Origin of the sequence: Streptomyces sp. NPDC060000 (assembly GCF_042737375.1) — a bacterium.
Taxonomy (GTDB): domain Bacteria; phylum Actinomycetota; class Actinomycetes; order Streptomycetales; family Streptomycetaceae; genus Streptomyces.
In genome coordinates, this window is the sequence record NZ_JBHWUU010000001.1 from 1 (window position 1) to 56,838 (window position 56,838).

Here is a 56,838-nt window from a genome sequence, read left to right on the forward strand (position 1 = left end):
GTTCAGCACGTGGTGCGCGCTGTGCGCGCACCACGTGCTGTGCGTGTCAGAGACAGAGCAGCACGCTGGTGGCGCTGACACAGGACAGCAGGCTCACGGTGCTGTTGCCGCCGCCCCCGGTGTGCTCGTCGGATTCCATCGTCTGCAGGTCGAGCAGGGCCATGGTGTGTCCTTTCATCGGTTGGATGTCACGTCCCGTGGGGACGGGTTGTGTCACGACTCCGTCGGTTGCCGCGGAGCCGCGTCATGAGGGCCGCCGGGGCGGCGGCGGGAGGAACGGCAGGTGCGCGGTGGCGCCCACGCCGTCCGGGTCGAGGGCGGCGGCCAGGGCGAGCAGGCACCCCGCCGTTCCGGTGCCGAGGTCCATGGACAGCCGCATCATCTGGTGTCCGGGGAAGGCGAGTTGGCCCTGGTAGGGCATCGCGAACCAGCCCAGTGCGGCGATCTGCTCGTCCAGCCGGGCCCGGGTCGCGCCCGGCGTGGTGGTGCGGGCGAGGTGCAGGATCATCCCGGCGCGGCCCTGGAAGAGACCGGGCTGCGCGTAGAAGCGGGAGGTGGCGGCGGTGAGGATGCCGACGCGGGCCCGCTCGAACTCCGCTCCGCCGTCCGGGACATGGGTGGCGTGGTCGTCGAGCACCGCTCCCACCCCCACGCTGCCGTCCCCGAGATACGGCAGGGTCCGCCACTTCTCGTCGACCTCCACCGCACCTCCCTCGCGCTCCACGCAGGCCGCCAGGTCCCGGTGCAGGGCGACGCCCGCCGCCTCGAGCAACCGGCGGTCGCCGGTCTCCTCGTACTGCCTGAGCAGGAACAGGGCGGGTCCGCTCGCGCCCCGCAGCAGCCCGGCCCGGCGTCGGCGGGACCCGTCCGGCACCGGTTCGGCGAGTCGTCGTACGACGATGTCGGCGGCCTCGGCGGCCCGCTCGCGCAGCTCCGGCTCGCCCGTCCCGCGCGCCAGGTCGCCGAGGACGAGCCCCAGTCCGGCCAGCCCGCCGTGCAGGTCGGAGGAGAGGTTCTGCCACCGCTCGCGCAGGATGCCGTCGACCAGGTCCAGCGCCCGCTGCCGGTGACCGAGCAGGTCCAGCACGTGGGCGACGCCGGCGAGGCCGTCGTACAGGCCGAGGGGGGTGCCCGTAGGGGCCGGGGCGGTGTGGTCGAGGAGCCAGCGCTCACCGTCCTCGTACCGTTCCGCGCCGGTCGCCCTCAGCGCGTACAGCACGCCGGCAGCGCCGTGCGCCAGCCCGAGACCGCCGCCGTCGGAGAACTGGGCGACGTCCCCGGGGAAGAGCCGGTCGTCGCGCTCAGGAGTCGCCGACGCGAGGATCGCCTTGACCATCGAGTCACGGCTGTGCGGCCAGTCACCGGGCTCCACCCGGAAGGCCGGCGCCGACGGCACCCGCGCGGCGACCCGTACCGGCGCGTTCGGCCCGCCCCCGTCCGGCGTCGGGACCCCTTCGGAGGCGTCCCGGGTGATCTCGGCGACCGCTTCGTCCAGGAACTTCTCCGGTACGTCCGGGAACTGCTCGGTGATCACCTCGGCGAGATGTGCCGCCTTGCCCCGGTCCACCACGAACAGCGTGGTGACGGGCAGGAACAGCGCGAGGCGCAAGCAGGCCAGTGCGTACCGGTCGACATCGGCGCCCCGGCGGTCGGGCGGTGCGAAGAACCCGGGGTGCGCCACGATCTGGCGGCCGTTCTCCCCGGCCGGGGCCGCCGCCTCGAAGTCGATCAGGTACACCGACTCCCCGTCCGGCGTCACCATGATGTTGAAGACGTGCAGGTCGTTGAAGACGATCCCGCGCGCGTGCACCTTCTCCACCGCCCGCTCCACCGACCGGTGGATCCGCACCGCCCACTCCGTGTACGCGGTGACGGCCCGCGGATCGGGGTCGGGACAAAGCAGAGGGTGCCGCTCGGCGAAGAACGAGTTGAGCGGACGTCCCTCGACGAGGTCCATGACCAGGAAACGGTGGTCGCCCAGGGTGAACCAGTCACGCACCTCGGGCACCACCCCGGTGCCCGACACCGCCTCGAGCGCCCGCTTCTCCCGCTCCAGCCGGGTGATCGCGTCCGCCCCGTCCGCGGCCAGCCCCGCGTGCGGCCGGCCCTCCTTCAGGACCACCTTGCGACCGTCCCGGGTGTCGGTGCCCGCGTAGACCCCGCCGCCGTTGGAGAAGTGCAGCGCCTTCTCGATGCGGTAGGGCAGCTCGCCCACCGTCGTCGTGTTGCGGGCCGCCAGGTGCGGCTCCAGGAACGCGGGCAGCGTCACCCACTCCGGCACCTGGAAGGAGGGCGCCCGCCGGTCCGGGACCAGGGCTCCCTCGCCGTCGCGCACCGCCAGCACCAGCGAGCCCCGGTCGTCGACGACGTACCGGCGCGCGAACGCGCCGTGGCGGACGTAGAGCGGACCGTCGGACCAGCGCAGGTCGGTCAGGATGTACGGACCCTCGAAGCCCTCCAGCAGCGCGCCCAACTCGCGCAGCACCGTGTGCAGCTGCTCCTCGTCGGACGGGTAGAGCGTGACGAACTTGCCGCTGGTGTCGCGGCCCGCGTACTTGGTGTTGCGCAGATGCAGCAGGTGCGGACCCGGCACGAACTTGAACGGGACGCGGCGCGGGACGCAGTAGTCCCACACGATCGCCGCCGTCCGGTCCGCGTTCGCCCGGGTGGCCGAGGCGTGGATCTTCCAGCCCTGGGCCGGACCGGCCGCCGGGGACCCGTCCGCGTCGAGCGGTGTCAGGGTCAGCCAGTCGCCGGTCCGCGCCGACGTCCAGCCCCTGGGGACCGGGCGGCGCGCCGTGTCGAACAGCGGAGCGGGCCCGTCGCCGGTCAGCCGGTCGGGTGTCTCGTAGAAGTGCGCGTCCGCCAGCGCGTACACCTCGTAGCGCTTGTCCATGCGTCCCCTTCCGTGTCCCGGCTTCCGTGGCCCGGCCAAGAGACTCGCAAGCGGAGAGGGCCGCGGACAGTCACGCCTGTCACGAGATCCCTGTGCGGTACGCACGCGTAAAGACATGTTCGATCTGTTTCGAGCACGGGCCGCCGCCGGTTCGCTCCCCTCGCGGCCCCGCCAAACGGCCACAGGGGCTGCGCCCGGGAACCTTTGGCGCTGTAATGGCGGACGTGGTCAGTGAGGGTGCCGCAGAGCGCAGAACGGGACACCCGCGCGCCGAAATCGCGCTCAAGACGATCACGGCCGATCCCGCCTCACCCGAACGGGTGCGACGCACTTTGGAACAGGCACTCGTCTTCGCGGGCGCGGCCCTCGCCGCGCTCTACACGCCCGGGGACGGCGATCTGCTCCGCCTCGTCGAGTCGGCGGGAGTCCCGAGGACCTTCTACGGGCTGCGCGAGAGCTACCCGCTCGACGGCCACTCACCGGCCGCCACCGCCCACCGTGCCGGGCGGCCGGTGTGGCTGGGCCCGGCGGAGCTCGCCGACTGCGCGGAATCGCGGCGGATGCCCACCAGGGACGTCCACCTGGCCGCCCTGCCCGTGCGCGACGGCACGGGCGGCTGCCTGCTCGCCGTGAGCGAGCGCCCCGGCGGCTTCGGCGCCGACGACCGCACCTGTCTGGAGCTGGTCGCCGAGGCCGTCACGTTCCCCGCGCCGGCCGTCCCCGCCGAGGACGAGGAACTGCGCCCCAACGCCTTCAGCCTGGCCATGGACACCGGCCGCGTCGAGGTCGGCGACGAGATCCTGGAACTGTTCGGGATGAGCCGGGCCGACTTCGACGGGCGGGTGGAGACGCTGCTCGGGCTCACCGTCCCCGAGGACCTGCCCTCGCTGATGTCCGTAGTCGAGGCCGACCACATGTCGATCGGCGAGCGTGAGCTGGAGTTCCGGGTGCTCCAGCCCACCGGGCCGCCGCGGTGGCTCAGGCTCCGCGGCCGGCTGCTGCCCGGCGACGGCCGCCCGGCACGGCTCGTCGGCACCGTCACCGACGCCTCCTCCCTGCGCGGCGAGGTCACCGACGTCTCCCGCGTCCAGCGGCTGGCCGCCGCCCTCGCGACCGCCGGCACCGTCAGCGACGTGGGCCAGGCGGTCGTCGCCGCCCTGCGCAAGCCGCTGCGGGCCGACCGGATCGCGCTCGCCGAACTGGAGAACGAACGGCTCGTGGTCACCGTCCTCGACCCGCCCGAACCCGACTCCTGGCCCGAGCTGTGGCAGCTGGAGTGGCGCGCCGAGTGGCCCGACGCGCCCGTGCGCGCCATGCCCACCCTCGCCGCCGCCCTGCGCGAGGGACGGGCCCGGATCTGGCCCGCCGGCACCGCCCTGGAACCGGCCCTCGCCGAGGTCGGCCCCGGCGGCCTCGCCGTCCTGCCGCTGTCCGCCGGGGGCCGGATGGCCGGCGCCTGCCTCATCGGCTGGGACGAGCCGCACGAATTCGGCCCCGACGAACGCGCCCTGCTCACCGCCTCCGCCGGTCTCGCCGGGCAGGCCCTGACGCGCGCCCGCGCCTTCGACGCCGAGCACGAACTCGTCGGCATGCTCCAGCGCCAGCTGCTCCCGCGCCGTCTGCCGGAACTCCCCGGCGCCGTCGCCGTCGCCCGCTATCTTCCGGCCACCGCCGGCCTCGAGCTGGGCGGCGACTGGTACGACGTGATCCCGCTCTCCGAGCACCATGTCGCCCTCGTCATCGGCGACGTCCAGGGACACAGCGCCGGCGCCGCCACCCTCATGGGCCAGATGCGCACGGCACTGCGCGCCTACGCGACGGAGGGACACCCGCCGGACGTCGTGGTCTCGCACGCCAACCGGCTCCTGATGGAGATGGAGACCGACCTCTTCGCCACCTGCTGCTATGTCGACGTCGACATGGAGGAGGGCACCGCCTGGTGCGTACGGGCCGGGCATCCGCCGCCCGTCCTGCGGTACCCGGACGGGTCGACCGACATCGCCTTGACGGACGGCGGCCCGCCCCTCGGCGTCGTGACCCGGGCCGAGTTCCCGATGACCCCGCTGCGTCTGCTGCCCGGCACCGTGATCGCCCTGACCACGGACGGACTCGTGGAGTCCGCCGACCTGGACATCGACACCGGCCTGGACCGCCTCGCCCATGAACTGGCCGTCTCCGACCCCGCCCACCTCGGCCTCGTCGCCGACGCCCTGCTCGGCAACGCCCACCGCGGCGACGACGTCGCCCTGCTCCTGATGCGCTACGACGGCATGGCCGTCAAACCCCTGCGCGAGGGCTGGACGGTGTGGCGGGTGCCCGAGGCGGCCCGGCAGGCCCGCCGCTTCACCCGGCGCACCCTGCGCACCTGGGGCGTGTCGGCGCAGGCCATGGACGCCGCCCTGCTCGTCGTCTCCGAACTGGTGACCAACGCCCTGGTGCACACCGACGGCCGGGTCCGCCTCGACCTCACCCTGGTCAACCACCGGCTGCGCGTCGCCGTGACCGACGCCTCGCCCCGCAGCCCCGTCAAGCCGACCAGCCTGGGCTGGGAGGCCACCGGCGGTCGCGGCCTCCTCCTCGTGGAAGCCGTGTCCGACGCCTGGGGGACGGTGCCGGTCAGCGGCGGCAAGCAGGTGTGGAGCGAGCTGGCGCAGGCGAACTGAGCCGCCGGGCCGCCACGTGTTCCGGAGTACGGACGGGGTACCCGCCGCCCATGGACACCTTCGCCTCCGTCTTCGTCGCGGCCTCCGGAAGGTCCGCGCTGGCCACCTTCGCCTTCATCGCCGTCGGGATCGTTCTCGTCGGCGGTCTGATCTGGGCCTTCCGGTTCGGCATCAAGGTCCGCAGTCGCGAGTCCGCGCCCCCGGCGCCGCACGAACAGCCCCACAGGCCCGGCGCCGCCCCGGCCCATGAGACCCACCGGACCCGCGAACCGAACGAGATGCCGCGGTCGACGGACGGCGAACGCCTCACCCCGCACGAGCTGCGGCCCACCGGCAGCCGGGACAGCGCCGACCAGCGCCGCCCCCGCTGGGACGAGGGGTCCGGCGGCTCGTTCGGCAGCGGCGGCCAGGGTGCCGGCTGACCAGGGGCGAGAGCCTTGTGACCAAGAAGGGTGATGAACCGTCGTGACCGCGCACATCGAGGAGAAACCGGCGACCCGCCGGGCCGAGACCGGCTGGGCCAGGGCCCGTCGGCTCCGCCGCGGAATGGCCGCGCTGCGCACCTGTGTGCCGGCCGTCGTCGTACCCGGCGTGCTGGCCGGGATGCAGACCGGCCCGGAATGGAACATTGTCAGGGGTGAGGACTGACCGGCACACAGTGCGCATGAGCGGATGAATCGGTCGCGGCCGGGCGACCGGGGCTGGAGTGACCCCGATGAAGGCTCTCGTGCTGTCCGGCGGCGCCGGGACCCGCCTTCGGCCGATCACCCACACCTCGGCCAAACAACTCGTACCGGTGGCCAACAAGGCCGTGCTCTTCTACGGCCTGGAGTCCATCGCCGCCGCCGGCGTCACCGAGGCCGGGGTGATCGTCGGGGACACGGCCGAGGAGATCCGCGAGGCCGTCGGCGACGGCTCCCGCTTCGGCCTCGACATCACCTACATCCCGCAGGACAGACCCCTCGGCCTCGCCCACGCCGTGATCGTCGCCCGTGACTTCCTCGGCGAGGACGACTTCGTGATGTACCTCGGCGACAACTTCATCGTCGGCGGCATCACCGACCTCGTCGAGGAGTTCCGCAGGACCCGCCCCGACGCCCAGATCCTGCTCACCCGGGTCCCCGACCCCCGCGCCTTCGGCGTCGCCGAACTCGACCCCGCAGGACAGGTCGTCGGCCTCGAGGAGAAGCCCGCGCACCCCAAGAGCGACCTCGCGCTGGTCGGCGTCTACCTCTTCACGCCCGCGATCCACGACGCCGTACGCGCCATCGGGCCGTCCCGGCGCGGCGAGCTGGAGATCACCGACGCCGTCCAGCGACTGATCGACAGCGGCGCCCGGGTGCGCTCCACGATCATCAAGGGCTACTGGAAGGACACCGGGAACGTCGTCGACATGCTGGAGGTCAACCGGACCGTGCTGGAGGGCGTCGAGCGCCGGATCGACGGCGAGGTCGACGAGTCGTCCGAGACGGTCGGCCGGGTTGTCGTGGAGGCGGGCGCCCGCGTGGTGAACTCACGACTCGTCGGACCCGTCCTCCTGGGCGCCGGCAGCGAGGTCCGCGACTCCTACGTCGGCCCCTTCACCTCCGTCGGCGAGAACTGCCGGATCACCGACAGCGAGCTGGAGTTCTCCATCGTGCTGCGCGACTCCTCCATCGACGGGGTGGGCCGCATCGAGAACTCCCTGATCGGCCGGCACGTCGAGGTCACCCCGGCGGCCGGTGTGTCCCGCGCCCACCGGCTGGTTCTCGGCGACCACAGCAAGGTACAGATCCACGCATGAACCTCCTCGTCACCGGGGCCGCCGGATTCATCGGCTCGGCGTACGTGCGCGGCCTGCTGGCCCGCGACCCGGCCGTGCGCGTCACCGTCCTGGACCAGCTCACCTACGCGGGCAGCCGCGCCAACCTGCCGGCCGGCCATCCCCGCCTGGAGTTCACCCACGGCGACATCTGCGACGCCGGCCTCGTCGGCAAGCTGACGGCCGCCGCCGACCAGGTCGTCCACTTCGCCGCCGAGTCCCACGTCGACCGCTCCATCGACGGCGCGGGCACCTTCGTCCGCACCAACGTCCTCGGCACCCAGACGCTGCTGGACGCGGCCCTGCGGCACGGCGTCGGTCCCTTCGTGCACGTCTCCACCGACGAGGTGTACGGCTCCATCGAGACCGGTGCCTGGACCGAGGACCAGCCGCTGCGCCCCAACTCCCCGTACGCCGCCTCCAAGGCGTCCTCCGACCTGATCGCCCTCTCCTACCACCGCACCCACGGCCTGGACGTCCGCGTCACCCGCTGCTCCAACAACTACGGCCCGTACCAGTTCCCCGAGAAGGTGATCCCGCTCTTCGTCACGAACCTCCTGGACGGCGAGCAGGTCCCGCTCTACGGCGACGGGCGCAACGTCCGCGACTGGCTGCACGTCGAGGACCACTGCCAGGGCGTCGACCTCGTCCGCGCGAAGGGCCGTCCGGGTGAGGTGTACAACCTCGGCGGCGGTACCCAGCTGAGCAACCGCGAGCTGACCGCTCTGCTGCTCGACGCCTGCGGGGCCGGCTGGGACCGGGTCGCGTACGTCGAGGACCGCAAGGGCCACGACCTGCGCTACTGCGTCGACTGGACGAAGGCCCGCACCGAGCTCGGCTACCGGCCCCGCCACGACTTCGCCGCCGGTCTCGCCGGGACGGTCGCCTGGTACCGGGACCACCGCGACTGGTGGGAACCCCGCAAACGCAAGGCGCGGACGACATGAGATGGCTGATCACGGGCGCGGGCGGCATGCTCGGCCACGACACCGTGGAGGAGCTGGCCCGACGCGGCGAGGACGTGACCGGCCTCGACCGCGGCGCTCTGGACGTCACCCGGCCCGAGTCCGTGGCCCGGGCGTTCGCCGCGCACCGGCCCGATCTGGTCGTCAACTGCGCCGCCTACACGGCCGTCGACGACGCCGAGACCGACGAGGCCCGCGCGCTGCTGGTCAACGGCGAGGGGCCCCGTCTGCTGGCCGCCGCCTGCGCCGGGCACGGCGCCCGCCTGGTCCACGTCTCCACCGACTACGTCTTCGACGGCGAGGCCCGTACCCCCTACCGGGAGGACCGGCCGCCGTCCCCCCGCACCGCCTACGGCCGCACCAAACTGGCCGGCGAGCGGGCCGTCCGCGCCGTGCTCCCCGACGCGTCGGTGATCGTGCGCACCGCCTGGCTCTACGGCGTCCACGGCCGCAGCTTCGTCCGCGCGATGCTCGACCTGGAGGCCCGCCGCGACACCCTCGACGTCGTCGACGACCAGCGCGGCCAGCCCACCTGGAGCGCGGACGTCGCCGTCCGCGTCGCCGACCTGGGACCGGGGGTCGGCCGAGGCGCGACGGGCGTCTTCCACGCCACCGCGGCCGGCGAGGCCACCTGGTACGACCTCGCCCGCGAGGTGTTCCGCTCCATCGGCGCCGACCCGGACCGGGTACGCCCCACCACCGGCGACGCCTTCCCCCGCCCCGCGCCCCGGCCGGCCTACAGCGTCCTCGCGCACGGCCGCTGGCGGGAGGCGGGCCTGTCACCGCCACGGGACTGGCGCGCCGCCCTGCACGAAGCACTTCCGCTGATCCGCGAGACGTCCTGCGGCCCGGTGTCACCCGAGGAGTTCGAGGAGTCCCTTCGTGAAACGCCATGAGTTCCTGCGGGAACTGCACAAGGTCACCGCCAACCGCAACTACCTGGAGATCGGCGTCAACGACGGCCGCAGCCTGCGGCTGTCCCGGGTGCCGAGCATCGCGGTCGACCCCGCGTTCAAGGTGACCTCGGAGCTGCGCTGCGACGTCCACCTGGTGAAGGCCACCAGCGACGACTTCTTCGCCCGCCGCAATCCCCTCGCCCATCTGAAGGGCGGCCGCCACCCGCTGCGCAACCTCGCCCGGGGGCGCCACCCCCTCGGCCACTGGCGCCGCACCACCCTCGACCTGTCGTTCATCGACGGCATGCACCTGTTCGAGTACGCGCTGCGCGACTTCATGAACGTCGAGCGGCACTCCGACTGGTCGAGCGTGATCGTCCTGGACGACATGCTGCCCCGCGGCGTCGACGAGGCCGCCCGCGACCGGCACACCACCGCCTGGACCGGCGACGTCTACAAGCTCATCGAGATCCTGTCCCGCCACCGCCCCGATCTGGTGATCGTTCCCGTCGACACCCAGCCGACCGGCCAGCTCGTCGTCTTCGGCGCGAACCCCCGCGACCCCGTGCTGCGCGAGAAGTACCACGAGATCGTCGCCGAGTACGACGTCCCCGACCCGCAGAAGGTCCCCGAGGCGGTCCTGGAGCGGGTGCGCGCGGTGCCGCCGCAGGTCCTGCTGCGGGCCGGCTTCTGGAAGCCCCTCGTACGGGCCCGCAACCGGGGTCTCGACCGCTCCCGGGGCTGGGAGCCGCTGCGCGGAGCACTGGAGCGGGCGGCCGTCAGCCGCTGAGCCGCAGCTCCCGGTGGTGGTCCCGGCAGGAGGCGTAAGAAGGCAGCAGCCCCGGCACCTCGTGGAAACCGCCCCGCCCGTCGGGGCAGACCTCGGGCTCCACGACCCAGGCCCCCTCGGTGCCCGGTGGCCGCACGGCGTCACCTTCTCCGGGGCGTGATGCTCTGGAGTGCCCGGTACAGCGCCCGTCGCACCCTGCGGGCCAGTCGTCGCCCGCCGCCGGGCTGGGGCGCCGGCACCACGAGGACGCCGTCCGCGTCGACGTGCAGGGCGAACGGCAGTGGATGGAAGCGTGCCCCCTCCGCGTCCGGGGTGAGACACACCGTCGTCAGCCAGGTCCTGCCGGTCAGGTCCCCGACCGGCAGGACGGCCGCCAGCCGGCCGCCCGGCGAGAGCGTCCCGAAGATCTCGTGGGAGTCGCCGGACCTGGCCCCCGTCAGCCGCACCAGCACATCGGCGGCCTCGGGCACGTGCAGCGGCAGGACCACGTGGAGCCGGTCCTCGACGACGGTGACGTCCCCGGCCGCCACCCGGCCCAGGCCCAGCCGCTGGCCCGCGTGACCGACGTCCAGCGCGAGACTCGCGTACCGGTCGGTCCAGTACGGCAGCACCACGCGCCCCGCGACGACCCCGGCGGGCGGGACGGGACGGCCGTGACGGGGCGCCGGGCCGAGCCGCAGCTCCTTCGTCCAGCCGCCCAGGCCGACGCGCACGAACACGTCCCACAGCCCCTCGCCCGCCGGCCCGCCGCTGAGCGCGGTGGACGGATCGACGGTGGCGGTCGCCCGCAGCACGAGCCGTACCTGACCGGCGTCACCGGCCGGAACCGTCTCCCGGACCACGTCGACCGGCTGGAAGTACTGCGCCGCACCGACCCGCTCGCGCAGCAGCAGGTCGGGCACGGTCCGGTCGAACCGGCCCACGGTGTCCGTGCCCAGCCATCGCACCGCCTCGGCCACGTCCCGCGGCGGCCACTGCGGGGAGCCCCCGGCGGACGGGAACGTCATCGGCCCGCCGTCGTGCGTCAGCTCGGCGGCGAAGGCGATCCGCAGCGCGCCGCCCTGCCATGCGACGTCCTCCGGGTCGACGGCGAGCGCGACGCCCGCCTCCCACTCCGCGAACGCCACGACGTCGTCGTAGCGCCCCTCGGCGGCCAGCGCGGCGACGACCCGCTGGGTGGGCTGGAGCGGCGCCGCCACCCCGGGCCCGAACCGCTCGACCACGACCCCGTGGATCTCCTCGAACAGCTCCCTGCGGTAGTCCTCGGGCAGGCCGAGGAAACGCCGGCCGCGCAGCCGCTCGACCATTTCCACGCGCAGCCACCGCCGGAACAGCTTGTCGCGCAGCGGACCCGGCTCGGTGTACCGCTCGACGACGTCGAGGGCCTCCCGGAGGTTCTTGAAGTAGCCCACCGGGTCGAACCGCCGGAAGCCCGCGTTCGCGGCGTCGTGCCGTCTGACGTGGTAGTAGCAGACGTAGTCGCTGAGCACCGAGACGTTGCCGGCGCGCAGATAGGCCTCGGTGACGAAGACATGGTCCTCCAGACGCCGCCGGCCCTCGGGAAAGCGCAGTCCCGTACGGTCCAGGAACGCCCGGCGGACCATCTTGTGCGGAGTGAGACTGTCGATCAGCGGCGCGTTGCCGACGGTGGCGTGCGGGCGGTTCACGCGGAACAGCTCCACCGGCACGGAGCGCCCCTTGCCGGCCATCTTCCCCACGACGACATCGGCGTCGTGGGTGACCCCGTAGGCGTACATGCGCTCCAGGGCCTCGTCGCCGAGATGGTCGTCGTTGTCGACGAACATGACGTACTCGCCCCGGGAGAGGTCGATACCGACGTTGCGGGGCTTGCCCGCCCAGCCGGAGTTCTCCTGGTGGACGACCCGGATCCGGGGGTCCTCCGCGGCGACCGCGTCGAGGCGGGCGGGGGTGGCGTCGGTGGAGCCGTCGTCGACGAAGATCACCTCGTACTCGTCCGGCGGGAGCGACTGCCTCAGCAGCGAGGCGAGGCAGTCCTCGATGTAGGGACCGGGGTTGTAGACGGGGACGATGACGCTGACCTTGACCGGCATCGGGCTCCTGGCCCCCTTGCTGGATCGCTCTGCCGTGCGCGGGGCGGCGGGTGCGCGTGGCCCGATGCTAACCCCGCCGCCGACGCCCCACCTGTCCTGATTCGCCCGGGTCGGGGATTTTGTAGTCTGGCGCGGTGCGTCTCCTGATGATGGCCGACACCCACCTCCCCAAGCGCGCCAAGGCGCTGCCCGCACCGCTGCTCGACGAGCTCCCGCACGCGGACGTGGTGATCCATGCGGGGGACTGGGTCGACACGGACACCCTCGATCTGCTGGAGAGCCGCAGCCGCCGGGTCATCGGCGTGTACGGCAACAACGACGGGCCGGATCTGCGCGCCCGGCTGCCCGAAGTCGCGTTCGCCGAACTGGGCGGACTGCGGTTCGGGGTCGTCCACGAGACGGGCTCCGCCCAGGGCCGGGAGGCCCGCTGCGCCGCCCGCTTCCCGGACCTGGACGTCCTGGTCTTCGGGCACAGCCACATCCCCTGGGACACGACGGGCCCGAGCGGCCCGCGCCTGCTCAACCCGGGCTCCCCGACCGACCGCCGCCGCGAGCCCCACTGCACCTACCTGACGGCCACCGCGGCCGACGGCCGCCTCACGGACGTGGTCCTGCACCGGCTGCCACCGCGCTGAGCGGACGAAGGGCTGCGCGGACAGAGAACCGGGCCGCTCCCGGCCATGACGGTCGGAGGCGGCCCGGAACTTGCGAGTGTGCGTTGCTTCAACGGGCCTCCTTCCTTCGCGAGACGAAGGACAGAGGACATGCATGCCTGTCCGTTAAGGGCACGTACCCGATTCGCACCTGTTTAACACACTGAACGCACTTTCTTACGAGCCGCGGGCAGACGGGGGGAGACGGGGGCGAGACGGGCGAGACGGGGGCGAGACAGGGGGCAGGCCTCACCTCGCGCGGTGGATCGCTCCGGCTGTCGCGGTCAGCGGAACGCCGCTGCCGCCCCAGCGCAGCGCGACGATCTCGGCGGCCACCGCCACGGCGACCTCCTCGGGCGTACGGGCCCCCAGGTCCAGCCCGACCGGTGAGCGCAGCCGGGACAGTTCACCGTCCGTGAGCCCGGCCTCGACGAGTCGCGCCCGGCGCTCGTCGTGGGTGCGGCGGCTGCCCATCGCCCCGATGTACGCGGCGGGCCCGCGCAGCGCCACCTCAAGCAGCGGCACGTCGAACTTCGGGTCGTGGGTCAGCACACAGATCGCGGTGCGCCCGTCGGTGTCGGTGCCGCGCAGATACCGGTGCGGCCACTCCACCACCACCTCGACGCCCGGCGGGAAGCGGCGGGGGGTGGCGAACACCCGCCGGGCGTCGCACACGGTGACCCGGTAACCCAGGAAGTCGCCGATCCGGGCGACGGCGGCCGCGTAGTCGATCGCGCCGAACACCAGCATGCGCGGCGGCGGCGCGAAGGAGTGCAGGAACACCGTGACGGAGTCCTCCCGCCGCCGGCCGCGGGGCCCGTAGTGCCGTACGCCGGTGACGCCGAGGGCGAGTTCGCCGCGCGCGTCGGCCGTGACCGCGGCGTCCAGGCCGTCCGTGCCCAGCGTGCCCGAGGTCCGCTCCGGCCACACGGCGAGAGCGGCCCCGCGGGGCGCGGGACCGTCGGTGACCAGGGCGACGGTGACCGGCTCGCCCGCCGCGACCGACTCCGCGACCGCGCCGAAGGACGGGTCCAGGCGGGGCGTGACGGGACGGACCAGCAACGTGATCTCGCCGCCGCAGGTCAGCCCGACGGCGAACGCGTCCTCGTCGCTGTAGCCGAAGGTCTCCAGCCGGGCCGTGCCGTCGGCCACGACCTCCCGGGCCAGCTCGAACACCGCGCCCTCGACGCAGCCCCCGGACACACTGCCCACGACCTCGCCGTCCGGCCCCACCGCCATCGCCGCGCCCGGATCGCGCGGCGCGCTGCGGCTGACGGCGACCACGGTGGCGAGCCCGAACGGCACACCGGCCGCGTACCACCCGTTCAGCACCGGGAGAATCTCACGCACGATCGGCCCCTTCCGGCCGCGACGACCGAATCGGCCGTTTCCCTGCACGGTAATCCGCGGCTGGTTGCCCCGCCGGTCCGCCCGCGCGGGGTACCTGGTGAACCGGCGGGGCCGGATTGCCAACTGGGCTGGCAGGGAATGAACTTACTCACGGGTCAGAAGGTATTGACGGTGTCCGGAAATCACCGGACTGTAGTGGACATGCCGAATATCCGGGCTCGTCTGCTCGCTGTTCTGGTAGTCCTCTGCGGACTCTGTGGCTTCCTGACGGTGGCGGGCTCCCCGGCCGCCACCGCCGCGACCACCCTCCCCGACTCCCTCCCCTTCGACGGCACGGCGCTCACCGTGTCGGGCGGCCGCTTCCTCGACGCCGGCGGCCGCGAGGTCGTGCTGCGCGGCTACAACGTCTCCGGCGAGACCAAGCTCGCGGAGAACAAGGGCCTGCCCTTCGCCTCCGTCGCCGACGCCAGGAAGTCCGCGACGGCGCTGCGCGCCCTCGGCGGCGGCAACTCCGTGCGCTTCCTGCTCTCCTGGGCCTACGCCGAACCGGTGCGCGGCCAGGTCGACACCACCTACCTGGCCGCGGCCACCGAACAGCTGCGCGCCTTCCTCGACGCCGGCATCCGCGTCTACCCCGACTTCCACCAGGACCTCTACTCCCGCCACCTGTTCAACTCGGGCAGCTGGTACACCGGTGACGGCGCTCCCAAGTGGGCGGTGGACCTGGGCGGTTACCCGAGCGAGTCCTGCGGCATCTGCTTGCTCTGGGGGCAGAACATCACCCAGAACGGCGCGGTCAAGGCCGCCCAGTACGACTTCTGGCACAACAACTACGGCCTCCAGGACTACTTCCTGGCCACCGCCCAGAGGACCATGGCGTACCTCAAGACGAACCTCACCACCGAGGAGTTCGCGGGCGTCCTGGGCTTCGACCCCTACAACGAGCCCTATGCCGGCACCTACGACTCCGGCCAGACCAGCCGTACCTGGGAACGCGACCTGCTGTGGCCCTTCTACGTGAGGTTCCGGGCCCGGATGGACGCGGCCGGCTGGACCGACAAGCCCGCCTTCGTCGAGCCGAACCTCTTCTGGAACGGCAACGTGAGCAAGGAGGAGGGCGGACTCCTCGACGCGGGCACGCTCGGCTCCCGCTATGTCTTCAACACCCACTTCTACGACCAGAAGGCCATCTCCGGCGTCCTGATGTGGGGCAACGCGGAGGACGGCCAGTACGTGACCGACTTCGGCACGGTCCGCGACCGCGCCTCCGCGGCCGGGACGACGGCGATCGTCAGCGAGTTCGGCCACCCGCTGAACGGCTCCACCGCCGGCAAGGCGCCGACCGTCCTGAAGGCGATGTACCAGTCCCTCGACTCCCGTGTGAAGGGCGCCGACTGGTGGACCACCCCGGCGGCTTCGGGGCCGGTCCTGTCCGGCTCGCAGTGGCAGTGGGACATCTACAACGGCCGCCACCACGAGCTGATGAACGACAACGCCGGCAAGGTGCGCACCACCGGTGACGCCTGGAACGACGAGGATCTCTCCGCCGTACGCCTGGACGACAGCGGCACCGTGACGCTCCGTCAGGACGCCCGGCTGCTCGACCGGATCTACCCGAGCGCCACCTCCGGCACCACCGTCGCCTTCACCTACGAGGACCGCTCCCGCGACGGCTCCACCACGCTCACCTGGAATCCGGTCCCCAGCTCCCTGCCGAACACGAAACAGCTCGTCGGTTCCGGCCAGTACGGACTGCTGGTGTGGCGCTCGAACGGCGGCACGGCGCCCACCGAACTGCATCTGCCGGCCTCCTTCCCGACCGCCACGACGACGGTCGTCTCCGACCTCGGCACGGTGTACGCCCCGCCCGCGTACACGACGACCACGAAGATCGCCGCGGCCGCCGAACCGGGCGGCACGGGCAGCCGGCGCCTGCTGCTCAGCGCGCCGGACTCGGGCACCGTGCACTACGCCCTGGTGACCAACGGGTCGACCGCGCCGTCCGCGACCCTGCTGGCCGCCGCCCGTACGGAACTGTCGACGTGGGTGGCCCAGAAAGTGGGGTGACCGCGCCGGGCACGACGACGGGGTGGGTGGCGGTCATCGCCACCCACCCCTGCTGTACCGGGGAGCCGTCAGCTGCCGGTTCCGGTCCAGTTCGCCGCCACATGGCCGAGCCGCACCCGCTGCGGATGGTCGCCCACGGGTACCGACACCACCTTCCGCCCGGTGGCGAAGTCGATCGCCGTGACCTGGTCGGCGCCGCTCTCGGAGATGACGCAGTCCTTGCCGTCGCCGCTGACCGTGGCCCAGTAGGGCTTGGAGGCGGTGACCAGCGGGCCCTCCTGGAGGGTGGCGCGGTCGACGACCGTCGCGTAGTCGTCCATCGTGCCCGCGACGCACAGCTTGGTTCCGTCGGGACTCATCGAGAGTCCGTGGTGGCGCGAGTCGTTGACGAACGTGGTGCGGTCGTCGCTGGTCGCCGGGTTCTTCGGCAGGGTCTTCGTCCGGGTGATGCGGTCCGTGGCGAGGTCGTACTCGAAGAAGCCGTTGAAGTACGAGACCTGGAAGTACAGCTTGGACTCGTCAGGGGAGAAGACGGCCGGGCGCACGGCGTCCGAGAAGTCCGTGAGACCGATCGCGTCCAGCCGCTGCCGCATGTCGATGATCTTGACCTGCTGGTAGGTGTTCGCGTCGACGACGGTGATGCGCCGGTCGCCCTTCGTGAAGTCCTGCCACGGGGCGTCCTGCGAGGTGTTCACGTCGCCGATCGCCATGTTGTAGATGTACTTGCCGTCCTTGGTGAAGATGTTCTCGTGCGGCTTGTCGCCGGTCTTGAACGAGCCCAGCTGCTTGCCGGTGTTGATGTTCAGGACGTGCACGGTGTTCGAGATCGAGGCGGAGACCGCGACCCGGGTGCCGTCGGGCGAGACGGCCATGTGGTCGGAGCGGTAACCGGACACCGGGAAACGCCAGTTGATGTTCCCGGTGGCCAGGTTGATGGAGACGACGTCGGCGAAACTGGGCCGCGAGACGACCACCGAGGCGCCGTCCGGCGTGGTGTACATGTCGTCGACGAACTGGTCGTGGCCCTCGCCGACACCGTTGCGGATGGCCTGGAAGTAGATCCACTTGATCGGATCGGCGTTGATCTCCGCCATCCGGGCGTCCTTGTCGGGGATCACGTTGATCCGGCCGACCTTGGCGAAGTCACCGCTGGACTTGATGACGTCCGCCGTGCCCTCCCAGTTGTTGCCGACGAAGAGCACCTCGCGCAGCGCGGCGGCGTTCGAGGCGCCGGAGGCAGCGGTGGCGGCGGTCGCGGGGGCGGTGACGGTCAGGACGAGGGCGGCGGCTACGGAGCAAAGGTGCCTGGTTCTGAAGGCAGGCATGGCTGCTCTCTCCTCTGGGGGCGAAAGGTGTGGGGGCAGGGCGGAAGAACCCGCCCAAATCTGAACACGGGTGCATTCAGAATTGACTTACTGGAAAGTAAGGAAGGGGTGCCCTTCGCCACAAGACCCCGTACGCGACAAACTTGACGGCGGGGGAGCACGGAACGACGAGGGAGGGTCAGTGGCGGGCAGGCTCAGGGCGCCGACCGGCCGGTACGGCGGCAAGACCGCCGAGCAGCGGCAGGCCGAGCGGCGCGGGAGATTCCTGGAGGCGGCGTTGCGGCTGTTCGGGGACGCCCCCGGCTACCGCGGCACCACGGTCGCGTCGCTCAGTGAGGCGGCCGGACTGTCGACCCGGCAGTTCTACGAGGAGTTCCGCACCCTCGAGGACCTCCTGGCCGCGCTGCACCTCCAGGTCAACGACTGGGCCGAGGAAGCGGTCCTGGCCGCCTTCGCCACCGCGGGGGACGTGCCGCTCGTCGAGCGGGTCACCGCGATCTTCCGCGCCTACGCGGCCAATGTGACCGCCGACCCGCGCCGCATCCGGATCACCTTCGTGGAGATCGTCGGCGTCAGCCCCCGGCTGGAGGAGCAGCGGCTGGCCCGCCGCGCCCGCTGGGTCGACCTCATCTGCGCCGAGGCGACGGCGGCCGCCGCCCGGGGCGAGGCGGCCCCCCGTGACTACCGCCTCGCGGCGACGGCCTTCATCGGCAGTGTCAACGGCCTTCTCCACGACTGGAGTTCGGGATGGGTCGACGCCACCCTGGACGAGGTGGTCGACGAACTGGTCCGGCAACTGCTGGGCATCCTGCGACCGGCCGGGTGGGCACCCGAGGCCGCTCAGGACCTGCCCTAGCCGCTCCTGCCGGGCCCGGGCCGCCCGGGTGACAGCCGGTGCACGGCCTCCACCACCCGCCCCACCCCGTCCTCCCCGCGCACCCGCGCCCCCAGGGCCCGGGCCCGCTCGCGGTGTCCGGGGTCCCGGGTGGCCCGCAGCAGCGCCTCGGTCAGGGTGTCGGCGGTCAGCCGTCGCAGCGGCACCGAAGCCGGTGCCACGCCGAGGCCCACCAGCCGGTCCGCCCAGAAGGTCTCGTCGAACTGGATCGGTACCGGTACGGCGGGGACCCCGGCCCGGAGGCCCGCCGCCGTCGTGCCCGCCCCGCAGTGATGGACCACCGCGGCCGTCTCGGGGAACAGCAGCGAGTGCGGGACGTCGTCGACGGTCAGCATGTCCTCGCCGTCGGCCGCGAGGCCGGCCCAGCCGCGCTGGATCACCCCGCGCAGTCCTGCGCGCCGCAGGGCCCGGACGATCTCGGCGCTCAGCAGCCGCGGGTCGGGCACCGTCGCGCTGCCCAGGCCGACGAAGACCGGTGGCGGCCCGGCGTCGAGGAACGCCCGCAGAGCGGAGGGGAGTTGAGTCTCCCGGTCGTACGGCCACCAGTAGCCGGTGACGTCCAGTTCCGCCCGCCAGTCCCGGGGCCGGGGCACCACCAGCGGGCTGAAGCCGTGCAGGACCGGCCAGCCGTGCCGGTGCCGGGCCCGCAGGCCGGGACGGCGCACGGCGGGCAGCCCCAGCCGGGCCCGTACCGCCGGCACGACCGGCGCGAAGATCTGTTCCACGGCCATCCCGACACCGTGTCCGGCGAGCCGGTTGCCGACCGCTCCCCATGAGCCGCCGCCCAGCATCGGCGGTGCGAACTCCGCAGTGGGGGCGACGGGTTGGAGGTAGAGGCCGAGGCTGGGCAGGGCCAGTCCCTCGGCGATGACGTGCCCCAGGGGTGCCACCGAGGCGGACAGCAGCAGGATGTCGCCGGCCTGCGCGGCGGTCAGGAGATCGTCGGTCATCCGGCCCACCAGTGACCGCGCCATCCGGCCCATCCGCAGCAACTTGCCCGGGCCGGTGGTGCTGCGGTGCAGCCCGCGGCCCCGCTCGGACTCCAGCTCCGCCCGCGGATCCACCGGGAGCGCGTGGAACCCCACCCCCGAGCCCGCCACTAGCGGCGCGAACCGCGCATGGGTGACCAGGGTGACCTGGTGTCCCGCACGCACGAGTCCATGGCCCAGTCCCGTGAAGGGGGCGACGTCACCCCGGGATCCCGCTGTCATGATCGCCACTCGCACGACGGACAGTATGGCCGCACGGCGTCCGATCGTAGGTGAACGACCCCGGGAATGAAGCCAGTTCATTTTTGAGAGCGGTCACATCACTTCTGTCGCAGCCGTTGACTTCACTCACCCACGGCTCTACTTTCGGCGCGCAAAGCGTTCGGTTCGCCGACCCTTGTTCGATATTTCGAAGATCGATCTTTCGAAGCTGGAGCCGCCGTATGTTTCCCCCACACCCCGCGCACCCCGTCCGGCACCGGAGATCCGCCGTCGCACGGCTGCTCGCCCTGCTGCTGACGGTGACCGCCGCCCTGCTGTTCGCCCAGCCCGGCACGGCCCAGGCCGCGACCTCGCGCCAGATCGCCGTGCCCACCGCCCCGATGGGCTGGGCCTCCTGGAACAGCTTCGCCTCGAAGATCGACTACAACGTCATCAAGCAGCAGGTCGACGCGTTCGTCGCCGCGGGCCTGCCGGCGGCCGGGTACAAGTACATCAACATCGACGAGGGCTGGTGGCCGGGCACCCGCGACAGCGCGGGCGACATCACCGTCGACGAGTCCGAGTGGCCCGGCGGCATGAGCGCCATCGCCGACTACATCCACAGCAAGGGCCTCAAGGCCGGGATCTACACGGACGCGGGCAAGGACGGCTGCGGCTACTACTACCCGACCGGCCGTCCCGCCGCCCCGGGCAGCGGCAGCGAGGGCCACTACGACCAGGACATGCTCAAGTTCTCGCAGTGGGGCTTCGACTTCGTGAAGGTCGACTGGTGCGGCGGTGACGCCGAGGGCCTCGACGCGGCGACGGCGTACACCGCGATCAGCGGTGCCGTCACCAAGGCGACGGCCGCCACCGGCCGCCCGCTCACCCTCTCCATCTGCAACTGGGGCTACCAGAACACCTGGAACTGGGCCCCCGGGCTCGCCCCGATGTTCCGGACCAGCACCGACATCATCTACTACGGCAACAAGCCGTCGATGACGAACCTGCTGTCCAACTTCGACCAGGGACTGCACCCCACCGCCCAGCACACCGGCTACTACAACGACCCCGACATGCTGATGGTCGGCATGGACGGCTTCACCGCCGCCCAGAACCGCACCCACATGAACCTGTGGGCCGTCTCCGGCGCCCCGCTGCTCGCCGGCAACGACCTGACCACGATGACGGCGGAGACGGCGAACATCCTCAAGAACCCCGAGGTCGTCGCCGTCGACCAGGACGCGCGCGGCCTCCAGGGCGTCAAGGTCGCCGAGGACACCAGCGGGGCGCAGGTCTACGGCAAGGTCCTGTCCGGCAGCGGCAAGCGTGCCGTCGTCCTGCTCAACCGCACCTCCTCCGCCCAGAACATCACCGTCCGCTGGTCCGACCTGGGGCTGACCAACGCCTCCGCCACGGTCCGTGACCTGTGGGCCCGTGCCGACGTCGGCACGTACTCCACGAGCTACACCGCGAGCGTCCCGGCGGGAGGCTCGGTCATGCTCACCGTGACCGGCGGCACCGAGGCGTCGGGCAGCACCTACACCGGCACCTCGAGCTTCTCCGGCGTCGTCGCCGGGAACACCGGCCTGAAGGTCGTCGACGTCGCCTACACCAACACCGCCACCACCGCCCGTACCGCGACCCTGAAGGTCAACGGCCAGACGGCGACGACGGTCTCCTTCCCGCCGACGGGCTCCACGCAGGGCACGATCACCCTTCAGGTGGCCCTGTCGAAGGGCTCGTCCAACACACTCGCCTTCACCGGGGCCCCGGCCCTCGCCGACATCACGGTCAGGCCCCTGGCCGGCGCGAACGGCACCCTCGTCGTCGGCAAGCAGTCCGGCCGCTGTCTGGACCTGTACAACAGCACGCTCACCAACGGCACCCAGGCCGAGCTGTGGGACTGCAACGGCGGCTCCAACCAGGCCTGGACGTACACCTCCCGCAAGGAACTCGTGGTGTACGGGAACAAGTGCCTGGACGCCTACAACCTCGGCACCACCAACGGCACCAAGGTCGTGATCTGGGACTGCAACGGCCAGAACAACCAGAAGTGGAACGTCAACAGCGACGGCACGATCACCAACGTCAACGCGGGGCTCTGCCTCGACGCCAACGGGGCGGGCACGGCCAACGGCACCACGATCGTGCTCTGGACCTGCGGCACCGCCGACAACCAGAAGTGGACGCTGACCTGACCCTGCGGACCGGGGCCCGACCCTCGCGGGTCGGGCCCCCTCACCGCGGGCAGAGACACCCGAGGCCCGGTGGCGGGGAACCGGCCGGGCGTTTTCCCGTGTCTGTCGACATGTCGGACCGGTCGACGCACGGGACCAGGGGGACCATGTCGGACATCAACGAGGCCCAGTCGGTCAGGAGCAGGGGCGGACGCGTCCGGCGCGTGGTGTTCCGCCTCGGCATGGCCGCCCTGATCCTGCTGCTCGCCGGACGCACCTACCAGGAGACGGCCGTGGCGCACGCCCGGTCGCACGGATCCCTGCACACCGCCGTCGCGAGCGTGACGGAGCTGACCTCGCACACGGAGTCCGGATACGCGGGCGGCGGACAGGCCGGCGGCAGCGACGCGTACTTCAGCCACACCGACTACACCGTCCGACTCGCCGTGGGCGAAGGGCGGAAGAGGGTGGACAAGGTCGAGGACCAGGTCGGGCACGACCTCTGGGAGGGCAAGCGGGTCACGGTCGGCCTGTGGCACGGCCGGGTCGTGGAGATCGACGGCCAGGACGTGTGGCGCGGCTGGCACTTCGGGACACTGGACGTGACGCTGATCGTGCTGACCCCGTTGACGACGGCCTATCTGATCTCCCTCGCCGTGTCCGCCGCCGCCCTCCTGGCGGCCCGGGCGGGCCGGGCCCGGGCGGGCCGCGACGACCGCTTCGGGCCCTGCGCGCTCGGGTCGGTCGTCGGCACGGCGGCGCTGCTCGCGCTCCTCGTCGACGCGCTCTTCGGGCACGTCCTCCCGTACTGGCCCGCCGTTCCCGTCTGCGCCGGTACGGCGGTGGCGCTGGCCAGGCTGAGCGCGGTCATCCGGCGCCTCGGACGCATCGCCGCCGAGGGCGCCCCGGCCGACACGGGAAGCGCGTCGGCCCGGGCCTGAGATCAGCTCTGCCGCGGCGGGCCCGGTGACCCGCTCCGCCCAGGAACTCCCTCGCCCGCTCCGCTAGCCGGACGGCCACGGTCGCCTCACCCGCGGCGGATGCGGACACGGCTCAGCGAAGCCGGCCGCACCGCCTACGAACGGCAGGCGGCGCCGCAGGACGCGGGCGGGACCGTACCGCTCGCAGGGCTGTGCGCAGCAGGCGAAGGAACTCGCCGGCCTGCCGCGGACACCGGTGCCGGCAGCGCGGAGCAAGCCGGACGCGCTCACCCGAGCCCGGCCCGTACCGAGAAGGCCCAGGTCAGCCTGAGGTGACCTGGACCCCTGCGGTCTTCCCTCCTACTCGTCCCATGCCTGGATCATCGTCTGCTCGACGATCTTGCCGTCCCGTAGCGTGATCATCGACTCGGCGAGGACGCGCACGCCGTCCGTGTACCGGCAGGACTCGCTGAAGGCGGCGCGGTCGCCCTGGACGATGCACTCCTCCAGCTTGTGGGTCATGTCCCGGCTGTAGACGTCGTCGAGCATCCGGCCGATCTCGTCCCGGCCGTGCAGCACCTTGGGCCGGCTCGGCTGGGTGTTGTGGTCGATGACGTGGATTTCCGCGTCATCGGCGTAGAGCGACAGCAAGGTCGACGCGGTCTGTTCTTCTATGCCTCTGCGCAAGGTCTCGGTGTCGAAGGCGGAGCCTGCCGCGGTGCTCATGGTGACCTCCTCCGAGGGCCGCGGCCGAGGGGAGGTCGGGCCGCCCGACCCTCACCTTCGAGGCTCCTCCGCCAGGCCGGGGTCGGCAAGCGCAGGCGGTCGTCTCCGCCTGTCGGGTGAGCGCCGCCGCCCACCCGTGTCCGCGAGGGCTCCCGTGGCGTTGCTGAGGGCATGATCTCCACTCGACGCATCGCCGCTCTCGCCGCTCTCGCCGCCGGGGTCACGGGCCTCGCGGCGCCCATGGCGAACGCGGCCGACGCCCCGACCACCGGCCGACTCAACCCGATGACGGTGCTGGACTCGCTCGTCGCCGCCCCGATCCCCGCCGAGCACCGGGCGGCCCTCCCGCCGGTCTCGCGGCAGCTGGGCGAGCTCAACAAGGTGAGCCGGCTCGACCAGCTGCACGAGCTGCACCAGGTCACCGACCTCGTCGCGCCCGTCACCGGCCTGCTGCCCGGAATTCAGGGCTGAGCGACCCGTCTCTGCCCGCGGGGGCCGTCCGGACGACCGGGCGGCCCCCGCCCGCGTCCGGCCCCGTCAGCGGCAGCCGTCGGCGGTCTGCGGTTAGCCGTCGGCAGTCTGCGGTCAGCGGTTAGCCGTCGGCCGTCAGCCGTCAGCCGTCAGCCGTCCGCCGTCCGCCGTCGGCCGTCAACGGTCAGCCGTCAGCCGTCAGCCGTCAGCCGTCAGCCGTCAACGGTCAGCCGTCCGCCGTCCGCCGTCGGCCGTCAACGGTCAGCCGTCCGCCGTCCGCCGTCGGCCGTCGGCCGTCAGCCGTCCGCCGTCAGCCGTCCGCCGTCCGCCGTCAACGGTCAGACGTCAGTCGACCGTCGCGAGGAACTGTGTGGCCGCCAGCTCCGCGTAGAGCGGGTCGCCCGCCACGAGTTCGCGGTGCGTACCCACCGCGCGGACCCGGCCCGCGTCCATGACGACGATCCGGTCGGCCATCGTGACCGTCGACAACCGGTGCGCGACGACGAGGACCGTGGTGGTCCGGGCGACGTCGGCGACGGTGTCGCGCAGCGCCGCCTCGTTCACCGCGTCCAGCTGGGAGGTCGCCTCGTCGAGCAGGAGGAGCCTCGGGCGGCGCAGCAGCGCGCGGGCGATCGCCACCCGCTGCCGTTCGCCGCCGGACAGCTTCGTTCCGCGATGCCCGACCAGCGTGTCCAGCCCCTGCGGCAGCCGCCCGACCAGGTCCTCCAGGCGGGTCGTCTTCAGCACGCCCCGCACGGCGTCGTCGTCCGCCGACGGGTTCCCCAGCAGCAGGTTGTCGCGCAGCGAGCCCGACAGCACGGGCGCGTCCTGCTCGACGTAGCCGATGGAGGAGCGCAGGTGGGACAGCTCCCAGTCCGCGAGGTCGCGGCCGTCGAGGGCGATCGTGCCGGACTCGGGGTCGTAGAACCGCTCGATGAGCGAGAACACCGTGGTCTTGCCCGCGCCCGACGGTCCGACGAACGCCGTCATGCCCCGGGCCGGCACGGTGAACGTCACCCCGTGGTGGACGTACGGCAGGTCGTCGGCGTACCGGAACCGGACGTCGGCGAAGTCCAGCGAGGCGGGTTCGGTGGCGGGCGGGGGCAGCGGCTCGGGCCGGGACGCCGGCTCGGCGGGCAGCCGCAGCGCCTCCTGGATGCGGCTCAGGGCCGCCGAACCCGTCTGGTACTGGGTGATCGCGCCGACGACCTGCTGGATCGGCGACATCAGATAGAAGACGTACAGCAGGAACGCGACCAGCGTGCCGATCTGGATCGCGCCCGTCGCGACCCGCGCCCCGCCCACCGCGAGGACGGTGATGAAGGCCGTCTGCATCGCCAGGCCGGCCGTGTTGCCCGCGGCCGCCGACCACTTGGCGGCGCGCACGCTCTGCCGCCAGGACTCCTCGGCCGCCGCGTGCAGCGTCGCCTCCTCGCGCTGCTCGGCGCCCGAGGCCTTGACCGTGCGCAGCGCGCCGAGCACCCGCTCCAGCGAGGCGCCCATCACGCCCACCGCGTCCTGCGCCCGACGGCTCGCCCGGTTGATCCGCGGCACGATCACGCCCAGGACGGTCCCCGCGCAGAGGATCACGGCCAGGGTGACCCCCAGCAGCACCGGGTCGACCAGGCCCATCATCACGACCGTGGCCGCCAGGGTGAGCCCGCCGGTGCCGAGACCCACCAGCGAATCGGTGGTGACCTCGCGCAGCAGCGTCGTGTCGGAGGTGACGCGGGCCATGAGATCGCCGGGTTCGCTCCGGTCGACGGCGGTGATCCGCAGCCTCAGCAGATACGAGGACAGCGCCCGCCGCGCGCCGAGCACCACCGACTCGGCGGTGCGCCGCAGCACGTACGAACCCAGGGCGCCCACCGCCGAGTTGGCGACGACCAGGGCGGTCAGGGCGAGCAATGCGCCGGATATCGAGCGGTCGTGGCCGAGGTCGTCTATCAACTTCCGCGCCACCAGGGGCAGCAGCAGCCCGGTGGCGCCGGTGACGAGCGACAGCACCGCACCCACGAGGAGGGACCGGCCGTGTGGCCGTACGTAGTCGAGCAACAGCCGCCACGGGGGGCGGCCGCCGGCGGTCTCTGCGATGGTCACGGGGCTCCTCGGAAGGGTCGGGTCGCAGGCCTCAGGCTACGTCGGCCGCCGCGCGGTGTGGCCCGGGTGGGGCGGGTTCAGGACGGCCGTCGGCCCTGCCGCCCGTGCCCCTACCGATCAGTCACGCGTAGGGTCGGCAGCGGGACGGACGACCGCCGAGGAAAGGGGCAGCACCATGCCGCAGGAAGTGCGTGGAGTGATCGCGCCGGGTAAGAACGAGCCGGTACGGGTGGAGACGATCGTGATCCCCGATCCCGGGCCCGGCGAGGCCGTGGTGCAGGTACAGGCCTGCGGGGTCTGTCATACCGACCTGCACTACAAGCAGGGCGGGATCAACGACGAGTTCCCCTTCCTGCTCGGTCACGAGGCGGCGGGTGTCGTGGAGGCCGTCGGCGAGGGCGTCACGGACGTCGCACCCGGCGACTTCGTGATCCTGAACTGGCGCGCGGTGTGCGGTCAGTGCCGGGCCTGTCTGCGGGGCAGGCCCTGGTACTGCTTCGACACGCACAACGCGAAGCAGCGGATGACCCTGACCGACGGCACCGAGCTGTCTCCGGCGCTGGGTATCGGGGCGTTCGCGGAGAAGACGCTGGTGGCGGCCGGACAGTGCACGAAGGTCGACCGGTCGGTGTCGGCCGCGGTCGCGGGGCTGCTGGGCTGCGGTGTGATGGCGGGGATCGGGGCGGCGATCAACACGGGCAACGTCGGCCGTGGCGACACGGTCGCCGTCATCGGCTGCGGGGGCGTCGGCGACGCGGCGGTGGCCGGGGCGAACCTGGCGGGCGCGGCGAAGATCATCGCCGTCGACATCGACGACCGCAAACTCCGGACCGCCAGGAAGATGGGCGCCACGCACACGGTCAACTCCAAGGAGACCGACGCGGTCGAGGCGATCCGTGAGCTGACCGGCGGGTTCGGCGCCGACGTCGTGATCGAGGCGGTCGGCCGCCCGGAGACCTACAAGCAGGCGTTCTACGCCCGCGATCTCGCCGGCACGGTCGTCCTCGTCGGTGTCCCGACCCCGGAGATGAAGCTCGACCTTCCGCTCCTGGACGTCTTCGGGCGTGGCGGTGCGCTGAAGTCGTCCTGGTACGGGGACTGTCTGCCGTCCCGCGACTTCCCGATGCTGATCGACCTGCATCTGCAGGGCCGCCTGGACCTGGGGGCGTTCGTGAGCGAGACCATCCAACTGGACGAGGTGGAGAAGGCCTTCGAGCGGATGCACCACGGGGACGTGCTGCGTTCGGTGGTGGTGCTGTGATGGCCGCGCGCATCGAACGCCTGGTCACCTCCGGCCAGTTCAGCCTCGACGGCGGCACCTGGGACGTCGACAACAACGTGTGGATCGTCGGCGACGACCACGAGGTGATCGTCATCGACGCCGCGCACGACGCCGATGCCATCCTGGCCGCCGTGGGCGAGCGCCGGCTCACGGCCATCGTGTGCACCCACGCCCACAACGACCACGTCTCCGCCGCGCCGGCCCTCGCCGACGCGACCGGCGCCACGATCTGGCTGCACCCCGACGACCTGCCGCTGTGGAGGCTCACCCACCCGGACCGCGAGCCCGACGCCCACCTGGCCGACGGCCAGGTCATCGAGACCGCCGGTACGGACCTGACCGTCCTGCACACCCCCGGGCACGCGCCCGGCGCGGTCTGCCTCCACGATCCCGGACTCGGCGTGCTCTTCACCGGCGACACCCTCTTCCAGGGCGGCCCGGGCGCCACCGGCCGCTCCTACTCCCACTTCCCGACGATCATCACCTCCATCCGGGACCGGCTGCTCGCCCTGCCACCCGAGACGAAGGTGCTGACCGGTCACGGCGACGGGACGACCATCGGCGCGGAGGCGCCCCACCTGGACGAGTGGATCGCCCGGGGGCACTGAGCGGGAGCGCCCGCCCGCACCCGACCGGGTGACCGGGCGGGCAAAAGACGACAGGAGGTGTCCGGCTTCCGCGCGATGCTCGTCGATGCCATCGATCCTCGATGACGACAACGACGCAACACACGCAGGAGGTCGGACATGTCCGGTCCGCTGGAAGGCAGGGTCGCCCTGGTCGCCGGGGCGACACGGGGTGCGGGACGCGGCATCGCCGTGGAACTGGGGGCGGCCGGCGCCACCGTCTATGTCACGGGACGCACCACCCGCACCCGGCGGTCCGAGTGCGAGCGCCCCGAGACGATCGAGGACACCGCCGACCTGGTCACCGAGGCGGGCGGCCACGGCATCGCCGTGCCCACCGACCACCTCGACCCGGGCCAGGTCCGGGCCCTGGTCGACCGGGTCGCGGACGAGCAGGACCGCCTCGACGTCCTCGTCAACGACATCTGGGGCGCCGAGCACCTCTTCGAGTGGGACACCCCCGTCTGGGAGCACGACCTGGACAACGGGCTGCGCCTGCTCCGGCTCGCCGTCGAGACCCACGCGATCACCAGCCACCACGCGCTGCCGCTGCTGCTGCGCCGGCCCGGCGGACTGGTCGTCGAGATGACCGACGGCACCACCGAGTACAACCGTGACACCTATCGCGTGAACCTCTTCTACGACCTCGCCAAGAACTCCGTCCTGCGCATGGCCTTCGCGCTGGGCCACGAACTCGCGCCGCGCGGCGCCACCGCCGTCGCGCTCACCCCCGGCTGGCTGCGCTCGGAGCTGATGCTCGAACAGTTCGGCGTTCGCGAGGACAACTGGCGCGACGCCCTCGGCCGCGTCCCCCACTTCGCCATCTCGGAGACGCCCCGCTACGTCGGCAGGGCGGTCGCCGCCCTGGCAGCCGACCCCGACGTGGCCCGGTTCAACGGGCGGTCCCTGTCCAGCGGGGGACTCGCCCCGGTGTACGGCTTCACCGACCTCGACGGCAGCCGCCCCGACGCCTGGCGCTACATGGTCGAGGTACAGGACCCGGGGAAGGCGGCGGACACCACGGGCTACCGCTGAGCACTCACGCCGGGGACCCGGGGGGCGTCGGCCAGCGCGCCGAGTGACCCGGCGGCAGCTGCAGATCCTCGCGCACGGCCCTGTAGTAGCCCTCGCGGCCGGCGCGCTGCCGCTCGAGCAGCGCCTGCCAGGCCTGCGGGTCGTGCGTCCCGGCCCGCAGGAACCGCTCCATGTCCATCACCACGACCACCCACACCCGGGCCCGCTCCACCGTGTCCCGGCTGCCCAGCATGATCAGCGCCTCCCCGGCCGGGTCCCGCCCGTCGGTGGCCCGGGCCAGCAGCGGCTCGGCCTCCTGCGGGGACAGCGGATGGGGATGCGGGTCGTTGCCGAGGTGCGCGGCGACCCGGTAGGTCAGATTCACCGACGCCTTCAACGTCCGCGCATACTCGGTGTACACCGACAGTCGCCGCTCCTCCCAGCGGGCCGCCCGCTCGCGCCGGAACCGGGCCCGGTCGCTGCGCACGACCGCGACATACGAGCCGAGGGCGCCGACGACGACACCGAGAAGGGCGGGGAGTTGCTGCAGAAACGCGGTCATACCCGCACGGTCTCCGTCCTGTTGACCTGCATGTTGACGTGCCTGTTGACGTGGTAGCGGCCCTCGACGGCCCTGTGGATCTTTCCACTTGTGGGCGCTCCCGGCGATGAACTTCCTGCTCGGCCTCCTCACCCCGGTCCGCACCCGCCGCGAACTCCCGCAGCGGCGAGGCGGTCCGGTGGCGCCGCTCAGCCGGAAAGTGCCGAAGTGAGCGCCTGGAGCACCCGCTCCCCGTCGGCCCGTGTGGTGCGCCAGTTGCTGAACGCGGCCCGCAGCGCCGGTACCCCGCCGTACACCGTCGGCGTAAGGAACGCCTCCCCGGACGCGGCCACCGCGTCCGCCAGCGCGCCGACCCGCGCCTGCGTCGGGTCCTCGGCGAGAGTGAAGCAGACCACGTTCAGCCGCACCGGGGCCAGCAGCCGCAGCCCGTCCAGCGCGGCGACACCCTCACCGAGCCGGACCGCGAGGTCCACGCTCCGCTCGACGATCTCGCGGTGCCCGGCCCGCCCGTAGGCCACCAGCGAGAACCACGCCGGCAGTGCGCGCAGCCGCCGGGAGTTCTCCGGGGTGAGATGGAGGAAGTCGGGCTCGCCGGTGGGCGGTCCGAGGTACGGCGAGGCGTTGTGGAAGACCCGCACCTGGAGGTCACGGCGGCGGGTGAACTGCACGGCCGCGTCATAGGGCACGTTGAGCCACTTGTGCAGGTCCACGCAGACCGAGTCGGCCGCGTCCAGCCCGTCGACGAGATGCGCGTACGCGGGGGAGAGGGCGGCGAAACCGCCGAACGCCGCGTCCACGTGCAGCCAGAAGTCGTACCGCTCCTTCAGGGCCGCGATCGCCCGCAGATCGTCGAAGTCGACGGTGTTGACGGTACCCGCGTTGGCCACGACGATCGCCGGCCGGCCGTCCAGCGCGGCCAGCGCCGCCTCGAGCGCGGTGACGTCGACGGCCTCCCGGTTGCCGGGCAGCACGGGCACCTGCCGCAGCCGGTCCCGGCCGATGCCCAGCACCGACAGCGCCTTGGCGACACTGGAGTGCGGGCTGCCCGAGAGCACCTCCACGGCTCCCAGCGCGGCCGCGCCCTCCCGGGACACGTCCACCCCCAGCCGCTCGCCCAGCCACTCACGGGCGACGGCGAGACCGACGGTGGTGGAGACGGTCGCGCCGGTCACGAACGCGCCGCTGTGCTCCTCGCCCAGCCCGAACAACTCCCGCAACCAGGCCACGGTCTCCCGCTCCAGCGCCGTCGCCGAGGAGCCGCCGGCCCCGGAGACGTTCTGGTCGTACGCGGCGGTCAGCCAGTCCCCGGTGACCGACGCGGGAGTCGCCCCGCCGGTGACGAAGCCGAGGTAGCGCGGCCCGGCCGAACCGGAGAACCCGGGAGCCCAGTGCTCGGCGAACCGCGCCAGAGCCCCCTCGGACCCGGCCCCCTCCTCGGGCAGGGCCGCCCGGCCGGGCGCCGTGTCGAGACGGACCACGGGCCGCTCGGCCAACCCGGTCACCTCACGGGCGGCGAAGTCGCGGGCGGACTGGAGGAGCTCGGGAAGCCGGGAGAGATCGTCGGCGAGCGTGCGATGCATACGGGGAACTTAGGACGGAGGTACCGGCCGGCGCCCGATCCAATCGCGAGGAACTGGACCGCACGCCCCGGCGCGGACGCCACGGACGGGACGGACAGGAAGAACAGACGGGGCAGATCGTGCGAATCGGCAGAACAGAAAGGAAGTTAACTGTTTTGTCACAGGTCGGCCGGGCCTACAACCGACGCCCGGGCACAGACGTCTATGAGGAAGAGATCGCCACACTTGTGCCAGGGAGAGGGCAGCCATGGGGGACATACGCAGACGAGGGGCCGTCGTGCTCGGGCTCACCGGCCTGATCGCGCCGCTGACACTGGCGTTGGGCGCGGGACCGGCGCAGGCCGCGAGCTGTACGACGCAGGCCGGGCCGTACCAGAAGCAGGTGGAGAAGTTCCTCGGCCGGCCCGTCGACGGCAGGCAGTCGACCACCGACTGCAAGGCCGTCCAGGCCTTCCAGAACAAGCACGGCATCACCCCGAACATCGGCTACGCCGGACCCGTCACCTGGGGCGTGATGGATCTCATGAACAAGCAGAAGGCGGTGGGCAACAAGCCCAACAAGGCCGGCACGTGCCCGACCAACAAGGGCCGCATCGCCTGCGTCAACCTCACCCTCCAGCTCAGCTGGATCCAGGACGGCAGCAGGCTGGTCTACGGACCCGTCCCGGTCCGCACCGGCCGCGACGGGTACGAGACCCGCACCGGTCTGAAGAAGATCTACTACCGGCACATCGACCACGTGTCGAGCATCTACAACGTGCCCATGCCCTACAGCCAGTTCTTCGACGGCGGCCAGGCCTTCCACTCGGTCGGTCTCAGCATGTGGAACCCGCCGGGCTCGCACGGCTGCGTCAACATGACCACGACGACCGCCAAGAAGTACTGGTCACTGCTGAAGAACGGCGACGACGTCTTCGTGTACGGCCGCAAGCCGGGCACCTGAGCCACTCGGGTCGCTGAGGCGGCGCGGGCGCCCGGCCTTCCCGGGCGTCACGCCTCGGGCGCGTCCCCGAAGTCCGGGATCTCCAGCCTGGTCCCGCCCTGCCGCGCGGACTCGTGCGCGACGATGCCCGGCAGGGTGTAGCGGGCCGCGACCCACGCGTTCACGGACGGCAGCGTGCGGCTGCCGACCGCGGTCACGAAGTCGTCCACCAGGAAGTGGTGGCTGCCCTCGTGCCCGTTGTGCAGTTCGTCGAACTCCCGCGGCAGCCGCGCACGGTCGTGCACCGGTGCCGAGCCCGAGGTGAACGCGGCTCGCAGCTCCGGCGCGATGTGCTGGAGCGACGGATCGTCGGGGGACAGGGTGGGCTTGGGCTCGAGCAGCTCACTGATGTCCTTCACGCCCTGCTTGTCCTGCCAGAGCGCCACCGTCGCCAGCTGCTCCATGCTCGCCTCGGTACCGAAGAAGCGGAAACGGGACTCGCGGATGTGGGACGGGTAGCCCACCCGCCGGAACTCGTTCGTCCGGAACGAGCCGCCGCCCGCCACCTCGAACAGCGCGGTGGCGTTGGAGAAGTCGTTGCCGAACCGACTGACCTCCTTGTCGAAGACACCGTCCCCCCGCCCGTCGACGACACCGATCGCCGACACGCTCACCGCGTGCGTCCGCCAGGCGCCCAGGACCCCGCCCACCGAGTGCGTCGGGTACAGCAGCGGGGGATAACTGGCGGTCGCCTTCCAGTTCTCGCCGCCGCTGTACCGGTAGGCCTCGTAGAAGCCCAGGTCCATGTCGTGGACGTAGTCGCCCTCGGCGTAGAAGAGCCGCCCGAAGGCGCCCTGCGCGATCTGGTTGCGGGCATGCACGGTCGCCGGGTTGTACTGGCTGGTCTCGCCCATCATGTACGTCAGACCGGTCGCCTTGACGGCGTCGACGATCGCCGCGATCTCCTCCGTGGTGATCGCCATCGGGACGGCGGAGTACACGTGCTTGCCGGCCTCGAGCCCCTGGAGGACCAGCGGGCCGTGCGTCCAGCGCTGGGTGAAGACGGCGACGGCGTCGACCGCCGCCGACTCCAGCATCGCCTCGTACGAGGGGAACGTGCCCGTCAGTCCGACCTCGGCGGCGAGCCGCTCGGCACGTTCGGGCAGCAGATCGGTGACGTACACGTCACCCACGCCGGGGTGGGCCAGGAACAACTTGGCGAACTGGCCCGAGAACTGTCCGGCACCGACGATGCCGAGGGAGAACGTCATGGGGGTCGTGCCCTTCACTGGTCGAGAATCAGGTTGATCTGGCTGTTGGTCCGGTCGAGGCTGCCCACGGGCTTGCCGTTGCCGAAGATGTCCTGCGTGGCCGGGTGCGTCAGCGCGTACACGTCGGCCGCGTAGTTGGTGATCGGATAGCAGAAGGTCGCGAAGTCCTTCTTGTCGGCGCCCGGCTCGTCGCCCCGCCTGCCCTCGCTGTCTACGGTGAGGTGCGCGACGGCCTTCTCCAAGGTGCCGCCGTCCTCCGGGTTCCAGGACAGGTCGTTCAGCTGCTCGGGGGTGAGGCCCGCGTCCTTGGCCGTCTGTAGCGGCGACGGAGGACTGCTGGAGGCGATGGTCATCGGGAGACTCCCTCGTCAGCGGCGGCTCGCTCTCGACCACTTACTTTTGATCCGGAAGAATCCAACGTCAAGAGCTGGGGTCAGCATCCTTTTCACCGGCCGTGTGGGGCATATAGTGCTCTGGATACTTCCAAGGCAAAAATAATTCGTGTGGGAGTCTGACCCTCATGACCACAGGTACCGCCAGCTGGCTACCCCTGAGCCCGGGGGAGCGCTCGGTCGCGATCGAGGTGCTCGTCCATGGCCCGCTCTCGCGCACCGACCTCGCGCGGCGGCTCGGTCTCTCCGCGGGCAGCCTCACCCGGCTGACCAAACCGCTGATCGAGTCGGGACTGCTGGTCGAGGTGCCCGACGGGGGCATCGCGGTGGAGGCCCGGCAGGGCCGTCCCTCGCAGCCGCTCGACGTGGTCGCCCAGTCCCGCTCCTTCATCGGCTTCAAGATCACCGCCGACAAGGTGTACGGCGTCGTCACCACGCTCCGCAGTGAGATCGTCGCCCGTCACGACCGCCCGCTCACCACGCACGACCCCGCGGAGGTCGCCGGCCTGCTGGGTGAGATGACCGGGGAGCTCTCCCGTGCCCACCCCGGTCTCGCCGGCATCGGCATCGGGGTGGGCGGGCGCGTCGAGGACCGTTCGACGGTGGGGGAGTCGCCTTTCCTGGGGTGGCGGGACGTCCCGCTGGCCGCGCTGGTCGAGGAGCGCACGGGGCTGCCCGTGGTCCTGGAGAACGATGTCGCCGCCCTGGTGGAGGCCGAGACCTGGTTCGGCGCGGGGCGCGGGCTCGACCGTTTCGTCGTCCTCACCATCGGCGCGGGCTTCGGCTACGGGCTGGTCCTCTCCGGCAGGCGGGTGCCCTGCGTCGAGGAGGACGGCGGCTTCGGCCGGCACTGGATCATCGACCCCAGCGGGCCGCTCACCCCCGAAGGGGAACGCGGCAGCGCCGTCTCGCTGCTGACCATCCCCAGCATTCGCTACCAGGTCCAGGCCGCCACCGGCCGGGAGCACGGCTACGACGAGATCCTCGCCCTCGCGGCCGCCGGGGAACCCATGCCCGCCCGTGTCGTCGACGAGGCGGCCCGCGCCCTGGGCACGCTGATCGCGCAGATCGCCAACTCCGTCATGCCGCAGAAGGTGGTGCTCGCCGGGGAAGGGGTCGGGCTGATGGACGTCGGCGGGGCGACCGTGGAGGCGGCCGTCCGGGCCCACCGCCATCCGCTGGCCGCCCCGGTGACCCTGGAGACCAAGGTGTCGGACTTCCATGACTGGGCGCGCGGTGCCGCCGTACTGGCGATCCAGGTGCTGGTCCTGGGATCGACGGAGAGCTGAACTGTGCCGTGGGGGTTGACAGATGGACGTGATCAGTAACACGTCCGGTATGTCCGGTTCGGTCGTGATGACTCACGCGGTCTTCACTTCCGACGCCGTAAGCTTCACGCCATGTCCACCACTGTTGAAACCCTCTCCGAGCGATCGGCTGCGGAGGTCAACGAGGAGATCCGAGCCCTGTGGCGCCGGTCGGGCGGGACACTGAGCGTCGAGCAGCGCGAGGAATACCAGCGGCTCGTCCTGGAGTGGGCCGCCGCTCCGCACTCCGTCGAAGCGGCCTGACCGCCACCCGTCCGCGGGGCCGCACCGCGTCGGTGCCCCGCACCGGGGCGCCCCCCGGCGTACGGGTGTTCTTCCCGCCCTGGCCTCGACCGTCCTCTACGGCCTCGCCGACATCGGCGGCGGCCTGCTGACCCGTCGGACCGAATTCGTCGCCGTCACCCTGTTCGGCCGGATCGGCGGGCCTGCTGCTCACCGTGGCGGCCGCCCTGCTCGTCGTCGCCTCGCGCTGCCCCGCGCTGCCCGGGATCCTCGGCCCGGCCCTGCCTCACGAGCGGGTCACCGGTCGGCAGGTGCCGGGACCGACCGGCGCGGCGCTCGCCGGCGTGCTGCCCGCGCCCGGCCGAGGTCACCCCCATGTCGCCGAGTAGTACCGCTGGTAGGCCTTGCGGTCCTGTTCGGCGCGGAAGTACCGGGTCGCGACGAGGGCGACCATGCTGCCCGCGATGACCAGCAGACCGGGGCCGATGTTCCTGGGGTCGGTGAGCTTGGAGGCGAGGGTCTCGCTGACGGCGGTACTCGTCACCGGCGTGGTCGTGCCCGGCGAGGCCGAGCCCGGGGCGAGCGCCGCCTGGGAGGAGGAGGACGGGGCGGGAGCGGCGGACGCGGTGGACGTGCCGCCCTGGGCGTTGTCGGAGGGGGCGGCCACGATCAGCTGCACGCCGAGCTGGGCCAGCGCCTTGGTCACCGGCTGGAAGAACGTCGTACCGCCCGTGGTGCAGTCGCCGCTGCCGCCCGAGGTGACACCGAGGGCGATGCCGTCGGAGAACATCGGGCCGCCGCTGTCGCCGGGTTCGGCGCACACGGTGGTCTCGATGAGCCCGCCGACCGTGCCCTCCGGATAGTTCACCGTCGCGTCGAGGCCGGTGACCTCACCGTCGTGCAGCCCGCTGGTGCTGCCGCTGCGGAACACCTTCTGGCCGACGGCCGCGTCACCCGTGCCCGTGATGCGCACCCCGTTGCCGTTGCCGATGGCCACCACGTCGGCACCCGCGCCGGCCTTGCCGGCGTACTGCACCAGGGAGAAGTCGCTGCCGGGGAAGTTGGAGTTCACCGTCTGGCCCACCTGCTGCTTGGCCTGGTTGTCAGCGAACCAGGTGGACCCGGTGGGCCCGCAGTGCCCGGCGGTGAGGATGAAGTCGTTCGATCCGTTGGTCACGTTGAAGCCGGCCGAACAGCGTCCGCCGGTCGACAGGATGGGCTGGGCGCCGTTGATCCGGGTGGTGAACGCGCCGGTGGTGCGCTCCATGCGCACGAAGCTGCCGATGCCGGTGGCCGTCTTCGTCAGCTGCGACCAGTCGGAGGCCGACACGGTGCTGTCGGCCTGCACGACGACCTGGTTCGACCGGTAGTCCATCACCCAGGCGGTGCCGGGCACCCTGGGTGCCGACCGCAGGGTGGTCGCCGCCGACTTGAGCTCGTTCATGCTGTGGGAGACGACCTTGGCCTCGGCGCCCGTCTGCCGGACGGCGTCGGCCGACTGCTCGTCGGTGACGGCGACGACCGGACGCCCGTCGGAATTCAGCCAGGTGCCCGCCGTGCGCGCGGTGCCGAGCTTCGTGACGAGGGCAGCCCCCGGGTTCGTGACGACGGACTGTGCCGCACCGCGTGCCGCGGACGTGCCGGACGGTTCGCTCGCCATGGCGGCCTGCGTGACCATGGCCCCTCCGAGGAGGAGTCCGCCGACGGCCGCCAGCCGTGTCACTCGCCGGACGGTCCGTCGTCGTACATGCCTCATGTCTTGGCTCCCGAAACCCCGAACGCGCGGCCTCAACACCGCGGGGCGCTCCGGTCGTTGAGTGCCCTCACCTCCATACGTGCGAGGGCCCGGCAGCGTTCACCCCGACGGTGATCGGCTCAGAGTTTGCGTGCCACCCCGCCGAACATCGCCACCTCGTCCGGTCCGGCCCCGTACCCGGTGTCCTCCGGGCGCCAGCGTGAGCACGACACCACACCCGGTTCCAGCAGCTCCAGACCGTCGAAGAAGCGGGCCACGTCCCCGGGCGTGCGCTGGGTCAGCTTCGGTGTGCCGTGCTCGTTCCAGAACGCCACGGCCTCGTCCACGTCGGGCATCGCGGGGCTGGTGATGGTGTGCGACAGCACCAGATGACTGCCCGTGGGCAGCCCGTCGACCAGCCGCCGCACCAGGCCGTACGGATCCTCGTCGTCGCCGACGAAGATGACCACGCCGAGCAGCATCAGGGCGACGGACGCGGTGAAGTCCAGTGTTCTCGCGGCGTGTCCGAGAAGCGCGTCGATGTTGCGCAGGTCCTCGTCGAGATAGTCGGTGCGGCCCTCCGGGGTGCTGGTGAGCAGGGCGCGGGCGTGCGCCAGGACCAGCGGGAAGTTGTCGACGTAGACGGTCCGGCACTCGGGGGCGAGACGCTGGGCGACCTCGTGCGTGTTGTCCGCCGTGGGCAGCCCGGTGCCGATGTCGAGGAACTGCCGTATACCGGCTTCGGTCACCAGGTGCTTGACGGCACGGCCCAGGAAGAGCCGGTCGGCTCGGGCGTAGGCGCCGATGCTCGGCGGACGGGTCCGGGACTCCGTGCCCTTCGCCGCGTACCTCTTCTACAAGTGGGACGGACACCCCGCCCTCGACGGACACCCCGCCCTCGACGGCCGCCCCGCCCTCGACGGCCGCCCCGCCATCGGTGACGACTGGCCAGAGGCGCTCGACCCGGCCGGGATCGTCGAGCAGGCCCGGCTGATGCAGGAGCGCTACGGTTTCCGCTCGTTCAAGCTCACGGGCGGCGTCTTCCCGCCGGACGACGAGATCGCCGCGATCAAGGCGCTGGCGGAGGCCTTCCCCGATCAGCCCCTGCGTCTCGACCCCAACACGGCGTGGTCGGTGCCGACGTCGAAGTACGTCGCCCGGCGGCTCGACGGCGTACTGGAGTACCTGGAGGACCCGACCGCGACCATCGAGGCAATGGCGGAGGTCGCGAAGGACTCACCGCTGCCGCTCGCCACCAACATGTGCGTGATCGCCTGGGAACACCTGAAGCCGGCGATCGAGCAGAACGCGATCCAGGTACTCCTCGCCGACCACCACTACTGGGGCGGACTGCGCCGCACCCGCGAACTGGCCGCCGTCTGCGAGGCGTTCGGGATCGCCCTGTCCATGCACTCCAACTCCCACCTTGGCATCAGCCTCGCCGCGATGACGCACGTCGCCTCGGCCATCCCCAACCTCGACCACTCCTGCGACACGCACTACCCGTGGAACAGTGCCGACGACGTGATCGTCCCCGGTGTCCTGGAGCCGGCCGACGGCGAGGTCGGGGTGCCCACCGGGCCGGGCCTCGGCGTGGAGCTGGACCCGGACGCCCTGGATCGGCTGCACCGCCGCTACCTCGGCTCGGGCGTGCGGCGCCGCGACGACACCGGGTACATGCGGCGGATCCGGCCGGACTACGAGCTGCGGCTGCCGAGGTGGTGACCCGCGCCGCTGCCTAGACTGCCGACATGGATGAGAAGGCGATCGACCGGCTGGCCGCGGGAAAGTACCTGCTGATCACCAGCTACCGCAAGAACGGGACCGGGGTCGCCACCCCCGTGTGGGTGGTGCGCGACGGAGACACGCTCGGGGCCTGGTCGGCCGCCGACTCCTGGAAGGTGAAGCGGATCAGGGCCCGTGGCGACGTCCTCGTGGGCCCCTGCGACGTACGCGGCAACCCGACCGGCGCGCAGGTCCCGGCCACCGCCGAGATCTGCGACGCCCAGACCACGGCCCACTACCGCACCCTGCTCGTCCGCAAGTACGGCGTCGTCGGCCGCCTCACCCTGCTCGGCAGCAGGCTGCGCCGGGGCCTGGACGGGACCGTCGGCATCCGCGTCACGCTGTGAGAACCGAAAGGGGGGCCAGGACCGTGTGATCCCGGCCCCCTTCGGGCAGCGCGCTCCGCTACGGCGCGTCCACGACCGTCCCCGTCAGCACCGGGTGGTCGGGCAGCGGTTCGGCCTCGTCGTCGGTCAGCGCGAGGCGCATCGACTCGGCCGGCTCGGTCACCTGATCCCTCACCGTGGGCACGGTGAGGTCGACGCCGGTGGTCCCGGCCGGGATGTTCATGAAGACCCACAGGTTCGCCGCCGACAGCGGGCGCTCCGGGTCGGGCACGTCACCGGCGTAGTCCAGCAGCCACTGCGGGTCCACGTCCTTGGTGGACAACTCGGCGCCCTCGGTGACCGGGACCACCCGGACCGGCTGCCAGAAATTCACGTCGGCGGTCTCGGAGAGGGTGATCCGCCAGCTCAGCGTCCCGCCCTCGGTGACCCGGTCGGTGACCGGCGTGAGGGTCACCTTCGGCGCGGGGTCGTCGTTCTCCACCGTGACCCCGCCCCGGTAGGAGCCGACGACCGCGCCGCGCACGGCCTTCACGAGGAGGTCCTGGGTCACGTCGTAGCCGAAGCGGGTGTCGCCCTTCACCTCGATCGGCACGTCGATCGGGGTGTTGCCGGGCCGTACGGTGACCAGCTTCTCCGTGGGCTCGCCGGTCACCGGGTCGACGACGTAGAAGCGGACCCGGCCGCTGCCGTGGCCGGACACCTGGACCGGGACGTGGTAGGTGCGGGTGCCGGAGTCGCCCTCCTTGGCCGTGAGCCGGCCGATGTCGACGCGCGGCAGTGCCGCCGCCCGCACCGCCGGCGTACCGGGAGCCCAGCCCCAGGCGTCCATGAACCAGGCCTGTCCGGACCCCGAACGCGGAGTCAGGGCAAGGGACCCGACATGCCTGAGGTCGAGCCCGGCACGGGTGGCGGCGGTGAGCGGGACCCGCACCTCGCGGGCCCAGTAGGAGGAGGTGCGTTCGGAGCCCGGCAGCCCGTCGACCGAGACCTGGCCGAGCGCGGCGCGGCGGCCGCCGGAGTCGGTGACGGACACGTCCAGCCGGGTGCCGGTGGTGTTCGGCGGTACGAACACGCGCAGCGTCAGGTCCTTGGCGCCGGAGAGTGAGACCGGAGCCAGGGAAGAGATCTTCGTCGGCGTCCCCGGTGCGGACCACTTCAGCGCCACCGCGCTCTTGCCGGAGTCCTTCTCCAGATCCCACCAGCCGAAGTGCGGGGACATCCCCGTGGCGTCCTCACCCAGACAGGCCCTGGCCGGGTCGGGATCCGCCCGGCACACCCGGCCGCCGGTCACCCCGACCCCGCCGTCGGGCACGAAACCGCCCGTGCGGCGGGCGCCGACCGCGTGCGTCAGGACGCGGGCCGGGTCCGCGGAGGGCGCGCGCCTGCCGGTGCCGTCGAGCAGCGGGCGTACCCGGTCGTCACCGGCGACGAACAGCCGTGCCGCGGCGGCGATGTAGGTGGCGCCGGCCCGGTGCTGCTGGTCGGCGGTCAGCCGGGTGGGGGCGCCGGTGGAGCAGACCGGGTCCGGCTGCTGTGCGTCCGGGTCCTCCCAGAAGTCGTCGAACGAGGGCGCCACGGCCTTGCCCGGTGTCCACTCGGTGTTGAAGAAGTTGTGGTTGGCGCCGACCACGTACACGGCGCTGTGCAGGGCGGTGCCCTTGCTGATGCCGCGTGTCCCGTCGAGGTACGTCTCGCCCTCGAGATCGGCGACGTCGCCGTCACAGCCGGGCAGGACGGTGGCTGACGGGACGTCCGCGACCGGATTCTGGCCGAAGATCGTCGGTCCGATGAGGACGGTCCCGCGGATCTTCCAGCGGACCGGGCCCCGGTAGCCGTCCTGCGCGGCGGGCGGCGGGTACAGGCTGTCCAGGGCGGCGCGGTTGACGCCCTCGCCGCCGCGCGAGTGGCCGACGAGCAGCACGCGGGAGAGGTCGGCCTTCGTCGCGTCGGGCACCGACGCCGGGGCCTTGTCCGGGTGGGCGGCCCATTCGGCCCACTGGGCGAGGTGCCGGCGCACCAGCGAGGAGCGCGCCTGCGCACCGCCGTCCTCGGCCCGGCCGTCCTGGCCGTTGATGCCGTTCGCCGAGATCGACACCGTGACGTAGCCCTGCGAGGCGAGGAGCTTCTGGTCCTGCAGGTAGCCCTTGTGGCTCGGGATGGACTTCATGCCGTCCGGACAGGGCCAGGAGATGTCGAAGTCGTCGCTGCCCGGCCGGTAGCAGGTGGTGTGCCGGCCGTGCAGGAACAGTGCGAGCGGCCGCTTGCCGGTGGCCCCCTTCGGCGCCACCACGACCGCCTGCATCTCGACCGGCTGGGCGAAGCCCGGCAGCTTCACCGGGGCGAGGTCGTACTCGCCGCCGACCGTGCGGTAGGCGCCCGGCTTGCCGGGGTCGACGGAGTTGGCCGGCGCCGGGGCGGGCGCCTGGGCCGGGGGCTGCTGGGCGGTGGGTGAACGCCGCCTGTCCGTACCGGAGTCGCCGGTCGTGCCGGTGGAGTCGGCGGAGGCGTCCAGACGGCGTCCGCCCGTCAGTACCCGCAGGTCCTTCAGGGGTGCGTCGCCGATGTCGTCGAGGGAGAGCCGGAAGGTGCGGCCGTCCCTGCTCGTGCTCGGTACGCCGAGCAGCCGGTCACCGGCGTGGAACTCCACGCGGGCGTCGCCGAGGGGCACGGGTGCGGGCGACCGCCACACCAGCTCACGTGCGGCGCCCTCGCCGCTGACCTGCCACCCCTGCGGCAGCGCGCTGTCGGCGGTCACGGTAGGCGGTCTCGTCTCGGCCGGTTGCCGGGCCTGTGCCAGTCCCGGTGTTCCCGCCAGGGCCGCCAGCGCGGCCACGGCGGTGACACCTATTCGCCGGGCACGGATCAAGGTCCACTCCTCAACACTCGGAGCGTGGGCACCCCGTCCGTTCCGGGAGCCCCTCGCGCCCCGAAGGAAGCGAAAGCACCTCTGTGGGTTGCCTGTGGCCGGGAATCCGGGTGGCGCGGCGCAAGGATCCGGACACCGCGGACCCGGCCGGCCGGCGGGAGCGGTCCGCCCGGATCGGGACCGGTGCCCGGCCGGCCCGGGGTTGATCCGTGCCGGTGCCGGTGCCGGTGCCGGTGCTAGTGCCAGGCCCGGTACGGCTCGTCGAGCAGCTGGAAGACCGGCTCGCCCCGTACCGGATCCTTGACCGTGGACAGCCGGACGCGGTCGCCGCTGTGGATGCCGATCAACGGGCCCATGACCCGGCCGCGTACGACGAACCCCTCGGCCATCTCGACCAGCGACACGTTGCGCGCGGCGGGGGTGTTGCGGTTCACCACCGTGGCGTGACGGACCGTTCCGGTGCCCTCGCTGTGCTCCGTGCGCAGGTCGCTGCCCTGACACACCGGGCACAGGAGCCGGTGGTACATGGCGGTGCCGCACCAGGTGCAGCGTTGGAAGAGGATCGTGTCGCCGTCGGTCTTCGCGCGGTCGAGGACGCCCGTCGCGGAGCCGGCGGCCTGCTGAACGGCGTTTCCTGTGTAGTGGTACACGCGGGTCAACTCCCTGCACTCGGCCGGAATCCACGTGCTCGGCTCACCCGCGCACGTACGTGCCCGGTCACCGTGCCACCGTGCACGCCCACAGAGTATGGCACTCAGTGCCACGCGTAAAGGTACTGCGTACCCGCAATATTGAGGGGGCTTCGAGGGATGTCGAGGGGTTCTCGAGGAGGTCAGTCCCGGCCGAGGGTCGTCTCGATCTCCTGCACCACCCGCCACAGCGGCGCCCCCCGCCGGGAGACCACCACGACGACGTCGTCCGGCCGTTCGTCGGCGGGCGGGGCCGGGAACGCGGGGGATGCCGGGAAGGGAGGAAGTGTCGCGGATGCCGGGTCGGCCCCCGCCGCGCCGAACGCCGACTGCACGTACCCCAGCGCGTGGTCCACGGTCGCGCTCGCGTCGCCCTCTCCGTCCGAACGCAGCCAGGAGCGCAGCGCGTTGTTGTGGGCGGCGACCACCGCGGCGGCGATCACGTCGGCGTGCAGGTTGCCGTCGGGCCGGCCGGTGAAACGGCCGCGGAGGTACTCGGCGAGGGCGCGTTCGTAGCGCCAGACGACCGACAGCTCGTACGCGCGCAGGCCGGGCACCTGCTTGGTGAGCCGGTAGCGCTGCACGGAGAAGGAGGGGTTCTCGGCGTACATCAGCAGGACGAGCCGTGCGGCGTCGCAGACGCGGCGCACCGGCTCGTGTTCCGTGCCGCTCGCGGCCAGGAAAGCCGTCATGTCGGCCAGGCACCGCTCGTGGTCGGGGAAGACCACGTCCTCCTTGGAGGGGAAGTAGCGGAAGAAGGACCGCCGGCCGACGCCCGCGAGCGTCACGATGTCGTCGACGGTGGTCTGCTCGTAGCCCCGCTCCAGGAACAGCCGGAAGGCCGCCGCGACCAGGGCGTCCCGCATGGGCGGCTTGGCCTCGGCCCTGTCAGTGGCGTTCATGGACGCGAACGTAACACCTGGGCGGCACCGATGGCACTCAGTTCCCTACTGTCAGGGAACTGAGTGCCAGGCACGGGGTGCCGGTGTCACATCCGCTCGGCCGCCTCGACCACGTTGGTCAGCAGCATCGCCCGGGTCATCGGGCCGACCCCGCCGATCGGCGGGGCGAAGGATCCGGCGACATCGCTCACGTCGGGGTGGACGTCGCCCAGGATGCCCTCGACCGTGCGCGTCAGGCCGACGGACAGCACCGTCGCGCCCGGCTTGATCCAGTCGGGCCTGACCAGGTGCGCCACTCCGGCCGCGGCCACCACCACGTCGGCCTCCCGGGCGTGCGCGGCCGTGTCCTGGGTGGCCTCGTGGCACAGGGTCACCGTGGCGTGCTCGGTGCTGCGGGTCAGCATCATGCCCAGCGGCCTGCCCACGGTGATACCGCAGCCGATGACGCAGAACTGCTGGCCCGTGATCGCCACGTGGTTGCGCCGCAGCAGGTCGATGATGCCGCGCGGGGTGCAGGGCAGCGGGCCCGGGATGCCCAGCACCAGACGGCCCAGGTTCGTCGGGTGGAGGCCGTCGGCGTCCTTGACCGGGTCGATCAGCTCCAGCACGGCGTGGGTGTCGATGTGGGCCGGCAGCGGGAGCTGCACGATGAAGCCGGTGCAGGCCGGATCGGCGTTCAGCCGCAGCACGGCGGCCTCCACGTCGGCCTGGGAGGCGTCGGCGGGCAGCTCCACCCGGATCGAGGCGATGCCGACCTGCGCGCAGTCGCGGTGCTTGCCGCCCACGTAGGAACGGCTGCCCGCGTCGTCGCCGACGAGGATCGTGCCCAGCCCGGGGCTGATGCCGCGCTCCTTCAACACCTGGACGCGGAGGGCGAGTTCACTCTTGATGTCGGCCGCGGCGGCCTTGCCGTCGAGCAGTGTTGCGGTGGTCACGGGAGTCGACGAGCCCTTCGGGAGAAAACGGCGGTCCTGTAATCGTACGACCCGAGCGCCCCTCACCCACCAGAAGTCCCACCGCCCATCGTGGATCCCGTGCCGGGTCGGCGTCGGACCGCTGGCGTAGCCTTTGCGCACCGCCGCTCGACCGTCATCAGGAGACCGCATGTCCGCCGCCCGCCCCCGTCTCCTCTTCGTCACCGACCTGGCCTATCAGGCGCGCGGGCGGCGCTACTGCGACGAGGACGTCTTCCTCACCTCCCGGCTGCGCGCGGACTTCGACCTGGCCCTGTGCCACCCGCTGGACGCGGCCGCCCTCATGCACTCCTTCGACGGCGTGGTCGTCCGCAACAGCGGGCCGGTCCTGGCCCACCGGACGGAGTACGAAGCCTTCCGCGAGCGTGCCCTCCAGGACGGCCTACGCGTCTACAACCCGCTCACCGGCCGCGGCGACATGGCCGGCAAGCAGTACCTCGTCGAGCTGAGCGCCGCGGGCTACCCCGTCATCCCCACCGTCGACCGCCCCGAGGACCTGCACGCGCTGCCCGAGGCCGACCGGTACGTCGTCAAGCCCAAGCTCGGCGCCGACTCCATAGGCCTGCGGATCCTCCCGCCCCACGCGCTCCCCGCCCTGACCGACGGCTCGGTCCTGGTCCAGCCGTGCGTCGACTTCGCCTACGAGGTCTCCTTCACCTACATCGACCACGACTTCCAGTACGCGCTGTACGCACCCCGTCCCGACCGCCGCTGGGAGCTTCAGCCCTACCGGCCCACCGTGCGGGACCTGGAGTTCGCCCGCCGGTTCATCGACTGGAACGGGCTGGCGCACGGCATCCAGCGCGTCGACGCCTGCCGGGCCCCCGACGGCGAACTGCTGCTGGTCGAGCTGGAGGACCTCAACCCCTACCTGTCCCTGGACGCGCTCGACGAGGACGGACGGGACGCCTTCGTCACCGCGACGACCCGCTCCCTGCACCGCTTCCTCGCCGGCTGAACCCGGCCGCCCGCACGCCCGTATCTCTCCTGGGGGAACCACGGGAGGGAGACGAGCGTGCCGACACCGGACGAACCCGGCCAGCCGCACGAACGGCCGGTCCTGGAACCCATCCGGGTCCTGCGACCGCGCAACACCGATGCCCTGGCGGAGCTGTTCCGCGAGATGGCCGAACTGACCCAGGACACCGACGCCTACGAGGCGATCCCCCTGCCGCCCGAGCCGGCCGCGGGTGACGCGGAGACGGAGGAGCTCCCGCCCCTGGACCCTGGCACGGCGGTCTCGCCGGGCACGACGGCTCCGACGGGCCCCGTGGCCTCGACACGCCACACGGTCCCCACGTCCCCGCACGGCGGCCGCGACTGGGCGAGCGAACACGGCGACCCCCGATCCGTGCCCGGCAGTGGCAGTGGCAGTGGCAGAGCCGGTGTCGGTGGCGGCAGAGGCGCCGCCCGCAGGCGTGGCGGAGCCGGGGTCGCGCGGGTGCCGGGCGACGCGGAGGCACGCACCCGCACTGGCCCCGGCGCGCGGGCACGCGCCCGTACCGACTCCGGCGCGGGCCTGCGTCGTGGCGCCATCACGGTCGGCGTGTGCGCGGCGGCCCTAGTCGGCTTCGCCTGCGCCCTCCTGCTCCCGGGCAGGGGCGGTGAGGCGGCCGCGCAGACACCCCCGCCGACGGCCGCCGCCCCTACCCCGGCTGCCACCGCGACCGCGTCCGCCGACCCCGACGGAGCCGGCACCCTCCGGGAAGGAGACAGCGGCTCCGAGGTGGCCGATCTCCAGAAGCGCCTGCTGCGCATCCCGGACGTGTACGCCGACGGCCCCACCGACGGCCGTTACGGCACGGTTCTCACCGAGGCGGTGGCGCGCTTCCAGCTCTGGTACGGCATTCGCGGCGACGAGTCCGGCGTCTACGGCGACGACACCCGCCGCGATCTGGAGTCCCGTACCGCATCGGGCAGCTGATGGCCGGGTGCCGCATCGGAGACCGGCCTCGGCGCCAGTGCGCCGCGTGGCGCCATGGGCGGCGGGTCTGCGCGCGTTCGGCACCTCGGGCCGCCGAGCCGAAAGCCGCCCCCATGGACGTCTCCCGCGTGCCGGGTCCGGTGCTGCCCGCCCTCTGCCCGCCGGCCGTCGTCGTCGGAGCGCTGCGGTACCGGGCACCGCGACGCCCGAGCGGTTCCTAGCGCTCGGTGTCCGTCGGCACCTGGATGTCGAGCACGCACACGTCGTCGCGTCCCCCGGGATCGAGCATCCCGCCCAGCAGCCGTTCCAGCGGGGCCGGTCCGGTCGTGACGTGGTGGGCGGAGGCGCGGGCGAGCCGTTCAAGGCCCCGGTCGATGCTCTCCGCAGGCCGTTCCACCAGGCCGTCGGTGTAGAACAGCAGCCGGTCGCCGGGCTCCAGGCGGCACTCCGCCGCCTCGTACCTGGGGCTGTCGGTCGCGCCGAGCAGCATCCCGAAGGGACGCTCCAGGTAGTGCGCCTCGCCGCCACGCACCAGCAACGGCGGCGGGTGACCGGCCTGCGCCCACTCGAGTCGCCGTTCTCGAGGGCTGTAGCGGGCCAGCACCAGGGTCGCCGAGCCGTGCGGGTCGCGGGAGTGCAGCAGAAGGGCGTTGAGGCGGTCGAGCGCCCCGGTCAGCGACGAACCCGTGATGACCATGCCCTTGGCGGTGAACCGCAGCAGGGCCATCGAGGCCACCGCGCCCATGCCGTGCCCGGCGACGTCTCCCACCACGAACAGGGCGTCGCCGTCGGGCAGTTCGATGGCGCTGAACCAGTCGCCGCCGACGCTGAGGCCCGACTGCGCGGGCAGGTAGGCGATGTCCACGCGCAGCCCGGCCAGCTGGACGGGCTGCTTCGGCAGGGGCAGCAGCGCGTCCTGCAACCGGGCGGCCACCAGACGCTCGGCCTCGAGTACTCCGTGCTGGGTGAGCATGGCCCGCTCGCTGGCGACCAGGGCGAGTTCGGCGCTGCGCTGCGCGGTGAGGTCCTGCACGAAGCCGTGCACCTCGACGGGCGTGCCGTGGGCGTCCGTCACCGCCTCGCAGACCACCCGCAGATGCCGGATGCCGTCACGGGTGACGACCCGGAACGGCACGTCGCACGCCCGCCCGTGCCGCACGAGCTCCCCGATGGCCCGGGCCAGCGTCGGCACGTCCTCGGGCAGGGCGAGACGGGGCACCCCGGACAGCGGGACGACACCCCGGGCGGGATCGCGCTCCAGGATGGCGAAGACCTGGGAGGACCAGTTCCCCTCGCCCGTGTCCAGGTTCCAGGTGGCCCAGCCGAGGTTGCCCAGCCGTTGCACGTCCGCGAGCCGTTGTTCCTGCCGGTCGGACGGGTCGTGGCGGACCCAGCTGACGACCAGCCCGTCGTCCAGCCGTGCCACCCGCGCCGAGTACGTGGCCAGCTCGCTGACCCCGGACACCATCTGCTGCCGGGCGAACGGCTCGCTCTCGTACGTCCCTTCGCCGGCCAGTACCCCCAGACATCCGTCCCACAGCGGATCGTGGGCGATCTCCGGCCAGCACTCCAGGAAGCGCAGGCCGACCAGCTCGCGCCCGCTGCGGCCTACGGCGTCGGACGTCACACTGGTCGCGGCATCGACTCGGAAGTCCTCGACGTGTCCCGACGCGGAGCGCAGCGGGGCGAGGAGAACCGCGGCGACGGGCAGCCGGTCGAGCACCGTCTGCACGGCGTCCCCGACCGTGCCGGCGGCGGGGGCCGGCCGGGTGCCGAACGTGCGCAGCGGGCCCGCGCACAACTGGGCGACGGCCAGCAGGTGTTCCCGCACCCGGGGCGGGAAGACGCCCTCGCGGCGGCGCAGGATCCCGAGCACGACGTCGGCCGACTCGCCGGTCACCACCGGCAGCCAGGCCCGGGACGGCCACCGCTCGGGCGGGTCGCCGATCAGCTGGTACCGCTTGCCGTCCTCGCGGAGGTCCTCAAGCCAGCGCGGCTGCTGGGCGGCGAGGGCGTCCAGTGCGGCGATCCCGCTCACCGGCGGCACCCGGCTCCACTGGTCGGCCAGGGCCTCCCCGATGCCGGTGTGCCCGGTCAGTTCCAGCCCACCGCCGGGCAGCCGCGCGAAGATCATCACGGCGTCGGCGCCCACGTCGGGGGCGAGCCGCTCCAGCAGGCACCGGGCGAGGTCGTGCGCAGTGCCGACCCGGACGAGGGCCCGGCTCAGGCGGCCGAGGGCGGCGGCGTCGATCCCGTCGGCGGCCGACGCCGGCGTGGTCTCCCGCGCGGGTGTCCCGGCCGAGGCCCGTTTCGGGGTGCTGTGGGGCTGCGCGGAGAGGGAGCCGAGGCTGATCCAGCACTCCTCGAGCAGCGTCCGCTGCCCGGCCGTGGCCCGTTGCTGCAACTCCTCCTGCGCGGCGTCAGGGGAACAGCCGAGCTGCGCCATCAGCGCGCCCTTGGCGCGCTCCAGCACGGCCGAGGTGGCCGCCAGATCCTGTAGCCGGTCCATCTCCGCGCGCTGGCGCGCCACGACCCGGGTCAGTGCCGCCAGGTCGGGCACCCCGCCGGACTCCGCGGGCAGGGCGGGTTCGCTCGTCACGCCTTGAGCATGGCACACGGAGCTGACTTCGTTCGGGGTCTCGCGGCGACGCTCCCGCCAGGGGCGATGCCGGTCCGGGGCATCCGGACGGATCGCCCGTCAGCGTCCGGAGTGCTGCTCCGCCAGGGCTTGGGTGACCGCGCGGACACTGCGGGCGATGTGCTGCAACTGCATGACCTCGGCCGCGTACATCTTGATCGTGTGCTCGATGACCGACTCGGGCAGTCCGAGCCGGGGCAGGTCGGCGCGGGCGGTCTGGAGGGCGGTGCGGGCCACCCGGACCTCGTTCTGGACCTGGATCTGCGCATGGCGGGCGAGCAGTACGGGGTGGCGCAGCAGCGCCGGGTAGCTCGCGTAGCGCGCCGGCACCAGCTCGCGCAGCCACTTGGCCGCCGAGCGCTCCCAGTCGTAGCTGCCGGGAGTCTTGACCTGGCACGGCCAGTCCGAGCTGATGCGCGTCGTCGTCAGGGTCATGATCATCGCTTCCGGTGTGTGGCGTCGTGACGGTGGTCCGACGGTTCGGGGCGGCCCCGGCCCAGGGGAAGACCGGGGCCGCCACGGGCGCTCGCGCAAGCGATGCCCCGAACATCCTGGGCGCCGACGCGGGTAGGGGACGGCGGCTTCGGATGTCCGTACATGAGCCCTTGGCGGGCGGATGCGGCCGTGAGCAGTATTTATATATGCCGACTGCTTTGCAAGACGTATGAAAACATTCATGCGCAATATGCCCGCAATGATCCCTGTGGCTTTGTTCCGGGGAGGGGGGTGGCCTGGGGGAGGCGGGTCACTCACGCAGGAAGAACTGGTGCTGCTCGGCGATCTGCTCGTACTCCTCGAGCCGCGCCTGAGTGCGCTCGGGGCCCGCGTCGGTCATGGCCTGGAGCAGCGCCGCGGCCATCACGCCCGGGGCGGCGTAGGAGTCGAAGACCAGGCGGGAGCCGGTGCCGGTGGCGAAGGTGGCGTCGGCCTCGTCGGCCACCGGCCCCAGCGCCAGGTCGGTGATCAGCGCGACCTTGAGACCGGCGCTGCGCGCGACCCGTACGGCGGTCAGCGTCTCGTGCGCGTGCCGGGGCATCGAGAACGCCAGCACCCAGGTCCCGCCCGCCTCCCGGGACTGCAGCAGCGCGTCGTAGGCGACGCTGCCGCCCTGGGTCACCAGGCGTACGTCCGGGTGTACCCGGCGGGCGGCGTAGGCGAAGTACTCGGCGAGCGAGACCGAGATCCGCAGCCCCAGGATGGTCAGCGGCGTCGACTGGGACAGCTTGCGGCCCACGTCGATGACCCGGTCCGGGTCGGCGAAGTCGCGCCGCAGGTTCTCCAGGTTCTCGATCTCCGCCTCGACCGCCGCCTGGAGTTCGTTGCTCCGGTTCACCTCGGCTGCCGCCGGACCGCCGGCCAGGGTGCCCAGCGCGATCGACTGGAGCCTCTCGCGCAGGGCGGGATACCCGCTGAAGCCGACCGCCGCGGCGAACCGGGTCACCGAGGGCTGGCTGACCCCGACGCGCTCCGCGAGGTCGGTGATCGACAGGAACGCCGCCTCGGTGATGTGTTCGATGAGATACTGCGCGATGCGCCGTTGACCCGGGGACAGATGAGGTCCGTCGAAGAGCGCCCGGAGCCGGGAGGTGGGGGACGCCTCCGTCTCCGGACCGGTTCTGCCCGAGGTGATCGCGGACGCCTGTGCGCGTGCCTGTTGCGGCGATGGCACCGGTGCGCCTCCTTTGTCTTCCACGGGGCTCAACATACTTCAGGGACCGTGCCGGACAGGGTGGGCGAAGACGCCCCTCGCGCACCCGGTGATCGCGGATTACCGCCGGTACAGCGTGATCGAGTGGCCGACCTCGTCGACCGGCCGACTGGAGCGCAGCAGCACCGCGAGAGGGCCCTTCGCCTCGGCGACGGCGGAGTCCGACACGACCAGCAGCCCGTGCACCTGTCCCGCGGGCACCCGCCGGGGATCGGAGGCGTCGATGCCGTAGGAGGCGGGCAGACCGCTGCCCTTGTACACCAGCCACACCCGCTCGCCCCGGTAGCGGTCGTGCAGCCGGTCCGCCAGCCGTCCCAGGTCCTGGCCCCAGTCGACGTTGGAGTCGTGCAGCCGCAGATGGGTCTTCGCCGGCCCGCCGAACGCCTCGTTGGAGTACGGCAGGTAGTACGGGAACGTCCGCATCGAGCTGACGGCGACGAACGCCACCAGCGCCGCCACCGCCACCGGGGCCCACCGCCGGCGCACCGTCAGGACACACCCCGCGGCCACCGCGAGGAACATCGGCAGGAAGACGGCGTACCGGGTCCCCAGGTCCCGGGCCCCGGTCATGGCCGACGCCAGCAGTACGGCGGCCGGGACCAGCACGTAAGGCGCCGCGGGCCGCAGCCGTCGCACCACGACCAGCAGGATCGCCCCGGCCGTCCACAGGGCGAGCATCCCGAGCGGGGTCTTCACGACCAGGGCGACCGGCAGGTAGTACCAGCGGGCGCCGGTGTACACATGCCCGAACAGGAAGCCCGCCCACGAGCGGTTCTCCAGACCGAACTGGATGCGCATGCCGTCCCGGTACGCCTCGGGGAAGGGCAGCAGCCGGACGAGGTGCCCGCGCAGACCGTGCACGACGGGCACATGGGTCGCCCCGGGATCCCAGCGCAGCCGCGGATCGACCATCAGATAGGCCGCCCAGACGACGGCCACGGCGGCCACGGTCACCACGCCCGCCCCCAGCAGCGCCCTGCGCGCGTCCCGGGGCCGCCGGGAGCACATCGACAGCGCCGCCAGCGCCGCCAGCACCGGGACCGCGGGCAGCGTGCTCATCTTCGTGGCGAGCGCCGCGCCCAGAGCGGCCCCGGCGAGCGGCAGGTACCGGCGAGCCCTGCCGCGGCGGGCCCGCCACAGCAGCCACACCGAGGTCAGCAGGAAGCCCGCCGCCGGGACGTCCAGCGTCGCCAGCGAGCCGTACGCGACGACGTCGGGGGAGAGGGCGTACAGGGCGAGTGCCGCCAGGGCGGGGACGGGCCCGGCGAGATCACGGGTGAAGGCGAACACCACCAGGCCGAACAGCAGCGTCAGCGCGATCACCGGCAGCCGGGCCCACAGCATCAGCCGCCAGGGGTCGTTGCCGGACCTGTACAGCAGGTGCCGGCCCGCCGCCTCCTGGGTGCCGGTGAACGAGGGATCGACGTGCGGGCGGGCGAAGGCCACGCCGACGGCGATGACGAGCTTGCCGAGGGGCGGGTGCTCCGGGTTGAGGCGCACCCGGTGCTCGTGGAGGTAGCCGGCCGCCGTGGCGACGTACACCGGTTCGTCGATGGTCGGCGTCTGCCGCACCGCGGCGGTGACCATCGCGACGGCCATCTGGGCGAGCAGGACGGCCACCAGGAGCGGGACGAGCAGGCGCCGGCGGGCCGGCGGCGCGGACCGCGCCGTCCCCGCGTCGGGGGTGGGGTCCAGGACCGGGTGTGCTTCGCGTGCCATCGTCCGCCCTGCGGTGACACCGGCCGGGCGGTGGCCGGAGCCGGTGCCGAGCAGCCTCCGGGGCCGCCGCGCACCGGCTCCCGCCGCGAAGGGTGTTACCGCTTCAGGAGTCGTACCGACAGACCGTCTGCCGTGTACACGGGTACGGCGCGCAGGCGGTCGGAGTTCAGCTCGACGCGGTCGAACTGGCCGCGCAGCGCCGAAGCCTCGATCACCGGCACGGTGCTCCCCGCGACCGGCGGCCGTTCGTCGTCCAGCCGCAGCGACAGCACCGAGCCCCGGTCGAGCCGGACCCGCCCGGACACCCTCAGGGCCGGACCGTGGTACCTGTCCAGTGTCACATCGAGCACCGCACCGGCCTCCTGGGCCCACGCGCCCCGCACCCGCACCGGCCGGCCCGCGCGCAGCGTGCCGCCGGTCAGCCGTACGTCGCCCCGGCCGAGGGCCCGTTCGGCCCCGGCCACGAGCACGCCCGCCTCCAGCACGGTACCGCCGCGGTAGCGGTTGCGCCCGGTCAGGGTGAGCGTGCCCGAACCGCGCTTGGTCAGACCGCCCTCGCCGTCGATGTCGTTGCGCCAGGCGTCGGCCGCGGCGAAGCCGCCCGCGGACGCGTCCAGGGTGACCGTGACGTCGGAGTCGAAGGCACCGTAACCGTCCGCCGCGGCGAACAGGTTGAGCCGGCCCCACTGCTCGAAGCCGTCCAGCAGGACGTACCCGGAGGGCAGCGCCGTCGTGCGCAGCACCTCACGGCGCTGGGCGGCGGTCAGGTAGGGCAGCCGGGTCTCCAGCAGCACCTCGGCGCCCTTGGGCACGGCGAGGGGCGTCTCGCGGCCCTGGCGCTCGAGGACGTAGGTCAGGCGGGGCTCGTTGGCCCGCGCGTTGGCCTCGCGGTCGGCGTAGGCGTCCGAGGCGTCGGAGTGCGCGTAGGCGAAGAGGGTGTCGGCCGTGGTGCCGGTCTTCTCGGTGAAGTAGGCCAGGGCCTGGGCGCGGGCGGCCGCCTTGAGGTCGGCGTTGGCCGGGTCGGCGAGCGTCGCGGCGGCGAGGGCGGTGGCCATGATGCGGCCGCCGATGACGTCGACGGTGGAGTGCATGCCGGAGACGATCCGGGTGTGGCTCAGCGCGAGGGCGCGGGTCACCAGCTCCTGGAACCGCTCCGGCACGGCGTAGGCGTACGCGAGCGACGCCAGGTGGAAGGCGTTGGTGTGCCCGCTCGGGAAACCGCCGTCGTCGGTCGGGGACGTACCGCGCTGGCGCAGCAGCTGCGGAACGACGACCACCTCCGAGTCGTACACGGGGAAGCCGAGGGCGTCGGTCTTCCCGGTGTCGACCACCTCGCTGTTCTCGTTCATGCGCCACGGACGCGGGTACTGGAAGGCGTACTTGCCGGGGTTGCCGGAGGCGAACGGGCCGCGCACGGTGTCGACGAGCCTGGCGACCTGGCCGAGGTCGGAGGCGTACGAGCCGGCGCCGAGCGCGGAGCCGGCGGGCGCGCCCGCGGGCACGGCGTCGTCGATCTTGGTGGCGGGGGTGGTGTCCGGCGCGGCGGTGATCGACGTGACGGCCTTGGCACCGGTCCGGTAGAGATCCGCCAGGGGACCGAGGCCGCCGATCATCGCGTAGCTCTGGTGCTGGCGGTCGTGGACGAACGCCTCCTTGCCCTGCGCCTCCGTGCGGGCGCGGGTGATCGCGATGCAGTAGCGCATGTTGGCGCGCAGTATCTCGGGGCGCAGCGCGGTACCGGTGTTCCAGGCGGCGCCGGTCTTCCACACCTGGGCGAAGCCGCCGAGGACGCGCACCACGGCGTTGGTCTCGGGCGTCAGGTTCGTCGTGAGGTTCGTCCTGTAGTCGTCGACGAACGGCAGCGGGCTCGTGGCGGCCTTGGCGTCGGCGGCGCCCAGCCAGGAGACCAGCGTCGGAGCGGCCACCAGGGCCGCCGAGCCGCCGAAGGAGACCTTCAGGAAGCGCCTTCTGTTCACGGCCGAGGGGGTGGACTGCCCGGCGGGTGACGGCATGAGTGTGCCTCTCTGGACTTCGTCGGCCGTGCGGCCGGGGAGGAGGTGCGGGGGTACGTACGGGGTACGTGCGATCGGGCGCGGCTCGCAGGGTTCTTGACGAGGTGTGAGCCGCAAGACGCGTACGAGCGAAGATCTACGGCCGGGTCGTGTCGCTTCCGCGATGACCCGGCGACCGGTGCGTGTCCTGCGGGTGAACGGACGGCCGGCGCCTCACAGGAGGGAGCGCGCCAGCGCCACCGCGCCCTCGACGGGCGGCACGGTGAGCTGCCGCGGCCGCGCCCCCGGTACCGCGTCGGCGAGCCCGGCGACGAAGGCGTCGTAGAGCGCCGGCTGGCCGAGCACCGTGCCGCCCGCCACCACCACGTCGTCGACCGGGACCCCGCGCGCGGCGAGGCGGGCGACGAGCGTGGCGAGGGCCGCACCGGCCTCGGCGATCACGGACCGGGCGAGCGCTGAGCCGTCGGCCGCGGCCGAGAAGACGACGGGCGCGTGGCGTCCCCATTCGGCGGAGACGTCCGAGGCACCCTCCAGCGCCGCGCCGAGCGCCGGGACCTCGGGCACACGGAAGGCGGTGAGGAGACCGAGAGCCAGTGCTCCGGGTTCCTCACCGCGGTCGTGGGCCGCCCACACGGCCCGGGCCGCCTCGCGGACCAGACCGGCGGCGCCGCCCTCGTCGCCGAGGACCGCGCCCCAGCCGCCCACCTGGACGGGGTCGCCGTCGGGCAGCCGGCCCACCGCGACCGAGCCGGTGCCGGCCACGAGGCCGACGCCCTTGTCCAGTCCGGCGGCGGGAACGAGCAGTTCGGCGTCGCCCACGACACGCGTGGACACACCGAGGGAGAGCTGTACGGCGTCGCGGATCCCCGCGCACTGGCGTGGTGTCTCACAGGCGTGCGCGCCCACGGCGAGTGCCGACGGGCGCGCGCCCGTCGGCAGCGCCTCGCGGACGAGGCCGGTCAGCCAGCGTGCGGCGGCGGCCGGGTCGTGCGGCCGCCAGCCGGTGCTGGCGCGGACGTGGTCGGCGACGACGACATCGCCCGCGAGCGCGCGCAGATGCGTCTTGGTGCCGCCCACGTCGACGCCGACCACGAGGGGGCGCGAAGGGGGAGAGTCCTGCACGGATCCTCTTTCGTCGTTGCGTTGAGCTGCGACGGCGGGCGAACCGTGACCGATGGATTGCGGATCGGTGGTGAACTAGGGAAGCCCCGGGACGGGCTTCTGACGAAGCACGGCAGGCGAGTACCGTGAAGTTCGTTAGGAAGTTAACTAACGAAGTACAGTGCGTCAAGAGCAATCGCGCACTCGACCACCCGGGCGCCCCTACGGGCCGCCGCGGAGCGGAACGCGCGACGTCGGTGCATCCCATCGCCGCAGCCCGCCGAGACGATCGGCCCGGGAGCGCGGCCCTGTACCCGTGTGGGGGAAACTGTGGAACTCGACGTGGCGGAAGCCCCCCGCCTGACCGACAGCGCCAGTGCGGTGTTCGCCGTGCTGGCCCAGGCGGGCAGCGCGACCCGGCCGCAGCTCGCGAGTCTGGCGGGCCTGTCCAAGCCGACGGTGTCCTCCGCCGTGGCGGAACTGGAGAGCGCCCGGCTCGCCGCTCACTCCGGCACCGCCTCCAGCGGCACCGGCCGCTCGGCGGCCGTCTACTGCCTCGGGCCGGCCGCCGGCGCCGTGCTCGCCGTCGACCTCGGGCCCGCTCTCACCCGGGTGCGGGGCTGCGCCCTGGACGGCTCCCTGCTCGCCGAGGCCACCGCCTCCCGCACGGCCGCCGCCGACGCCGTGCGCGAGGCGCTCGGCGCGCTGCCGGACGGCATCCCGCTGCGCTCCATCGTCGTCGCCGTCGGTGACGTCGCGGCCCGGGACCGGCGGGGCAGCGGTATGCGCCCCGCGACCGCCAAGGCCGGCCCGGTCTTCGACGCCATGGCCGTCGCGCTGCCACCGGGGGTGCCCGTGCACCTCGAGAACAACGTCAACTGCGCCGCGCTGGCGGAGCTGCACGAGGGCGCCGCGCGGGGCCGCCACACCTTCGGCTACCTGCGCATCGGCGTGGGTGTCGGTCTCGGCATCGTGGTCGGCGGCTCGGTGCTGCGCGGTTCGAACGGTGCCGCCGGTGAGCTGGCCCGGCTGCCCTACCCGTGGGACGACGGCCGTGAACCGCGCCAGGAGGCCCTGGAGGAGTACATCGGCGCCCGCTCCCTGCTGCGCCGGGCCGCGGCGGCCTGGCAGGGCACCGACGGCCCCTGCCCGCGTACCACCGAGCGGCTCTTCGCCCTCGCGGGGGAGGGCCGTGCCCCGGCCCGGGACATCGTCGGCCGCCATGCCGCGGACGTGGGCCGGCTGGCCGCCGCCGTGACCGCCGTGCTCGACCCGGGCC

47 protein-coding genes and 3 pseudogenes (1 of these 50 only partly in view) are annotated in these 56,838 nt (G+C 72.5%); 25 read left to right on the plus strand and 25 right to left on the minus strand.

Going from position 1 to position 56,838, the window contains the following annotated elements; translation table 11 throughout:
- Nucleotides 1-46: 46 nt before the first annotated feature.
- Together ACFWBB_RS00005 and lanKC are read right to left on the minus strand one after the other, a co-directional pair.
- On the minus strand, nucleotides 47-163 hold the full coding sequence (locus tag ACFWBB_RS00005; RefSeq protein ID WP_189924634.1) for a SapB/AmfS family lanthipeptide: 117 nt from the start codon (nucleotides 161-163) through the stop codon (nucleotides 47-49).
- A gap of 81 nt (nucleotides 164-244) precedes the next feature.
- The gene (gene lanKC, locus ACFWBB_RS00010) at nucleotides 245-2,896 is read right to left on the minus strand and encodes a class III lanthionine synthetase LanKC (protein WP_385264640.1); all 2,652 of its coding nucleotides are present in this window, start codon (nucleotides 2,894-2,896) and stop codon (nucleotides 245-247) included.
- Between the two features lie 215 nt (nucleotides 2,897-3,111).
- Here lanKC and ACFWBB_RS00015 point away from each other — a divergent pair, with 215 nt between their 5' ends.
- From ACFWBB_RS00015 to ACFWBB_RS00045, 7 genes are all read left to right on the plus strand, one after another.
- Nucleotides 3,112-5,559 (plus strand): SpoIIE family protein phosphatase, encoded by a 2,448-nt coding sequence (locus ACFWBB_RS00015; protein WP_385264642.1) that lies wholly within the window; start codon nucleotides 3,112-3,114, stop codon nucleotides 5,557-5,559.
- A gap of 50 nt (nucleotides 5,560-5,609) precedes the next feature.
- Nucleotides 5,610-5,981 (plus strand): DUF6479 family protein, encoded by a 372-nt coding sequence (locus tag ACFWBB_RS00020; RefSeq protein ID WP_385264644.1) that lies wholly within the window; start codon nucleotides 5,610-5,612, stop codon nucleotides 5,979-5,981.
- A gap of 43 nt (nucleotides 5,982-6,024) precedes the next feature.
- Nucleotides 6,025-6,207: a hypothetical protein gene (locus tag ACFWBB_RS00025; RefSeq protein ID WP_385264647.1), complete on the plus strand. Its 183-nt coding sequence runs from the start codon at nucleotides 6,025-6,027 to the stop codon at nucleotides 6,205-6,207.
- Between the two features lie 67 nt (nucleotides 6,208-6,274).
- Nucleotides 6,275-7,342, plus strand: coding sequence for a glucose-1-phosphate thymidylyltransferase (locus ACFWBB_RS00030; RefSeq protein ID WP_385264650.1), 1,068 nt, complete (start codon nucleotides 6,275-6,277; stop codon nucleotides 7,340-7,342).
- Nucleotides 7,339-8,307: a dTDP-glucose 4,6-dehydratase gene (rfbB, locus tag ACFWBB_RS00035; RefSeq protein ID WP_385264653.1), complete on the plus strand. Its 969-nt coding sequence runs from the start codon at nucleotides 7,339-7,341 to the stop codon at nucleotides 8,305-8,307. The genes ACFWBB_RS00030 and rfbB overlap by 4 nt, the downstream gene beginning before the upstream one ends.
- Nucleotides 8,304-9,221, plus strand: coding sequence for a dTDP-4-dehydrorhamnose reductase (rfbD, locus tag ACFWBB_RS00040; RefSeq protein WP_385264656.1), 918 nt, complete (start codon nucleotides 8,304-8,306; stop codon nucleotides 9,219-9,221). The genes rfbB and rfbD overlap by 4 nt, the downstream gene beginning before the upstream one ends.
- The gene (locus ACFWBB_RS00045) at nucleotides 9,208-10,011 is read left to right on the plus strand and encodes a class I SAM-dependent methyltransferase (RefSeq protein WP_385264658.1); all 804 of its coding nucleotides are present in this window, start codon (nucleotides 9,208-9,210) and stop codon (nucleotides 10,009-10,011) included. Before rfbD ends, ACFWBB_RS00045 begins: the two co-directional genes overlap by 14 nt.
- Here ACFWBB_RS00045 and ACFWBB_RS00050 read toward each other — a convergent pair.
- Both ACFWBB_RS00050 and ACFWBB_RS00055 read right to left on the minus strand, forming a co-directional pair.
- Entirely contained in the window at nucleotides 10,001-10,147 is a 147-nt protein-coding gene (locus ACFWBB_RS00050; RefSeq protein ID WP_385264660.1) for a hypothetical protein, read from the minus strand. The two genes, ACFWBB_RS00045 and ACFWBB_RS00050, sit on opposite strands and share 11 nt — an antisense overlap.
- Before the next feature lie 4 nt (nucleotides 10,148-10,151).
- Nucleotides 10,152-12,083: a glycosyltransferase family 2 protein gene (locus tag ACFWBB_RS00055; RefSeq protein ID WP_385264662.1), complete on the minus strand. Its 1,932-nt coding sequence runs from the start codon at nucleotides 12,081-12,083 to the stop codon at nucleotides 10,152-10,154.
- 134 nt (nucleotides 12,084-12,217) lie between these two features.
- Here ACFWBB_RS00055 and ACFWBB_RS00060 point away from each other — a divergent pair, with 134 nt between their 5' ends.
- Nucleotides 12,218-12,718, plus strand: coding sequence for a metallophosphoesterase family protein (locus ACFWBB_RS00060; protein ID WP_385264664.1), 501 nt, complete (start codon nucleotides 12,218-12,220; stop codon nucleotides 12,716-12,718).
- Nucleotides 12,719-12,985: 267 nt separating this feature from the next.
- On the opposite strand, the gene ACFWBB_RS00065 is transcribed toward ACFWBB_RS00060, so the two are convergent.
- Nucleotides 12,986-14,086 carry an XdhC family protein gene (locus ACFWBB_RS00065; protein WP_385264666.1) on the minus strand — a complete coding sequence of 367 codons (1,101 nt, stop codon included), beginning with the start codon at nucleotides 14,084-14,086 and terminating at the stop codon, nucleotides 12,986-12,988.
- A gap of 201 nt (nucleotides 14,087-14,287) precedes the next feature.
- On the opposite strand from ACFWBB_RS00065, the gene ACFWBB_RS00070 reads away from it, so the two are divergent.
- The gene (locus ACFWBB_RS00070; RefSeq protein WP_385264668.1) at nucleotides 14,288-16,153 is read left to right on the plus strand and encodes a cellulase family glycosylhydrolase; all 1,866 of its coding nucleotides are present in this window, start codon (nucleotides 14,288-14,290) and stop codon (nucleotides 16,151-16,153) included.
- Nucleotides 16,154-16,221: 68 nt separating this feature from the next.
- On the opposite strand, the gene ACFWBB_RS00075 is transcribed toward ACFWBB_RS00070, so the two are convergent.
- Nucleotides 16,222-17,478, minus strand: coding sequence for a YncE family protein (locus ACFWBB_RS00075; RefSeq protein WP_385264671.1), 1,257 nt, complete (start codon nucleotides 17,476-17,478; stop codon nucleotides 16,222-16,224).
- 181 nt (nucleotides 17,479-17,659) lie between these two features.
- On the opposite strand from ACFWBB_RS00075, the gene ACFWBB_RS00080 reads away from it, so the two are divergent.
- Entirely contained in the window at nucleotides 17,660-18,334 is a 675-nt protein-coding gene (locus tag ACFWBB_RS00080; RefSeq protein ID WP_385264674.1) for a TetR/AcrR family transcriptional regulator, read from the plus strand.
- Here the strand turns inward: ACFWBB_RS00080 and ACFWBB_RS00085 are convergent.
- Nucleotides 18,331-19,584: a glycosyltransferase gene (locus ACFWBB_RS00085; protein WP_385264677.1), complete on the minus strand. Its 1,254-nt coding sequence runs from the start codon at nucleotides 19,582-19,584 to the stop codon at nucleotides 18,331-18,333. The genes ACFWBB_RS00080 and ACFWBB_RS00085 overlap by 4 nt on opposite strands.
- A gap of 221 nt (nucleotides 19,585-19,805) precedes the next feature.
- Between ACFWBB_RS00085 and ACFWBB_RS00090 the strand changes: the two genes are divergently transcribed.
- Together ACFWBB_RS00090 and ACFWBB_RS00095 are read left to right on the plus strand one after the other, a co-directional pair.
- Entirely contained in the window at nucleotides 19,806-21,764 is a 1,959-nt protein-coding gene (locus ACFWBB_RS00090; protein WP_385264680.1) for an RICIN domain-containing protein, read from the plus strand.
- Between the two features lie 146 nt (nucleotides 21,765-21,910).
- Entirely contained in the window at nucleotides 21,911-22,684 is a 774-nt protein-coding gene (locus ACFWBB_RS00095; protein WP_385264682.1) for a hypothetical protein, read from the plus strand.
- A gap of 339 nt (nucleotides 22,685-23,023) precedes the next feature.
- Here the strand turns inward: ACFWBB_RS00095 and ACFWBB_RS00100 are convergent, their stop codons facing one another.
- Complete coding sequence (locus tag ACFWBB_RS00100; RefSeq protein WP_385264685.1) at nucleotides 23,024-23,389, minus strand: nuclear transport factor 2 family protein; 366 nt, start codon at nucleotides 23,387-23,389, stop codon at nucleotides 23,024-23,026.
- Between the two features lie 171 nt (nucleotides 23,390-23,560).
- Between ACFWBB_RS00100 and ACFWBB_RS00105 the strand changes: the two genes are divergently transcribed.
- Nucleotides 23,561-23,860: a hypothetical protein gene (locus ACFWBB_RS00105; protein ID WP_385264687.1), complete on the plus strand. Its 300-nt coding sequence runs from the start codon at nucleotides 23,561-23,563 to the stop codon at nucleotides 23,858-23,860.
- A 345-nt stretch (nucleotides 23,861-24,205) separates the two neighbouring features.
- Here the strand turns inward: ACFWBB_RS00105 and ACFWBB_RS00110 are convergent, their stop codons facing one another.
- Nucleotides 24,206-25,960, minus strand: coding sequence for an ABC transporter ATP-binding protein (locus ACFWBB_RS00110; RefSeq protein ID WP_385264690.1), 1,755 nt, complete (start codon nucleotides 25,958-25,960; stop codon nucleotides 24,206-24,208).
- Between the two features lie 175 nt (nucleotides 25,961-26,135).
- Here ACFWBB_RS00110 and ACFWBB_RS00115 point away from each other — a divergent pair, with 175 nt between their 5' ends.
- From ACFWBB_RS00115 to ACFWBB_RS00125, 3 genes are all read left to right on the plus strand, one after another.
- Complete coding sequence (locus tag ACFWBB_RS00115; protein WP_385264693.1) at nucleotides 26,136-27,221, plus strand: S-(hydroxymethyl)mycothiol dehydrogenase; 1,086 nt, start codon at nucleotides 26,136-26,138, stop codon at nucleotides 27,219-27,221.
- Entirely contained in the window at nucleotides 27,221-27,850 is a 630-nt protein-coding gene (locus ACFWBB_RS00120) for an MBL fold metallo-hydrolase (RefSeq protein ID WP_385264696.1), read from the plus strand. The genes ACFWBB_RS00115 and ACFWBB_RS00120 overlap by 1 nt, the downstream gene beginning before the upstream one ends.
- Nucleotides 27,851-27,988: 138 nt before the next feature.
- The gene (locus tag ACFWBB_RS00125) at nucleotides 27,989-28,903 is read left to right on the plus strand and encodes an SDR family oxidoreductase (RefSeq protein WP_385264698.1); all 915 of its coding nucleotides are present in this window, start codon (nucleotides 27,989-27,991) and stop codon (nucleotides 28,901-28,903) included.
- 4 nt (nucleotides 28,904-28,907) lie between these two features.
- Here ACFWBB_RS00125 and ACFWBB_RS00130 read toward each other — a convergent pair whose 3' ends face one another.
- Both ACFWBB_RS00130 and ACFWBB_RS00135 read right to left on the minus strand, forming a co-directional pair.
- Nucleotides 28,908-29,444 carry a hypothetical protein gene (locus tag ACFWBB_RS00130; protein ID WP_385264700.1) on the minus strand — a complete coding sequence of 179 codons (537 nt, stop codon included), beginning with the start codon at nucleotides 29,442-29,444 and terminating at the stop codon, nucleotides 28,908-28,910.
- A 188-nt stretch (nucleotides 29,445-29,632) separates the two neighbouring features.
- Entirely contained in the window at nucleotides 29,633-31,024 is a 1,392-nt protein-coding gene (locus ACFWBB_RS00135) for a pyridoxal phosphate-dependent decarboxylase family protein (protein WP_385264703.1), read from the minus strand.
- A 247-nt stretch (nucleotides 31,025-31,271) separates the two neighbouring features.
- Between ACFWBB_RS00135 and ACFWBB_RS00140 the strand changes: the two genes are divergently transcribed.
- Nucleotides 31,272-31,967, plus strand: coding sequence for a L,D-transpeptidase family protein (locus tag ACFWBB_RS00140; protein WP_385264706.1), 696 nt, complete (start codon nucleotides 31,272-31,274; stop codon nucleotides 31,965-31,967).
- 47 nt (nucleotides 31,968-32,014) lie between these two features.
- On the opposite strand, the gene ACFWBB_RS00145 is transcribed toward ACFWBB_RS00140, so the two are convergent.
- Both ACFWBB_RS00145 and ACFWBB_RS00150 read right to left on the minus strand, forming a co-directional pair.
- Nucleotides 32,015-33,217, minus strand: coding sequence for a Gfo/Idh/MocA family protein (locus ACFWBB_RS00145; RefSeq protein WP_385265543.1), 1,203 nt, complete (start codon nucleotides 33,215-33,217; stop codon nucleotides 32,015-32,017).
- A gap of 170 nt (nucleotides 33,218-33,387) precedes the next feature.
- Nucleotides 33,388-33,528, minus strand: a pseudogene (locus tag ACFWBB_RS00150) (sugar ABC transporter substrate-binding protein); the annotation flags it as partial.
- Nucleotides 33,529-33,737: 209 nt separating this feature from the next.
- Here ACFWBB_RS00150 and ACFWBB_RS00155 point away from each other — a divergent pair.
- From ACFWBB_RS00155 to ACFWBB_RS00165, 3 genes are all read left to right on the plus strand, one after another.
- Nucleotides 33,738-34,898: an ROK family protein gene (locus ACFWBB_RS00155; RefSeq protein WP_385264708.1), complete on the plus strand. Its 1,161-nt coding sequence runs from the start codon at nucleotides 33,738-33,740 to the stop codon at nucleotides 34,896-34,898.
- 111 nt (nucleotides 34,899-35,009) lie between these two features.
- Complete coding sequence (locus ACFWBB_RS00160; protein WP_328477027.1) at nucleotides 35,010-35,180, plus strand: hypothetical protein; 171 nt, start codon at nucleotides 35,010-35,012, stop codon at nucleotides 35,178-35,180.
- Between the two features lie 194 nt (nucleotides 35,181-35,374).
- The gene (locus ACFWBB_RS00165) at nucleotides 35,375-35,548 is read left to right on the plus strand and encodes a hypothetical protein (protein ID WP_385264711.1); all 174 of its coding nucleotides are present in this window, start codon (nucleotides 35,375-35,377) and stop codon (nucleotides 35,546-35,548) included.
- Here the strand turns inward: ACFWBB_RS00165 and ACFWBB_RS00170 are convergent.
- Together ACFWBB_RS00170 and ACFWBB_RS00175 are read right to left on the minus strand one after the other, a co-directional pair.
- Entirely contained in the window at nucleotides 35,527-36,915 is a 1,389-nt protein-coding gene (locus ACFWBB_RS00170) for a S1 family peptidase (RefSeq protein ID WP_385264712.1), read from the minus strand. The genes ACFWBB_RS00165 and ACFWBB_RS00170 overlap by 22 nt on opposite strands.
- A 119-nt stretch (nucleotides 36,916-37,034) precedes the next feature.
- A pseudogene (locus ACFWBB_RS00175) lies at nucleotides 37,035-37,709 on the minus strand (SAM-dependent methyltransferase); the annotation flags it as partial.
- Between ACFWBB_RS00175 and ACFWBB_RS00180 the strand changes: the two are divergent.
- A pseudogene (locus tag ACFWBB_RS00180) lies at nucleotides 37,699-38,619 on the plus strand (enolase C-terminal domain-like protein); the annotation flags it as partial. The pseudogenes ACFWBB_RS00175 and ACFWBB_RS00180 overlap by 11 nt on opposite strands.
- A 26-nt stretch (nucleotides 38,620-38,645) precedes the next feature.
- Complete coding sequence (locus ACFWBB_RS00185) at nucleotides 38,646-39,026, plus strand: PPOX class F420-dependent oxidoreductase (protein ID WP_385264715.1); 381 nt, start codon at nucleotides 38,646-38,648, stop codon at nucleotides 39,024-39,026.
- A gap of 58 nt (nucleotides 39,027-39,084) precedes the next feature.
- Here the strand turns inward: ACFWBB_RS00185 and ACFWBB_RS00190 are convergent, their stop codons facing one another.
- The 4 genes from ACFWBB_RS00190 to ACFWBB_RS00205 all read right to left on the minus strand — a co-directional run bounded on the left by ACFWBB_RS00190 (nucleotide 39,085) and on the right by ACFWBB_RS00205 (nucleotide 44,418).
- Nucleotides 39,085-41,892 carry a hypothetical protein gene (locus ACFWBB_RS00190; RefSeq protein ID WP_385264717.1) on the minus strand — a complete coding sequence of 936 codons (2,808 nt, stop codon included), beginning with the start codon at nucleotides 41,890-41,892 and terminating at the stop codon, nucleotides 39,085-39,087.
- 236 nt (nucleotides 41,893-42,128) lie between these two features.
- Nucleotides 42,129-42,542: a Zn-ribbon domain-containing OB-fold protein gene (locus ACFWBB_RS00195; protein ID WP_385264720.1), complete on the minus strand. Its 414-nt coding sequence runs from the start codon at nucleotides 42,540-42,542 to the stop codon at nucleotides 42,129-42,131.
- Nucleotides 42,543-42,724: 182 nt separating this feature from the next.
- On the minus strand, nucleotides 42,725-43,447 hold the full coding sequence (locus tag ACFWBB_RS00200; RefSeq protein ID WP_385265545.1) for a TetR family transcriptional regulator: 723 nt from the start codon (nucleotides 43,445-43,447) through the stop codon (nucleotides 42,725-42,727).
- A 122-nt stretch (nucleotides 43,448-43,569) separates the two neighbouring features.
- Nucleotides 43,570-44,418, minus strand: a complete 849-nt coding sequence (locus ACFWBB_RS00205; protein ID WP_385264722.1) for a bifunctional methylenetetrahydrofolate dehydrogenase/methenyltetrahydrofolate cyclohydrolase — start codon at nucleotides 44,416-44,418, stop codon at nucleotides 43,570-43,572.
- 169 nt (nucleotides 44,419-44,587) lie between these two features.
- Here ACFWBB_RS00205 and ACFWBB_RS00210 point away from each other — a divergent pair, with 169 nt between their 5' ends.
- Nucleotides 44,588-45,415, plus strand: coding sequence for a hypothetical protein (locus ACFWBB_RS00210; RefSeq protein WP_385264724.1), 828 nt, complete (start codon nucleotides 44,588-44,590; stop codon nucleotides 45,413-45,415).
- A gap of 57 nt (nucleotides 45,416-45,472) precedes the next feature.
- Nucleotides 45,473-46,381 carry a peptidoglycan-binding protein gene (locus ACFWBB_RS00215; protein ID WP_385264726.1) on the plus strand — a complete coding sequence of 303 codons (909 nt, stop codon included), beginning with the start codon at nucleotides 45,473-45,475 and terminating at the stop codon, nucleotides 46,379-46,381.
- Between the two features lie 217 nt (nucleotides 46,382-46,598).
- On the opposite strand, the gene ACFWBB_RS00220 is transcribed toward ACFWBB_RS00215, so the two are convergent.
- The 6 genes from ACFWBB_RS00220 to ACFWBB_RS00245 all read right to left on the minus strand — a co-directional run bounded on the left by ACFWBB_RS00220 (nucleotide 46,599) and on the right by ACFWBB_RS00245 (nucleotide 55,580).
- Entirely contained in the window at nucleotides 46,599-48,980 is a 2,382-nt protein-coding gene (locus tag ACFWBB_RS00220) for a SpoIIE family protein phosphatase (RefSeq protein WP_385264729.1), read from the minus strand.
- 99 nt (nucleotides 48,981-49,079) lie between these two features.
- A complete protein-coding gene (locus ACFWBB_RS00225; RefSeq protein WP_385264731.1) occupies nucleotides 49,080-49,460 on the minus strand; it encodes a hypothetical protein in 381 nt (126 codons plus the stop codon).
- A gap of 304 nt (nucleotides 49,461-49,764) precedes the next feature.
- Entirely contained in the window at nucleotides 49,765-50,688 is a 924-nt protein-coding gene (locus ACFWBB_RS00230; RefSeq protein WP_385264733.1) for a MurR/RpiR family transcriptional regulator, read from the minus strand.
- Nucleotides 50,689-50,787: 99 nt separating this feature from the next.
- Complete coding sequence (locus ACFWBB_RS00235; protein WP_385264736.1) at nucleotides 50,788-52,446, minus strand: glycosyltransferase family 39 protein; 1,659 nt, start codon at nucleotides 52,444-52,446, stop codon at nucleotides 50,788-50,790.
- A 95-nt stretch (nucleotides 52,447-52,541) separates the two neighbouring features.
- Entirely contained in the window at nucleotides 52,542-54,458 is a 1,917-nt protein-coding gene (locus ACFWBB_RS00240; protein ID WP_385264738.1) for a phosphatase PAP2 family protein, read from the minus strand.
- A gap of 213 nt (nucleotides 54,459-54,671) precedes the next feature.
- On the minus strand, nucleotides 54,672-55,580 hold the full coding sequence (locus ACFWBB_RS00245; protein WP_385264741.1) for an N-acetylglucosamine kinase: 909 nt from the start codon (nucleotides 55,578-55,580) through the stop codon (nucleotides 54,672-54,674).
- Nucleotides 55,581-55,901: 321 nt separating this feature from the next.
- On the opposite strand from ACFWBB_RS00245, the gene ACFWBB_RS00250 reads away from it, so the two are divergent.
- On the plus strand, nucleotides 55,902-56,838 hold the 5' portion of the coding sequence (locus tag ACFWBB_RS00250; protein ID WP_385264744.1) for an ROK family transcriptional regulator. 197 nt of this gene lie beyond the right edge of the window; only the first 937 of its 1,134 coding nucleotides appear in the window; it begins with the start codon at nucleotides 55,902-55,904; its stop codon lies beyond the right edge, outside the window.

Bases quoted from the DNA above. Each gene is read 5' to 3' on its own strand.
- ACFWBB_RS00005 (WP_189924634.1), bottom strand. From the start codon at position 163: ATGGCCCTGCTCGACCTGCAGACGATGGAATCCGACGAGCACACCGGG.
- lanKC (WP_385264640.1), bottom strand. From the start codon at position 2,896: ATGGACAAGCGCTACGAGGTGTACGCGCTGGCGGACGCGCACTTCTAC.
- ACFWBB_RS00015 (WP_385264642.1), top strand. From the start codon at position 3,112: ATGGCGGACGTGGTCAGTGAGGGTGCCGCAGAGCGCAGAACGGGACAC.
- ACFWBB_RS00020 (WP_385264644.1), top strand. From the start codon at position 5,610: ATGGACACCTTCGCCTCCGTCTTCGTCGCGGCCTCCGGAAGGTCCGCG.
- ACFWBB_RS00030 (WP_385264650.1), top strand. From the start codon at position 6,275: ATGAAGGCTCTCGTGCTGTCCGGCGGCGCCGGGACCCGCCTTCGGCCG.
- rfbB (WP_385264653.1), top strand. From the start codon at position 7,339: ATGAACCTCCTCGTCACCGGGGCCGCCGGATTCATCGGCTCGGCGTAC.
- rfbD (WP_385264656.1), top strand. From the start codon at position 8,304: ATGAGATGGCTGATCACGGGCGCGGGCGGCATGCTCGGCCACGACACC.
- ACFWBB_RS00055 (WP_385264662.1), bottom strand. From the start codon at position 12,083: ATGCCGGTCAAGGTCAGCGTCATCGTCCCCGTCTACAACCCCGGTCCC.
- ACFWBB_RS00070 (WP_385264668.1), top strand. From the start codon at position 14,288: ATGCCGAATATCCGGGCTCGTCTGCTCGCTGTTCTGGTAGTCCTCTGC.
- ACFWBB_RS00075 (WP_385264671.1), bottom strand. From the start codon at position 17,478: ATGCCTGCCTTCAGAACCAGGCACCTTTGCTCCGTAGCCGCCGCCCTC.
- ACFWBB_RS00085 (WP_385264677.1), bottom strand. From the start codon at position 19,584: ATGACAGCGGGATCCCGGGGTGACGTCGCCCCCTTCACGGGACTGGGC.
- ACFWBB_RS00090 (WP_385264680.1), top strand. From the start codon at position 19,806: ATGTTTCCCCCACACCCCGCGCACCCCGTCCGGCACCGGAGATCCGCC.
- ACFWBB_RS00095 (WP_385264682.1), top strand. From the start codon at position 21,911: ATGTCGGACATCAACGAGGCCCAGTCGGTCAGGAGCAGGGGCGGACGC.
- ACFWBB_RS00100 (WP_385264685.1), bottom strand. From the start codon at position 23,389: ATGAGCACCGCGGCAGGCTCCGCCTTCGACACCGAGACCTTGCGCAGA.
- ACFWBB_RS00105 (WP_385264687.1), top strand. From the start codon at position 23,561: ATGATCTCCACTCGACGCATCGCCGCTCTCGCCGCTCTCGCCGCCGGG.
- ACFWBB_RS00115 (WP_385264693.1), top strand. From the start codon at position 26,136: ATGCCGCAGGAAGTGCGTGGAGTGATCGCGCCGGGTAAGAACGAGCCG.
- ACFWBB_RS00120 (WP_385264696.1), top strand. From the start codon at position 27,221: ATGGCCGCGCGCATCGAACGCCTGGTCACCTCCGGCCAGTTCAGCCTC.
- ACFWBB_RS00125 (WP_385264698.1), top strand. From the start codon at position 27,989: ATGTCCGGTCCGCTGGAAGGCAGGGTCGCCCTGGTCGCCGGGGCGACA.
- ACFWBB_RS00130 (WP_385264700.1), bottom strand. From the start codon at position 29,444: ATGACCGCGTTTCTGCAGCAACTCCCCGCCCTTCTCGGTGTCGTCGTC.
- ACFWBB_RS00135 (WP_385264703.1), bottom strand. From the start codon at position 31,024: ATGCATCGCACGCTCGCCGACGATCTCTCCCGGCTTCCCGAGCTCCTC.
- ACFWBB_RS00140 (WP_385264706.1), top strand. From the start codon at position 31,272: ATGGGGGACATACGCAGACGAGGGGCCGTCGTGCTCGGGCTCACCGGC.
- ACFWBB_RS00145 (WP_385265543.1), bottom strand. From the start codon at position 33,217: ATGACGTTCTCCCTCGGCATCGTCGGTGCCGGACAGTTCTCGGGCCAG.
- ACFWBB_RS00155 (WP_385264708.1), top strand. From the start codon at position 33,738: ATGACCACAGGTACCGCCAGCTGGCTACCCCTGAGCCCGGGGGAGCGC.
- ACFWBB_RS00160 (WP_328477027.1), top strand. From the start codon at position 35,010: ATGTCCACCACTGTTGAAACCCTCTCCGAGCGATCGGCTGCGGAGGTC.
- ACFWBB_RS00170 (WP_385264712.1), bottom strand. From the start codon at position 36,915: ATGAGGCATGTACGACGACGGACCGTCCGGCGAGTGACACGGCTGGCG.
- ACFWBB_RS00185 (WP_385264715.1), top strand. From the start codon at position 38,646: ATGGATGAGAAGGCGATCGACCGGCTGGCCGCGGGAAAGTACCTGCTG.
- ACFWBB_RS00200 (WP_385265545.1), bottom strand. From the start codon at position 43,447: ATGCGGGACGCCCTGGTCGCGGCGGCCTTCCGGCTGTTCCTGGAGCGG.
- ACFWBB_RS00210 (WP_385264724.1), top strand. From the start codon at position 44,588: ATGTCCGCCGCCCGCCCCCGTCTCCTCTTCGTCACCGACCTGGCCTAT.
- ACFWBB_RS00225 (WP_385264731.1), bottom strand. From the start codon at position 49,460: ATGATCATGACCCTGACGACGACGCGCATCAGCTCGGACTGGCCGTGC.
- ACFWBB_RS00235 (WP_385264736.1), bottom strand. From the start codon at position 52,446: ATGGCACGCGAAGCACACCCGGTCCTGGACCCCACCCCCGACGCGGGG.
- ACFWBB_RS00240 (WP_385264738.1), bottom strand. From the start codon at position 54,458: ATGCCGTCACCCGCCGGGCAGTCCACCCCCTCGGCCGTGAACAGAAGG.